The organism is Clostridium sp. NkU-1 (assembly GCA_001312405.1).
Window position 1 is genome coordinate 1 of sequence record BBDR01000009.1, and the last position, 57,435, is coordinate 57,435.

Annotated in this window: 64 protein-coding genes, 10 pseudogenes and 1 riboswitch; of the genes and pseudogenes, 64 read left to right on the top strand and 10 right to left on the bottom strand. The window is 41.9% G+C overall.

Annotated features, from left to right (window positions below):
* The 14 genes and pseudogenes from JCM10519_RS30125 to JCM10519_RS14275 all read left to right on the top strand — a co-directional run.
* A pseudogene (locus tag JCM10519_RS30125) lies at positions 1-555 on the top strand (hypothetical protein); the annotation flags it as partial.
* A gap of 132 nt (positions 556-687) precedes the next feature.
* Entirely contained in the window at positions 688-2,304 is a 1,617-nt protein-coding gene (locus tag JCM10519_RS14220; protein WP_054739958.1) for a hypothetical protein, read from the top strand.
* 308 nt (positions 2,305-2,612) lie between these two features.
* A complete protein-coding gene (locus JCM10519_RS14225; RefSeq protein WP_347844258.1) occupies positions 2,613-3,404 on the top strand; it encodes a response regulator in 792 nt (263 codons plus the stop codon).
* Complete coding sequence (locus JCM10519_RS14230; RefSeq protein WP_054739962.1) at positions 3,401-3,670, top strand: HD domain-containing phosphohydrolase; 270 nt, start codon at positions 3,401-3,403, stop codon at positions 3,668-3,670. The genes JCM10519_RS14225 and JCM10519_RS14230 overlap by 4 nt, the downstream gene beginning before the upstream one ends.
* Positions 3,671-3,730: 60 nt before the next feature.
* Positions 3,731-4,117, top strand: a complete 387-nt coding sequence (locus tag JCM10519_RS14235; protein ID WP_347844259.1) for a hypothetical protein — start codon at positions 3,731-3,733, stop codon at positions 4,115-4,117.
* Entirely contained in the window at positions 4,080-5,042 is a 963-nt protein-coding gene (locus JCM10519_RS14240; protein ID WP_054739968.1) for an ATP-binding protein, read from the top strand. The genes JCM10519_RS14235 and JCM10519_RS14240 overlap by 38 nt, the downstream gene beginning before the upstream one ends.
* A 52-nt stretch (positions 5,043-5,094) precedes the next feature.
* Entirely contained in the window at positions 5,095-5,619 is a 525-nt protein-coding gene (locus JCM10519_RS14245; RefSeq protein ID WP_054739970.1) for a response regulator, read from the top strand.
* On the top strand, positions 5,568-6,308 hold the full coding sequence (locus JCM10519_RS14250) for an Hpt domain-containing protein (RefSeq protein ID WP_054739972.1): 741 nt from the start codon (positions 5,568-5,570) through the stop codon (positions 6,306-6,308). Before JCM10519_RS14245 ends, JCM10519_RS14250 begins: the two co-directional genes overlap by 52 nt.
* A 124-nt stretch (positions 6,309-6,432) precedes the next feature.
* On the top strand, positions 6,433-7,356 hold the full coding sequence (locus tag JCM10519_RS14255) for a chemotaxis protein CheB (RefSeq protein WP_347844260.1): 924 nt from the start codon (positions 6,433-6,435) through the stop codon (positions 7,354-7,356).
* A gap of 22 nt (positions 7,357-7,378) precedes the next feature.
* Positions 7,379-7,477, top strand: a complete 99-nt coding sequence (locus JCM10519_RS30130; RefSeq protein ID WP_347844261.1) for a hypothetical protein — start codon at positions 7,379-7,381, stop codon at positions 7,475-7,477.
* A gap of 46 nt (positions 7,478-7,523) precedes the next feature.
* Positions 7,524-7,913, top strand: a complete 390-nt coding sequence (locus JCM10519_RS14260; protein ID WP_054739974.1) for a hypothetical protein — start codon at positions 7,524-7,526, stop codon at positions 7,911-7,913.
* Between the two features lie 16 nt (positions 7,914-7,929).
* A complete protein-coding gene (locus JCM10519_RS14265) occupies positions 7,930-8,340 on the top strand; it encodes a hypothetical protein (protein WP_054739975.1) in 411 nt (136 codons plus the stop codon).
* Positions 8,333-8,734 (top strand): diguanylate cyclase, encoded by a 402-nt coding sequence (locus JCM10519_RS14270; RefSeq protein WP_054739977.1) that lies wholly within the window; start codon positions 8,333-8,335, stop codon positions 8,732-8,734. The genes JCM10519_RS14265 and JCM10519_RS14270 overlap by 8 nt, the downstream gene beginning before the upstream one ends.
* A 52-nt stretch (positions 8,735-8,786) precedes the next feature.
* Positions 8,787-9,551, top strand: coding sequence for a UTRA domain-containing protein (locus JCM10519_RS14275; RefSeq protein ID WP_054739979.1), 765 nt, complete (start codon positions 8,787-8,789; stop codon positions 9,549-9,551).
* A gap of 582 nt (positions 9,552-10,133) precedes the next feature.
* On the opposite strand, the gene JCM10519_RS14285 is transcribed toward JCM10519_RS14275, so the two are convergent.
* Positions 10,134-10,742 (bottom strand): LysR family transcriptional regulator, encoded by a 609-nt coding sequence (locus JCM10519_RS14285; protein WP_054739984.1) that lies wholly within the window; start codon positions 10,740-10,742, stop codon positions 10,134-10,136.
* A gap of 249 nt (positions 10,743-10,991) precedes the next feature.
* Between JCM10519_RS14285 and JCM10519_RS14290 the strand changes: the two genes are divergently transcribed.
* The 35 genes and pseudogenes from JCM10519_RS14290 to JCM10519_RS14425 all read left to right on the top strand — a co-directional run bounded on the left by JCM10519_RS14290 (position 10,992) and on the right by JCM10519_RS14425 (position 37,512).
* A complete protein-coding gene (locus JCM10519_RS14290; protein WP_347844262.1) occupies positions 10,992-11,543 on the top strand; it encodes a YeeE/YedE thiosulfate transporter family protein in 552 nt (183 codons plus the stop codon).
* Positions 11,521-11,679 (top strand): hypothetical protein, encoded by a 159-nt coding sequence (locus tag JCM10519_RS30135; protein ID WP_347844263.1) that lies wholly within the window; start codon positions 11,521-11,523, stop codon positions 11,677-11,679. Before JCM10519_RS14290 ends, JCM10519_RS30135 begins: the two co-directional genes overlap by 23 nt.
* Positions 11,680-11,705: 26 nt before the next feature.
* Positions 11,706-11,933 carry a sulfurtransferase TusA family protein gene (locus JCM10519_RS14295; RefSeq protein ID WP_054740180.1) on the top strand — a complete coding sequence of 76 codons (228 nt, stop codon included), beginning with the start codon at positions 11,706-11,708 and terminating at the stop codon, positions 11,931-11,933.
* Positions 11,934-12,011: 78 nt separating this feature from the next.
* On the top strand, positions 12,012-12,512 hold the full coding sequence (locus tag JCM10519_RS14300) for a YeeE/YedE thiosulfate transporter family protein (protein ID WP_347844264.1): 501 nt from the start codon (positions 12,012-12,014) through the stop codon (positions 12,510-12,512).
* A 122-nt stretch (positions 12,513-12,634) separates the two neighbouring features.
* Positions 12,635-12,784, top strand: coding sequence for an FAD-binding protein (locus JCM10519_RS30140; protein WP_347844265.1), 150 nt, complete (start codon positions 12,635-12,637; stop codon positions 12,782-12,784).
* 133 nt (positions 12,785-12,917) lie between these two features.
* The gene (locus tag JCM10519_RS14305) at positions 12,918-13,856 is read left to right on the top strand and encodes an FAD-dependent oxidoreductase (RefSeq protein ID WP_347844266.1); all 939 of its coding nucleotides are present in this window, start codon (positions 12,918-12,920) and stop codon (positions 13,854-13,856) included.
* Between the two features lie 240 nt (positions 13,857-14,096).
* On the top strand, positions 14,097-14,264 hold the full coding sequence (locus JCM10519_RS30145) for a hypothetical protein (protein ID WP_347844267.1): 168 nt from the start codon (positions 14,097-14,099) through the stop codon (positions 14,262-14,264).
* A 7-nt stretch (positions 14,265-14,271) separates the two neighbouring features.
* Positions 14,272-15,267: a PatB family C-S lyase gene (locus JCM10519_RS14310; protein WP_054739988.1), complete on the top strand. Its 996-nt coding sequence runs from the start codon at positions 14,272-14,274 to the stop codon at positions 15,265-15,267.
* 76 nt (positions 15,268-15,343) lie between these two features.
* Positions 15,344-16,627: pseudogene (locus tag JCM10519_RS14315) on the top strand (APC family permease); the annotation flags it as partial.
* A gap of 109 nt (positions 16,628-16,736) precedes the next feature.
* Positions 16,737-17,429 (top strand): GntR family transcriptional regulator, encoded by a 693-nt coding sequence (locus JCM10519_RS14320; RefSeq protein ID WP_347844268.1) that lies wholly within the window; start codon positions 16,737-16,739, stop codon positions 17,427-17,429.
* Positions 17,430-17,432: 3 nt separating this feature from the next.
* Positions 17,433-18,041 (top strand): MFS transporter, encoded by a 609-nt coding sequence (locus tag JCM10519_RS14325; protein WP_054739995.1) that lies wholly within the window; start codon positions 17,433-17,435, stop codon positions 18,039-18,041.
* 56 nt (positions 18,042-18,097) lie between these two features.
* Entirely contained in the window at positions 18,098-18,667 is a 570-nt protein-coding gene (locus JCM10519_RS14330; RefSeq protein WP_347844269.1) for a hypothetical protein, read from the top strand.
* Positions 18,668-18,756: 89 nt separating this feature from the next.
* Positions 18,757-19,005: a hypothetical protein gene (locus tag JCM10519_RS14335; RefSeq protein ID WP_347844270.1), complete on the top strand. Its 249-nt coding sequence runs from the start codon at positions 18,757-18,759 to the stop codon at positions 19,003-19,005.
* 45 nt (positions 19,006-19,050) lie between these two features.
* Positions 19,051-19,449: a DUF2089 family protein gene (locus tag JCM10519_RS14340; protein ID WP_054740002.1), complete on the top strand. Its 399-nt coding sequence runs from the start codon at positions 19,051-19,053 to the stop codon at positions 19,447-19,449.
* A gap of 12 nt (positions 19,450-19,461) precedes the next feature.
* Positions 19,462-19,905, top strand: a complete 444-nt coding sequence (locus tag JCM10519_RS14345; RefSeq protein ID WP_054740003.1) for a hypothetical protein — start codon at positions 19,462-19,464, stop codon at positions 19,903-19,905.
* 13 nt (positions 19,906-19,918) lie between these two features.
* Positions 19,919-20,209 (top strand): hypothetical protein, encoded by a 291-nt coding sequence (locus JCM10519_RS14350; protein ID WP_054740005.1) that lies wholly within the window; start codon positions 19,919-19,921, stop codon positions 20,207-20,209.
* A 21-nt stretch (positions 20,210-20,230) separates the two neighbouring features.
* A complete protein-coding gene (locus JCM10519_RS14355) occupies positions 20,231-20,572 on the top strand; it encodes a phage holin family protein (protein WP_054740007.1) in 342 nt (113 codons plus the stop codon).
* Between the two features lie 282 nt (positions 20,573-20,854).
* A riboswitch (glycine riboswitch) is annotated at positions 20,855-20,937 on the top strand.
* A gap of 164 nt (positions 20,938-21,101) precedes the next feature.
* The gene (locus tag JCM10519_RS30150) at positions 21,102-21,455 is read left to right on the top strand and encodes a hypothetical protein (RefSeq protein ID WP_347844271.1); all 354 of its coding nucleotides are present in this window, start codon (positions 21,102-21,104) and stop codon (positions 21,453-21,455) included.
* The gene (gcvT, locus tag JCM10519_RS14360; RefSeq protein WP_347844272.1) at positions 21,400-22,185 is read left to right on the top strand and encodes a glycine cleavage system aminomethyltransferase GcvT; all 786 of its coding nucleotides are present in this window, start codon (positions 21,400-21,402) and stop codon (positions 22,183-22,185) included. Before JCM10519_RS30150 ends, gcvT begins: the two co-directional genes overlap by 56 nt.
* 78 nt (positions 22,186-22,263) lie before the next feature.
* A pseudogene (gene gcvH, locus JCM10519_RS14365) lies at positions 22,264-22,618 on the top strand (glycine cleavage system protein GcvH); the annotation flags it as partial.
* Positions 22,619-22,662: 44 nt separating this feature from the next.
* Entirely contained in the window at positions 22,663-22,854 is a 192-nt protein-coding gene (locus tag JCM10519_RS30155; RefSeq protein ID WP_347844273.1) for a hypothetical protein, read from the top strand.
* Positions 22,796-23,563, top strand: a pseudogene (locus JCM10519_RS30160) (aminotransferase class V-fold PLP-dependent enzyme); the annotation flags it as partial. The gene JCM10519_RS30155 and the pseudogene JCM10519_RS30160, both read left to right, overlap by 59 nt.
* A gap of 103 nt (positions 23,564-23,666) precedes the next feature.
* Positions 23,667-23,984, top strand: coding sequence for a hypothetical protein (locus tag JCM10519_RS30165; RefSeq protein ID WP_347844274.1), 318 nt, complete (start codon positions 23,667-23,669; stop codon positions 23,982-23,984).
* Positions 23,985-23,988: 4 nt separating this feature from the next.
* Positions 23,989-25,451: pseudogene (gcvPB, locus tag JCM10519_RS14375) on the top strand (aminomethyl-transferring glycine dehydrogenase subunit GcvPB).
* The gene (locus JCM10519_RS30170) at positions 25,435-25,692 is read left to right on the top strand and encodes a hypothetical protein (RefSeq protein WP_347844275.1); all 258 of its coding nucleotides are present in this window, start codon (positions 25,435-25,437) and stop codon (positions 25,690-25,692) included. The pseudogene gcvPB and the gene JCM10519_RS30170 overlap by 17 nt, the downstream one beginning before the upstream one ends.
* Before the next feature lie 120 nt (positions 25,693-25,812).
* Positions 25,813-26,433, top strand: coding sequence for a lipoate protein ligase C-terminal domain-containing protein (locus JCM10519_RS30175; RefSeq protein ID WP_347844276.1), 621 nt, complete (start codon positions 25,813-25,815; stop codon positions 26,431-26,433).
* A gap of 98 nt (positions 26,434-26,531) precedes the next feature.
* A complete protein-coding gene (gene lpdA / locus JCM10519_RS14385; RefSeq protein ID WP_347844277.1) occupies positions 26,532-27,863 on the top strand; it encodes a dihydrolipoyl dehydrogenase in 1,332 nt (443 codons plus the stop codon).
* 777 nt (positions 27,864-28,640) lie between these two features.
* Positions 28,641-29,998: pseudogene (locus tag JCM10519_RS14390) on the top strand (8-oxoguanine deaminase).
* Between the two features lie 1,438 nt (positions 29,999-31,436).
* Positions 31,437-32,597 (top strand): tyrosine-protein phosphatase, encoded by a 1,161-nt coding sequence (locus JCM10519_RS14395; RefSeq protein ID WP_054740009.1) that lies wholly within the window; start codon positions 31,437-31,439, stop codon positions 32,595-32,597.
* A gap of 105 nt (positions 32,598-32,702) precedes the next feature.
* Positions 32,703-33,236: a nitroreductase family protein gene (locus JCM10519_RS14400; protein WP_054740011.1), complete on the top strand. Its 534-nt coding sequence runs from the start codon at positions 32,703-32,705 to the stop codon at positions 33,234-33,236.
* Positions 33,237-33,805: 569 nt separating this feature from the next.
* Positions 33,806-34,105 carry a sodium ion-translocating decarboxylase subunit beta gene (locus JCM10519_RS30180; protein ID WP_347844278.1) on the top strand — a complete coding sequence of 100 codons (300 nt, stop codon included), beginning with the start codon at positions 33,806-33,808 and terminating at the stop codon, positions 34,103-34,105.
* Positions 34,105-34,806 (top strand): sodium ion-translocating decarboxylase subunit beta, encoded by a 702-nt coding sequence (locus JCM10519_RS30185; protein ID WP_347844345.1) that lies wholly within the window; start codon positions 34,105-34,107, stop codon positions 34,804-34,806. Before JCM10519_RS30180 ends, JCM10519_RS30185 begins: the two co-directional genes overlap by 1 nt.
* 552 nt (positions 34,807-35,358) lie before the next feature.
* The gene (locus tag JCM10519_RS14415) at positions 35,359-36,429 is read left to right on the top strand and encodes an ATP-binding protein (RefSeq protein ID WP_347844279.1); all 1,071 of its coding nucleotides are present in this window, start codon (positions 35,359-35,361) and stop codon (positions 36,427-36,429) included.
* Between the two features lie 60 nt (positions 36,430-36,489).
* Positions 36,490-37,202, top strand: a pseudogene (locus JCM10519_RS14420) (response regulator transcription factor).
* Positions 37,203-37,296: 94 nt separating this feature from the next.
* Entirely contained in the window at positions 37,297-37,512 is a 216-nt protein-coding gene (locus tag JCM10519_RS14425; RefSeq protein ID WP_054740019.1) for a hypothetical protein, read from the top strand.
* Between the two features lie 133 nt (positions 37,513-37,645).
* Here the strand turns inward: JCM10519_RS14425 and JCM10519_RS14430 are convergent.
* Positions 37,646-39,017, bottom strand: a pseudogene (locus JCM10519_RS14430) (APC family permease).
* Between the two features lie 405 nt (positions 39,018-39,422).
* On the opposite strand from JCM10519_RS14430, the gene JCM10519_RS14435 reads away from it, so the two are divergent.
* From JCM10519_RS14435 to JCM10519_RS14455, 7 genes are all read left to right on the top strand, one after another.
* Positions 39,423-40,343, top strand: coding sequence for a helix-turn-helix domain-containing protein (locus JCM10519_RS14435; protein ID WP_054740021.1), 921 nt, complete (start codon positions 39,423-39,425; stop codon positions 40,341-40,343).
* A 347-nt stretch (positions 40,344-40,690) separates the two neighbouring features.
* Positions 40,691-41,701 (top strand): extracellular solute-binding protein, encoded by a 1,011-nt coding sequence (locus tag JCM10519_RS14440; protein WP_347844280.1) that lies wholly within the window; start codon positions 40,691-40,693, stop codon positions 41,699-41,701.
* On the top strand, positions 41,698-42,105 hold the full coding sequence (locus tag JCM10519_RS30190; protein ID WP_347844281.1) for a hypothetical protein: 408 nt from the start codon (positions 41,698-41,700) through the stop codon (positions 42,103-42,105). Before JCM10519_RS14440 ends, JCM10519_RS30190 begins: the two co-directional genes overlap by 4 nt.
* 75 nt (positions 42,106-42,180) lie before the next feature.
* Positions 42,181-43,020: a sugar ABC transporter permease gene (locus JCM10519_RS14445; protein WP_347844282.1), complete on the top strand. Its 840-nt coding sequence runs from the start codon at positions 42,181-42,183 to the stop codon at positions 43,018-43,020.
* Between the two features lie 48 nt (positions 43,021-43,068).
* Entirely contained in the window at positions 43,069-43,371 is a 303-nt protein-coding gene (locus tag JCM10519_RS30195; RefSeq protein ID WP_347844283.1) for a hypothetical protein, read from the top strand.
* Between the two features lie 218 nt (positions 43,372-43,589).
* On the top strand, positions 43,590-43,901 hold the full coding sequence (locus JCM10519_RS30200) for an ABC transporter permease subunit (protein ID WP_347844346.1): 312 nt from the start codon (positions 43,590-43,592) through the stop codon (positions 43,899-43,901).
* Between the two features lie 102 nt (positions 43,902-44,003).
* Positions 44,004-45,803 (top strand): sugar-binding domain-containing protein, encoded by a 1,800-nt coding sequence (locus tag JCM10519_RS14455; RefSeq protein WP_054740023.1) that lies wholly within the window; start codon positions 44,004-44,006, stop codon positions 45,801-45,803.
* Between the two features lie 118 nt (positions 45,804-45,921).
* Here the strand turns inward: JCM10519_RS14455 and JCM10519_RS14460 are convergent, their stop codons facing one another.
* The 4 genes and pseudogenes from JCM10519_RS14460 to JCM10519_RS14480 form a co-directional block, all read right to left on the bottom strand.
* Positions 45,922-46,110, bottom strand: a complete 189-nt coding sequence (locus JCM10519_RS14460) for a hypothetical protein (RefSeq protein WP_054740025.1) — start codon at positions 46,108-46,110, stop codon at positions 45,922-45,924.
* Between the two features lie 67 nt (positions 46,111-46,177).
* Positions 46,178-46,367 (bottom strand): annotated as a pseudogene (locus JCM10519_RS14465) (alpha/beta-type small acid-soluble spore protein).
* A 99-nt stretch (positions 46,368-46,466) separates the two neighbouring features.
* Entirely contained in the window at positions 46,467-46,838 is a 372-nt protein-coding gene (locus tag JCM10519_RS14470) for a hypothetical protein (protein WP_054740026.1), read from the bottom strand.
* Positions 46,839-47,149: 311 nt separating this feature from the next.
* Complete coding sequence (locus tag JCM10519_RS14480; RefSeq protein ID WP_054740030.1) at positions 47,150-47,494, bottom strand: LysR family transcriptional regulator; 345 nt, start codon at positions 47,492-47,494, stop codon at positions 47,150-47,152.
* A gap of 406 nt (positions 47,495-47,900) precedes the next feature.
* Between JCM10519_RS14480 and JCM10519_RS14485 the strand changes: the two genes are divergently transcribed.
* From JCM10519_RS14485 to JCM10519_RS14495, 3 genes and pseudogenes are all read left to right on the top strand, one after another.
* The gene (locus tag JCM10519_RS14485; RefSeq protein WP_347844284.1) at positions 47,901-48,305 is read left to right on the top strand and encodes a 4Fe-4S binding protein; all 405 of its coding nucleotides are present in this window, start codon (positions 47,901-47,903) and stop codon (positions 48,303-48,305) included.
* A 58-nt stretch (positions 48,306-48,363) separates the two neighbouring features.
* A pseudogene (xdh, locus tag JCM10519_RS14490) lies at positions 48,364-51,004 on the top strand (selenium-dependent xanthine dehydrogenase).
* Positions 51,005-51,166: 162 nt separating this feature from the next.
* Positions 51,167-51,643, top strand: coding sequence for a GNAT family N-acetyltransferase (locus tag JCM10519_RS14495; protein ID WP_347844285.1), 477 nt, complete (start codon positions 51,167-51,169; stop codon positions 51,641-51,643).
* An 85-nt stretch (positions 51,644-51,728) separates the two neighbouring features.
* Here the strand turns inward: JCM10519_RS14495 and JCM10519_RS14500 are convergent, their stop codons facing one another.
* Positions 51,729-51,986: a zinc ribbon domain-containing protein gene (locus tag JCM10519_RS14500; RefSeq protein WP_054740182.1), complete on the bottom strand. Its 258-nt coding sequence runs from the start codon at positions 51,984-51,986 to the stop codon at positions 51,729-51,731.
* A 196-nt stretch (positions 51,987-52,182) separates the two neighbouring features.
* Between JCM10519_RS14500 and JCM10519_RS30205 the strand changes: the two genes are divergently transcribed.
* Positions 52,183-52,326, top strand: coding sequence for a hypothetical protein (locus tag JCM10519_RS30205; RefSeq protein ID WP_347844286.1), 144 nt, complete (start codon positions 52,183-52,185; stop codon positions 52,324-52,326).
* A 151-nt stretch (positions 52,327-52,477) separates the two neighbouring features.
* Here the strand turns inward: JCM10519_RS30205 and JCM10519_RS30210 are convergent, their stop codons facing one another.
* Genes JCM10519_RS30210 through JCM10519_RS30220 form a run of 3 tightly spaced genes read right to left on the bottom strand, consistent with a single transcriptional unit; the run spans position 52,478 to position 53,946 of the window.
* On the bottom strand, positions 52,478-52,918 hold the full coding sequence (locus tag JCM10519_RS30210; protein ID WP_347844287.1) for a S8 family serine peptidase: 441 nt from the start codon (positions 52,916-52,918) through the stop codon (positions 52,478-52,480).
* Positions 52,899-53,525: a hypothetical protein gene (locus JCM10519_RS30215; protein ID WP_347844288.1), complete on the bottom strand. Its 627-nt coding sequence runs from the start codon at positions 53,523-53,525 to the stop codon at positions 52,899-52,901. Before JCM10519_RS30215 ends, JCM10519_RS30210 begins: the two co-directional genes overlap by 20 nt.
* The gene (locus JCM10519_RS30220) at positions 53,515-53,946 is read right to left on the bottom strand and encodes a S8 family serine peptidase (RefSeq protein ID WP_347844289.1); all 432 of its coding nucleotides are present in this window, start codon (positions 53,944-53,946) and stop codon (positions 53,515-53,517) included. The genes JCM10519_RS30215 and JCM10519_RS30220 overlap by 11 nt, the downstream gene beginning before the upstream one ends.
* A 582-nt stretch (positions 53,947-54,528) precedes the next feature.
* Between JCM10519_RS30220 and JCM10519_RS14510 the strand changes: the two genes are divergently transcribed.
* From JCM10519_RS14510 to JCM10519_RS30225, 4 genes are all read left to right on the top strand, one after another.
* Entirely contained in the window at positions 54,529-54,861 is a 333-nt protein-coding gene (locus JCM10519_RS14510) for a rubredoxin-like domain-containing protein (protein ID WP_054740035.1), read from the top strand.
* A gap of 532 nt (positions 54,862-55,393) precedes the next feature.
* Positions 55,394-55,855 carry a hypothetical protein gene (locus JCM10519_RS14515; protein ID WP_054740037.1) on the top strand — a complete coding sequence of 154 codons (462 nt, stop codon included), beginning with the start codon at positions 55,394-55,396 and terminating at the stop codon, positions 55,853-55,855.
* A 697-nt stretch (positions 55,856-56,552) separates the two neighbouring features.
* On the top strand, positions 56,553-56,876 hold the full coding sequence (locus JCM10519_RS14520) for a hypothetical protein (RefSeq protein ID WP_347844290.1): 324 nt from the start codon (positions 56,553-56,555) through the stop codon (positions 56,874-56,876).
* 142 nt (positions 56,877-57,018) lie between these two features.
* Positions 57,019-57,156, top strand: a complete 138-nt coding sequence (locus JCM10519_RS30225; protein WP_347844291.1) for a hypothetical protein — start codon at positions 57,019-57,021, stop codon at positions 57,154-57,156.
* The last annotated feature ends 279 nt before the right edge of the window (positions 57,157-57,435 follow it).

The window sequence follows — 57,435 nt, forward strand, 5'->3', positions numbered from 1 at the left end:
GCGGATGCTGACTCCGATGCAGATTCAGACGCAGATGCCGACTCAGATGCGGATGCTGATTCAGATGCGGATGCCGACTCAGACGCTGATGCGGATGCTGATGCCGACGCTGATGCGGATTCAGATGCAGACGCGGACGCCGACGCCGACGCTGATGCGGATTCCGACGCAGATGCGGATTCCGATTCAAGCACAGATTCTAATTCTGGCTCTGGCAGAGGATCCGGTGGAAGTTCCAGTTCGGGCTTTGGCAGTGGTGATTCAGGATCAGGTCCAGGCATCGTTTTAGGTGGCGGTACGGTTGAAATTCTGGATGAGAGTGTTCCTCTGGCATCTGCCGAAGAGGTGGGGGCTTCATTAGAAGCCGGTTCAGGAGTTGATACGATTGAGATAACAGATGAACGTGTGCCACTGGGGGCTCTTCCTAAAACAGGGGATGAGACAGTAAAAGGAGTTCGATCTATGCTTCCTAAAGCATTAATAGGATTTGGAGCCATACTTTTAAGTGCTGGTATTCTTTGGTTTAAAAAAAAGAAGATAAAGCAGAATAATTGAAAAGCATGATAATGTTTTGATAATGCAAGGTGTAAAGGAAGGCAGGACTGGTGAGGGATAAACTCACCAGTCCTTACTGGGTTAGTTAGTTGGCTTTTCAAATTTAAAATGGCTTTGAAAGGAGATATGCTGATGAATGAAAAAAATAATACTTACGACTTAACAGAAATTATGGGTAAAATGACAGCTTTTAAAGAAAAGTTATCAAAAACAGATGTCAGTGTTCAAAATGGTAAAGTAAAATGCTTTATTTCAGTTGGTCAAAAGAATAAGAGAGCTGTTGTTCTAAGAGGGATTGGAAATGATAAGAACACTGCTTTTAAAATGGCTCAGGATAAGACATTGAAATATATTAAGGAGAAAAATATCAATCCCCCATGGCTGAAAGCAGATTTCGTTACTATGGAAAAGAAGCTTGCACGATCAGAATTTCTGCAGCTCGCTTCTGTCATTAAAATATACTATTTTCAATACGGAATAGCTTTTGATGTTTTTTATAATCATTCCTTTTTGCAGCAGGAAGTAAATGGGGCATGTCTGATAAAATACATGGAGGGCGAAGAAACCAATCCTGACCCTGATGAAACCATTGCCGAGCTTGCAGGCATTTCCATTGATTTAGAGCAGAAAAAAACCAGGGTGGAACTAAACTGGAAAAATATTAATTCCCATTTAAAATACATAAGGGGACAAGCATGTACTTTAAGTGATGACGATGTAAAAGATATCATCATTTTTCAAACAAAGAGCTGCTTTTTTGAAGAAAATGATTTTTATGAATTAGAAGACGCAGAGCTGTGCTGCTCAAGGAGAAAAATAGATGTAAATTCCCCTGAATTGGTTCGTAATCTTCTGGTAAACAGCTCCAGATATCTGGCATCTACCGTATTGGATAACGGAAGATTCATTTATGGATATTTCAGTTGTTATAACAAGGAAATTGCTTCTTACAATTCTGTGCGTCATGCATTAGGAGTTTATGCCCTGTCTGAAACCTATCTTGTTACAAAAGATCAGACGCTTATAGAACCTATTCGAAAATCTTTGGCATATCTGGTTGAAGCCTATATTTATACCATCAAGGGTTACTCGTTTGTTGTGGATTATGAAAGCAATCATGAGATTAAGCTGGGAGGACTTGGAGTTGCTGTTTTGGCAATTGTCAAATATCTTGAAATATTTGATGAAAAAGAAATTTATCTTCCTTTATTGAAACAGATTGGAAAAGGCATACGGTATATGCAGGATGAAATAACAGGCCGGTTTACCCATGTGCTGCATTTTCCTGATCTGGAAGTGGTAGAACGGTTCCGGATTGTTTATTATTCTGGAGAAGCTGCTTTTGCCCTGATGCGTATTTATTCTGTAGATAAAAATGATCTTTGGCTGGAAACCGTGCAAAAGGCATTTGATTACTTTATTGAAAATGATTACTGGAAGAACAGTGACCATTGGCTTGCTTATTGTACAAATGAACTGACTGCAGTAATACCGGAAGACCGGTATTTTGAGTTCGGACTAAAGAACACGTTTTATAATCTTAATTATATTATGAAAAGGATCACAACATGGGCAACTTTTCTTGAAATGCTGATGGCAGCTAAAACCATGATTAGCCATATAGAAAAGCAGGGGAGAGAATATCTCCTTGATGGCTACGATATAGAAAAATTTGAATCAGCATTACAAATAAGGGCGGAACGTCAGCTTAATGGTATCTTTTTTTCCGGAGCTTGCCATGTATTTTAAATCGCCGGAAACGATTTTGTGGGGTGTTTTTATAAGGCACCATACATTCAGAGTTAGAAATGATGACGTAGCACATCATTTATCCGGATATTGCCACTATCTGACTGAGGTACTTCTGTCAGACGGCCCGGTCGATTCGGAACAATAAAAAGCTGCAGCAATTACTCCTCCAACTGCAATATTATTCTGGATACTCTGTTTTAAAGAGAAATATACCCCAAAGAAAGGTATGATTGTTAGTCTGTTTTATACTAAGATAAAGAGGAAAATAATGGAAGCATTCAAAATCGTTGGAGGAAGTTATGGATTTGAATGAAAAAGATATTGTATTTGTAGTTGATGATGATCCGATCAGTTTAAAGCTGACAAGGGATGCGCTGATATCTAAGATGGATGTGGTGACGATTCCAAGGGCAGAGGAGTTGTTCCGGATCATTGAACGGATAGTTCCTGATCTGATTCTTCTTGATGTACTGCTGAAAGATAAAAGCGGTTATGAAGTTCTCCGGCAATTAAAAGAAAATGATAAGATACATAATATACCGATTATTTTTCTAACGTCAAAAACGGCTGAGTCAGAGGAACTGGAAGGTCTTGCTTTGGGAGCCGTGGATTACATGTTTAAGCCTTTTTCGCCTCAATTGCTCCAGGCAAGGGTCTCTCTTCATATTAAAATGGCAAAGCAGCAGAAAGAACTGAAAATTTACACTTCCGGTCTTTTCGAACTTGTAGATAAAAGGACCAGCTCTCTTAACAGGCTGCAGGGGGCCATGATGAAAGTTTTAAGCGATATTATTGAAGCCCGGGATGATACAACAGGAAGCCATGTTGTGAGAACAGAAAAATTATTGCAGCTTATTATTGAAGAAATGCAGCAGCAGGGCATTTACGAAGAGATTGTAGGAGGTTGGGACATTAATTTGTTTTTAACCTCCTCTCGTTTGCACGATATTGGAAAAATAAAAATTCCGGACAGGATTTTACTGAAGCCAGGCCGCCTGACAGAAGAGGAATTTAAAATTATGAAGCAGCATGTGCAGCTAGGAGAAAAAAAATCATTGATGGGATTCAAAAGGATTGCGGTGAAGAATTATTATTGACATATGCAAAAAGTATCATAGGTTCTCATCATGAGAAATGGGATGGTTCCGGGTATCCGCTGGGGCTTTCCGGAAACAGTATTCCGCTGGAAGGCAGGCTGATGGCGATTGCTGATGTATATGATGCCCTGGTATCCAAACGTCCTTATAAAGAGGCTTTTTCACATGAAAAAGCAATGGATATTATTATGAAGTCAAAGGGGAATCATTTTGACCCAATACTCTCTGATGTATTTTATTGTGTGGCAAACCGTATAAGAGGTTAAATGATTTCCGCTGCACTTCCGGTGAAGAGGAATGGAAAGATTGGACAGGGAGGATTATCCATGGAAGATGAAAAGCGATATGAATACATCCATGCAGTCATGAATGAAGCGCCTTTTGCATTCAGTATTTTTGATGAGAATTTTCGTTTTCTGGAATGTAACCGGGAGAAACTGTTTCTCCACGGAGTGGCAGACAGTAAAGAATGTTTGAGACGGTTTTGGGAGTTTGTACCGGAATTTCAACCGGATGGTTTGTTAAGCAGGGACAAATGGCGGGCGATGATGATGAAGGCCTTGGATATTGGAAAGGTAAGTTTTGAATGGGAATATGTGAATGGTAACAGAACGGTTCCTGTAAAAATCAAACTTGTGAAGATTTCTGCCGACAGCAGTACTTTTCTTGTGAAGTATGAAAGGAATCTTCTGGGAGAAAAAAAAGTATATTAATGATTTGCTTGCGGTGCAAAAGGATCTGGAAGAGGCTTACAGCAACTCAGTAGAAAGCGAAAATGCAAAAAGCAGATTCTTTGCTATGATGAGCCATGAATTAAGGTCCCCCCTCCAGGTGATTATCGGAGCAGCAGAGCTTATGTTTCAAAAAGGAATCCCGGAAGCTGCAAAGGGATACTTGACCCTGGTTCAACAGTCAGGATATCATTTGCTTGGAATCATAAATGAAATTCTGGAATTCTCCAGTATTCAATCAGGAAAAATAGAGGTGGATTGTGACAGCTATACCATGTCATCTTTGATTTCTGAAATTAAGGATATGATAACAGTCCTGCTGATGGGGAGTCCGGTGACATTTTCGGTTCGGGCAGACAACAGGATTCCGGAAAAGCTGAAAGGTGATAAGCGCCACATCAAACAGGTTCTTATCAATATCCTGAATAATGCGGTAAAGTATACAACGGAGGGTTATATTGAACTGAGTATCAGCTTCAGGAAGCTGGACGATGACCAGGTCCGGTTGTCATTTTCCGTCAAAGACACAGGGGTGGGAATCCGTCAGGAGGATATGGAGAAGTTATTTCAGGAATTTGGCCGCCTGAATGAAAACAAACAGACCGAAGGGAATGGGCTTGGCTTGTTTGTGGCTCGTGAAATCAGTCAGGCTCTTGGTGGGGATATCAGCGTGAGCAGCGAGTATGGAGCCGGCTCTGAGTTCGTTTTCGAACTGGTCCAATCTGTTGAAGATGAGCAGAAGCTGGCATGGGTAGAACATGGGGAAAGAAACCAGGTTTTGATTTTTGAAGAAAAACCAGATCAGGTTTTTTTCTCTTTTATATGCACTGAACTGCCTGGGTCTGCAGACATTTTCCGCAAAGAGCAGGGAAGAATTTCAGAAGGAAATTTCCAGGGGTGCCTATGATTATGGATTTGCCTCTGCTGCTGTGGTTCTTGAATGTGAGGAAGCCGGTATCTTGTCTGCCTGTGAGACCAGGCTTGTGTGTATCATGGATTTTGATGACAGGAGGGAATACCGTTTTTCTGAGCACAGAATCAGGCAGATATGGCGTCCTTTGTATTGTTTGAATGTTGCGGATATTATAAACAGATCATGGGAAGAGGTTCCGAAGTGTTCATTGAAAACGGCTGGCAATTCATCTTATGTCTCATGTAAAAGGGTTTTGATCGTAGATGATATGCCAGTCAACCTTCGGATAACCGGAGAGTTGGTCCGCACCATAGGAATAGGAGCGGATACATGTATGAGCGGATTTGAAGCAATTTCACTGATGAAAGAAAATCATTATGATATTGTATTTTTAGACTATATGATGCCTGGCATGGATGGGATTGCTACGGCACGTGCCATACGTGCCATGAGAAATGAAGATCCTTTTTACGGCAGGCTGCCAATTATAGCCTTGACTGCCAATAGTTTTGAAGGCAGATGGATTATCTTGAAAAGAATGGAATCGATGATTTTCTTACCAAGCCTGTGAGTGTGAGCGATTTAAAAAAGATACTGGGTAAATGGTTTCCGAAGTTTGATGCTGCTTATGAGGTGACAGGAACAAAAGCGGGAACCATGGAGAAATTATTGGAAATACCAGGTGTATCTGCACTTGATGGATTGCGTAATGTGGGAGGTTCTATGGAAGCTTATCTTGACATTCTGTCAGATTTTTGCAGGATGGCGGGAGAATACAGTTCTAAAATCAGACAGAGCTTGTCTGGTGACAGGAGACAGGAGTTTGTAGTATGCGTTCATGCCTTAAAAGGGGCTGCCCGGGGAATTGGGGCGCTTCAGTTTTCCAAGTATGCGGAAGCGCTTGAAGAGCAGATATGTACAGGGAAGCTGGAGAAGTGGCAGGAGGATACGGAATGGCTGCTGGCAAAGTTTAAGAAATTGACTCTTGATATTAAAGAAGCTTTGAAGCTTTGGGAGGAAGAGAAATGTGATGAAGATAATATTTCCATACTTCATCTGGATCTTTTAAAGAAAGCATTGGAAGAAATGGATATCCATACAATAAACAGTCTGATAGTAGGATATAAGGACTTAACACCAAGATCGGCTGCCAGAAGGATTTTTGGTGAGATTGAACCTTTTATTTTATTATTTGATTATGAAGGAGCGGGAAAAAAGATAGATCAGATCATGAAAGAGAAAGTTAATATATGTCAGTAACTAAAATTGCTTTATTATACCATAAAATGAGGTATTATTTACAAGTTACTGATATGTTATAATAATAATTAATTTCGTATTTTTATCGTGACACAATTATAATTCTAAAGAAGGCTGGTATATCATGCAGGAGCGTAAAATTAAAGTATTAGTTATTGATGACAGCGTTTTATATCGTAAGATTATAAGCAAAGGGATTATTCAGGACCCAATGATTGAAGTTGCAGCAGTGGCTGAAGATTCGGTTTCTGCTCTCAGGGCCGTTTTGGAAAATCCCCCGGATGTGATTACCTGTGATGTAGAGATGCCTGGAATGAGCGGGATTGATTTTGTCAGGCGGATGTTATCTGGTTGCTTTATTCCCATTATTATGGTAAGTTCAGTCAGTAATACAGTATTTGAAGCAATGGAGGCAGGCGCTGTCGATTTTGTAGTGAAACCGGATATTAGTTTTTCAGGGGGTAGAACTGCTTTTATACAGAATTTGATAAAGAAAATAAGAATTGCTTCTACAATAAGGAAGAAAAATCCGGTTCAGAATACAGCCGGATCTTCATTTACCCAAACCATTTCCAGCAGCGATGGTGTGATTGCGATTGGTGCTTCTACCGGAGGTATGGAAGCAATCCGGAGTATTCTAAATCATATTGCGCCCCCATTTTCTTCGGATACCCTGCCAGGAATACTGATCGCACAGCATATTCCCCCGTTTTTTTCAAAAATGTTTGCAGACCGTCTTTCGTCAGTCACCTTTCTTCATGTGAAAGAAGCCGAAACCGGCGATGCAGTGGTGCCTAATCAGGTGTTGATTTGCCCTGGAGGGCATAACATGAGGCTCGTTAAAAATGGAGAGGCAATACAGGTAGAGTGCTTTTCTGCTGAGGTTGCAGATGATTCCTGTCCGTCTGTAGATATATTGTTCCATTCAGTGGCAGAAGTGAGCGGACAGCAGGCCATTGGGATCCTTTTGAGCGGAATGGGGTTTGATGGGGCCCAGGGACTTTTGGCTATAAGAAAAAAATGGCGGACGGACGATTGGTCAGAATAAAGAATCTTCCGTTGTTTATGGAATGGCTAAAGTGGCTTTTGAAATTGGAGCAGTGGAACAGTTGGCGGATCTGGATGATATTCCTGAAATATTAGCGAAATTGCTGACTGGAACAGAATAGCACAGGATCAGGTTCTGAAATTAAATGGATATAAAGAGGGAATTTTATGAGTTCAGAAGTGAAACTGCTGTATGATTATTTGTTGGATATGATTTATGATCTGGAACATGCGGAACTGAATACAGAGGATCTTCCGGAAGATTTTAGAATGCTTGGAAAGCAACTGGTTTTATTCGGGAAGTCTGTGGAAGAAGTTATAAAATTAATGGAATTTGTCACAGAGTTTTATAAAAATGTGGATCTTCCTTCAACGGAGAATGAACTAAATGTTTGTATGGAAAAACTAGATCTCATTTTAAAGGATATGCTTCCATCCAGAATTCACATGGATTATTTTTCCGATGTTTTTTCTGCTATGATGAAGCAGCTGGCACTTAAACATCTGGAAAAGATAAAGAAAATCGAAAACAGCTGTAAAAAAATCCCTTGCATTTGAGAAAGGCAACAGTCTTTTGTTTAAAGCGATTGTTGATCAGATATCCCAATGGGTAGTTGTAATGGATGGATCCAATTTTGAATGGTTATACGTCAGCAGCGAAGTGGATCAGGTTCTGAGCGATTTAGGGTCTGAACGGCAGCTGCGCCATTGGATGGGCAGCCAGATTTATATGAATCAGAATAATAATCAGTCTCTTCCTGTGGAACTGGAATTGAAAAGCGACCATGTTGGAAGCCAGTATTTCGATGTAAATATTTATTCCATGAATTGGTTCATGCATAAGATATTTGTATTTGCTTTTTCTGACGTGACTGCTGAAAGAAAACAAATACACAGGCTTCAGGGTATGACCAGATTTGATAGCATGACGATGGTTTATAATCGCGGTTATGGTATGGATGTGTTCAAAAAAATGGATGACTGAAGAAGAACGTTTTATATTGTGCTTTATTGATTTAGATAATCTAAAATATGTAAATGACACATTTGGACATACGGAAGGTGATAATTATATTCTTTATGTTGTAGAACTTTTACATGAGTTTTCTGCAGGGGCAGTCGTTTGCCGGCTGGGCGGCGATGAGTTTATGCTTCTTGAAAAGAATATGAATGAGCAAAATGCAGAAGAGAGATGTGAAATGCTTCGTACAACATTAAAAAGTTATTATCAAAATAAAACTCCTTATGATTGTTGTATCAGCTATGGCATTGTTGAGATTCCTGCCGGATCTTCCACAAGTGCAGCTGAATGGCTGAATATGGCTGATGAAAAAATGTATAAGTACAAACGTTCCCACAAAGCTGAGCGGAGAATTTAAAGGAGTGGGTAAGGTCTTTAAGAGGGAAAATTAAATTTTAGGAGAAACTTTTATGCTGGATCAGAATGCATTGGTTCCACTTTACGAACAACTGAAAGATGCAATCAAAGACGATATCAAGGCTAAGATATATTGCCCGGGTGAACGTATTCCCAGTGAGGCGGCGCTTGAGGAAAAGTACCGGGTTAGCCGTATCACTGTCAGAAGAGCAGTAAAAGAGCTGTGTGAAGAGGAAATTCTTGTTCGTAAACAGGGAAAAGGAACGTTTGTATTGAATATGGGATTAAAGAACCGGTCAGACCGTCTGTGCGGCTTCCATGATTCCATAGAAAGACAGGGAAGAAAGGCCAGCACAAAAATCCTGGAAAAATCAATCATCCATGTAAATGCTTCTTATGCAGAGGATCTTAAGATCGGGACCGATGACGATGTGGTATATCTTAAGCGCATTATGTATGCAGATGATATTCCTATGATGGTGAATATGTGCTACCTTCCGTTAAAGCGTTTCCCTGGGATCGTTGATCGAATGACAGGGGATTTTTCTGTGTTCCGGATCATGGAGAATGGTTATTGCGTCAATTTGAAGGGGTATCATAAAGTATTAAAGGTACGAAGAGCCACAAAGGAATTTTCCAGGTACTTACAGTGCCATACAGGGGAACCATTGTTTGATCTTTTTAAGCTCACGTATAATACAGAAGAAGTTCCCCAGCATATTGCAATCAGTGTAATAAAGAGCCATAATACATCGTATGCATTATCCAGTGACGAGGATGACCGGATGACCCATGTGGGCATAAGCTGGAAGATATAAAATGAAACGGAACCCCATGTTTTTTCAAAATAAAGCACAGCAGCCTGTGAAGACATAGGAATGTGCCTAAGGAGTATTTATGGTTAAAATCGATTGTCTGGGCGATATGTGCCCTGTGCCTGTTATGAGATTAAAAACTGTCATTGATTCCATAAAAACGGTGAGGAATGTATGTTGGTTACGGATCACAGCTGTACAATTTCAAATATTGAAGCTTTTTGTAAGGCAAATAATTTAAGTTATGCTACGGAAGAAGTCATTAACGGTGTTTGGGAAGTTACTGTTTCTGCTAACAAATAGTCTCTTTTAGTATTGCTTCAATATACTTAATGAGTTTTGACGATTCATGATTGAGAGGAACACTGGCAGCATTTTTTTATGGAATAATATTCATTATCAAATTCCAGGCATGGACATTCAATGATGCGGAGTTGTTTATTGTAGAGTTCCTTCTTAATTGCCATATAAGGAAGAAAAGCAAGCCCGAAGCCATTAATAGCAGATAATTTAATGGATTCCGTAGATTCAAGAGTATAAGGAATATGAAGCTGACTGATGAGGATTCCGTTTTTGCCCAGCATTTTATCCAGTACCTGTCTTGTTTTTTTGGGCTTTTACCAGCATCAGCAGAGGATAATGATAAAGATCCTGGCAGTCTAACTGGGAAGGAACCTTCATTTTTTCTCCGGCAACCAGAAAAACACGGTCGGAAAATACTTTTTTAGCCCTTAAATTTTTATCATTGGGTCTGCCTATGATAATTCCCATATCAGCAAAGCCTTTTGAAACTTTTTCTTCTATGATTTTGCTGGACATCATCTCCATATTAAGTGTAAATTCCGGGTACTTGTTTTTTACATGGTAAAAGGTGCATGGCAGGGCATAAGAATACACACAGGGAGAAGCAAGGATATGTATGGTTTTATTTTGGTTCTGTGCATTGGATATATCAACCAGCATTCTGTCATAGGACGATAATATTTCAAGAGCACGGTTATAAACAAGCATACCAATGTTAGTCGGAATCACGCCCTGATAGCTCCGTTCGAAAAGCCGTGCACTGAATTCCTGCTCCATGACCCGCAGCTGCTGGCTTAGTGCGGACTGGCTGATATTCATCAGTTCCGCAGTTTTTGAGATGCTGCCGGATTCCACTATCTTTATAAACATTTTCAGGTTATGAATGTTCATATTACCCCGCCTTTCTGAAATTTAATTCTAAATCAGTTGATAGAACTGTTAAAAACTTAACAGTTCTTTTTGTTCTTTTATTATAGCAAATATAATTCGGTGTGGCTAGTGTGATAAAATAATGGGTTATAAGTAAATCTTATGACATATCAGATTCTTGATTAACTGAATTTTCATAAGTGTGGTATAATCTGAATTGTGATTTTGTTATAATATTAACAAATACTATTTTAAGAAAGGGGGATTTACGTGTCAGAGGTAAACACAAGCATAAGTGGGGGAAGAGTGCGTAAACCAAGAAAACCCAAAAAGAGCCAGATTCCATATGCAATTTTGCTTACAATCCTGATTATTGCTTTTGGATTTTATTTGGCAGGAGGGAACAGTAAGCTGCCCGTTTATTGGGGATTCGGAATTGCATTCGGGTATATCCTGCAGCGCTCTCGTTTCTGCTTTACGGCAGCATTCCGTGACCCATGTATCACCGGAAGCACATCCGTAACAAGAGCTGTACTGGTGGCAGTTGCAGTTGGAAGCGTTGGTTTCTGGGCAATCAAGTATGCCAGCGTAATGGCTAGTGCAGAATCCAATTTCAGTATGACCGGCGTAGCGCCCATTGGATTGCCCTTGATGGTCGGCGCGGTTCTGTTTGGTATCGGAATGGTCATTGCCGGTGGCTGCGCATCCGGAACCTTGATGCGCGTTGGAGAGGGCTTTACCATGCAAATGCTGTCTTTGGTATTTTTTTATAGCAGGTTCTTTCTGGGGTGCACACGATATGAACTTCTGGAGCAGATTTAATGAAAATGCTCCGAAAATCTTTCTGCCGAATGTGTTTGGCTGGTTTGGTGCAATCGTTGTACAGGGATTGATCATTGTCCTTTTATACATAGCAGCCGTCAAATGGCAGGAAAAGAAAATGGGAAGTGCGGAATAAAATTTAAAATTAAAGGAGATATAAAAATGGCTGAATTTACATTAGATTGTCTGGGAGAGGCTTGTCCGGTCCCGCTTATGAAAACTGAGAAGAAAATGAATGAGTTATCCGTAGGAGACGTTTTAGCCGTATCCATCGATCATAGCTGTGCAATGAAGAATATTCCTGAGTGGGCAAGAAAACAGGGACATAACGTAGAAATTGAAGAAGTGGATGATGGTGAGTGGGAAATTGTCATTGAAAAGACGAAGTAGATAACTTCTGTGAAAGCAGGTGAATAAATTTGAAGCAATTTTTTTATTAAGCTTGGCGATCATCCGATTTACAAAAAAATGTTAAAAGAACCTTTAACATACGTGGCTGGTGCAGTTTTGCTTGCAGTTTTTCAAATTGCCCATTTTGCAGCCCTGGGCAGCGGCTGGGGAGTAACAAGTGCATTTGCCAACTGGGGCACCTGGATCTACAAAGCACTTGGCGGTGACGCAAGCGGCTGGGTATATTATGCTTCTGAAAAAATGCAGAAGGAGCTGAATACTAGCTTTCTGGCAGACGGCGCGTCCATCAGGAATTTAGGCATTGTATTAGGAGCCTTTGCGGCAACGCTATTTGCATCACAGTTTAAGATCAAGAAAATCAAGTCATTACGGCAGGTAGTGGCGGCAATTCTCGGCGGTTTGTTAATGGGCTATGGAGCAAGGCTTGCAAATGGCTGTAATATAGGAGCGTTATTTACAGCAATTTCAGCTTTTTCCTTATCCGGCTGGGTATTCGGTGCATTTTTGCTTGTAGGAGCTTTTCTGGGAAGCAAATTATTGGCCAAATATTTTATGTGATTTGTAATCATGGGGCGATCATATTTGATTGCCCCTAAAAAAAATATCAATATCCAATCATGGGAAAAGAAAAAAACGGCTGTGAAGGCTGAATAAGAGTATTCAGAAAGGAACAGGTTGTAATGACTAAAAAGACAGAATCATATGACGTTGTAATTATAGGAGGCGGAGCAGCCGGCTTAACTGCAGGAATATATTGCGGCAGAGCCAAGCTTAAAACGTTGATTATAGAAAAAAACTCTGGTAGGCGGGCTTGCAACATATACCAATGAAATAGAAAACTATCCCGGTTTTCCAGATGGAGCAACAGGGCTTGGACTGATGGAATTATTCCATAAACAGGCTAAAAAAATTCGGTGTGGAATTTAAATTAACTGATGTGAAATCCGTATCCCTGGAAGGGATATGAAGCAGGTAGAGACCTTCCGTACCATTTACCAGGCAAAGGTTGTGATAATCGGAAGCGGCGGCAAGCCTCGTTTGACCGGAGCAAAAAACGAGGACTTATATCTTTATGACAAAGGAATTTCTTTCTGTGCCACCTGTGATGCAGCGGCAAATACCGGGAAGACCGTTATGGTAATCGGAAGCGGAGATGCAGCCATTGAAGAGGGGATATTTTTAACCAAATTTGCAGACAAGGTTATGGTATCTGTTATGCATGAGAACGGTAAAATGGACTGCAACGAGATTGCAAAAGCACAGGCTCTTGCTAATCCCAAAATGGAATTTATCTGGAATACGGTTGTGGACAGCTTTGAAGGAGAGGAAAGGCTGCACACAGTTGTATTGAAAAATGTGAAAACAGAAGAAAAGATCCCTGTTCCTGTAGACAGCTGTTTCCTGTTTATCGGTTACCTGCCAAATACAGAATTATTCCGTGATATTCTGGATATGAACCGGGGAGGTTATCTGATAACAAATGAACGCATGGAAACAAATATACCCGGTGTATTTGCAGTAGGAGATGTACGGGACAAATACTTAAAGCAGGTTGCGACAGCAGTAGGAGATGGGGCTGTTGCCGGATATGGCGCAGAAAAGTATGTGTCGGAAAGCGAAATATTTGAAAAGCAGATCATGAATGAAGGAAAGCCTTCCCTGGTGTATATCTATAATGCAATCGATCCCCATGCAAGGGAACTTCTGCCGGTTTTCAAAGAGTTTGAACAGGATCATTGCGACATCCGGGTATCCTGTATCGATATTTATAAGTCAGATGGAATTGCAAAACGGCTTCATGTTGAGAAAGCACCCTGTATGGTCTGGATCAAGGAATGCCAGATCATAGAAAAATATTATGATGAAATAACTCCGGAGCGCATAAACAGCATTTGCAAATAGGAAAAGTACAATTGATCCAATTATTGTTTCAACGTCCTGCGGCCAGGCCTGGCCCAGGGCGTATTTTTTTTGTTTTGTAATAATATACAAAAATTAAACTTTTTTTTGTTAAAAAAAGTTGAAATTCATAAAAATCATTTTTTAATTGTTGAAAATTGTCGCAAGTCAGCTTATTATATAATATAACAAGTTGACTTGCGTAATATATACTATTTTATAACATGATAAAAGGAGAAGACTATGAGAAATTCATTTGATGAAGGAGTAGATCGTCATGGAACGGCCTGCATTAAATGGGACTTTCAGGAAACTGATTATGGCATGAGCGGTTTGCTGCCGTTTTCCATTGCCGATGGGGATTATCCAACCTACACACCGATACTTCATGCATTAAAAAAAGCGCATTGACAATGGTGTGATTGGCTATACGGATTTGAATGAAGAATATTATACTGCAGTTTCAGGGTGGTGCCAGCGTCGTCATGACTGGAAGATAAAACACAGTTGGATCGTACCCACTGGCGGAATTGTTCCGGCAATCTGTAATGCATTAGAAGCTCTGACGGAAAAAGATGCGAAAGTCATAATACAGCCACCGATTTACGATCCGTTTTATTCCATCATTCAGGCATCCGGAAGGCAGCTGATAAAGAATGATTTAATTCTGGATGAGAATGGTTATCATATGGATTATGATGGCTTGGAAGCTGCCTGTAAGGCTGGCGGTAAGGTCATAATCTTATGCAGTCCTCATAATCCGGTTTGCAGGGTCTGGAAGAAAGAAGAGCTTAAGCGCCTTGTGGACATCAGCAAAAAGTATGGGGTTATTATCATTAGCGACGAAATTCACTGGGACCTGACTTTAGGTGATAATGTACATACGACCATGGGGAAATTTGAAGAAATCCAAGACAGGCTTATTGTATGTACCAGCTGCAGTAAAACCTTCAACATAGCAGGACTTGAGACTTCAAACCTCATCATTCCCGGTAAGGAATTAAGGGAAAAATATCAGCAATGGTTATATGCGAGATATCTTTTCTGCCCTAATACCTTAGGTCTTGAAGCAACCAGAGCAGCTTATGAAGACGGGGATGAGTGGGTAGATGAAGAACGGGAATACCTGACTCAAAATGCAGAGGCTGTCTGTAAATTCATGAAGGAATATCTTCCAGAGGTAAGGGTTGCAAAACCGGAAGGGACCTATTTGCTGTGGTTTGATATGCGGGCATACCATCTTACCAGTGAGGAGCTGGTAAAACGGATCGCAAAAGCCGGAGCCGGGCTGAACAACGGCCATCATTATGGGGAAAAATACGATGGATTTGTCCGCATGAACATTGCTTGTCCAAGAAAACAGTTAATGGCGGGACTTGAGTGTATGAAACAGGCACTGAATGATATTGGGTGATTTTACAATGAGGAGGTAGCGTTATGTCAGAAGAAAATAAACAGGATGGCTTAAAAAAAAGGTTCTTGGATTCAGTGATTTATTGGGAATTGGGGTCGGACAGATTATTGGATCAGGTATTATGGCATTGACAGGAATTTGCATTGCACTGACGGGAGCAGGTACGCCGCTGGCATTTTTAGTGGCCGCAGTTCTGGTTATATGCCCCAATTTGGTACTCGCTGTATTGGGGAGTGCGGTGCCGGCAACTGGTGGTATGTATACATATGTCAGAGACTACATTGGTAAAAAAACAAGTTTCTTTTATCTTTCATTATTGGTTGCAGGACAGCTGGTACTTTCTATGTTTGCGATTACCTTTGCAACTTATGCCTGCAGCCTGATACCCGGCATGAATCAGACCTTTGTTGCATTCGGGATCCTGACCTTATGCTATGTTATGAATCTGGTGGGAGTTGATATGGCCACAAAGCTGCAGAACATCCTTGTAGCCGTACTGATTGCAGCTTTGGCAATGTTTATCATATTAGGTCTTCCAAAGGTAGATTGGTCTGTATTTCGGGCTGAGAAGGCTTTATGCCAAATGGATTTATTAATTTTTTTAACCGCATCAAGTCTCCTGACCTTTGCGACCGGCGGAGCTGAATTTTTAAGCGAATTAGGCGGAGAAATGAAAAATCCGGGGCGTGATTTACCGCGGGCTATGATCGGAAGCACCATATTTGTGGCTGTTATTTATGCGCTGATCGGAATTGTAGCTGTTGGTGTTTTACCGGTTGATCAGGTGGCAGGCCAAAGCCTGGTGCTTGTAGCAAGTGCAGTTTTGCCAAAGCCATTGTATGTGTTCTTTATCGTCGGCGGAGGTATGTTTGCAGTTGCTTCCACATTAAATGCAACCTTTACCTGGTGTACAAAAGGGTTATTGATTGCGGCAGAAGAAGGCTGGCTTCCAAAGCAGGCAGCATCTCTCACAAAAAGAGGAACACCATGGGTATTGCTTACGGTATTCTATATTGTCGGTGTCGTACCGGTATTAACCGGAATTGATATTGCAACAATCGCAATGCTGGGCAATGGAGTATCCCTTATTTATGTCATGTTCCCGATTTTTACCGGATATCTGATTTATAAGAAAAATCCGGATGCAATGAAAAAAACAACATTTAGAATCAGCAGACCCATCCTTGCCATACTGACAACCGTTGCATTGGCTGGATATGCATTAGCAGCGGTATTAAATTTCAGCGATATTGAAAGTGCATGGAAGATAATGGCAGTATACAGCATAATTGTCATCATCTATGCATTTATAAGGGAAAAGAAAGTTATTCATTATTCTTCCGCCAAGTCAGGAGAATAAAAGTTACTTTTTACATGTCATGTGATATAATAAGATAAACCAATATTGCATGACAGGAGAAATATTATGCTGAAAAAAAGTACAAAGCACAACCACGTTATATGAGCAGGTGGTAGAACAGATAAAAATTATGATAGCTCAGGGTGTATATCAAAAAGGGGATATGCTTCCAAGTGAAAAAGATCTGATACAGATGACTGGAGTCAGCAGGATTACCGTCCGTGAAGCTTTGAAATCTCTGGCAGAGGTTGGAATTATTGAAACAAAAAAAGGAAAAGGCAGCTTTGTCCTAGTGGATGCAAAAACTCTGACTCCTGATGAGACTGCGGTAGAGCAGCAGGCAGATTATCAGAAAAACTTCTTAAATTCCAGCAGGGCAAGGCTGATATTAGAGCCAGAGCTTGCCCGTGTTGCTGCTGTAAGGGCAACGGAAGCAGATATTCAGGAAATCGGGAATACACTTTTTGTAAAACAGTCTGTACCGGCGGCTGAGAACCAGTTTGACAATTTTCATTATGCGATTGCAAAAACTGCCGGCAATGCAGTACTGATAGATTTTATGAAAGAGCTTTTAGAACTTGAAAGTCAGAATGAAAGCCGCAATCGGGCTGTCCTGAGTCTGGTTACCCCTGAGCATCAAAAAAGGATTTCCGCTGAACTGAATAGTCAGCATAAAAAAATATTTAAGGCAATAGAGAACCATGATTCGGAATTTGCTTATTTTTATATGAAGGAGCATATGATGTACCTTTTAAATTCTTATGAGGAATATTTTGAACGGTTCTTCTCAAAACAGGAGTAAAATGTGAAAATTACAAACTATAAAAGTTACCCGTGGCTGCTGGTAGTATGCTATTCATTACTGGGAATATTTTTTCCGGCAGCAGTCACTCAGTTCAGTATGGTGGTCAACAGCCTGTCGGAAGCGCTTGCTGTTGACCGCCAGGTGATTTTGCTGGCTGATACTACCCGGGCCGTGTGCCTTGTCACGGCCATGTTTTTATCCAGTTATGTCTACAAACGTTTTGGACTGAAAAAAACAATGGCTTTGGGACTGATGTTTCAAATACTGCCCCAGTTTCTCATACCTATGGCTGTAAATGGAAAATACATACTATTATTATTTCTTTTTAAAGGAATGCAGGGTTTTAATGCAATGGCTTTTCCGCTTTATATTTCAACCATAACTTTATGGATGGACAAACGCTATACCGCATTGGCAACAGCCTTATTTAACGGCAGCTTTGTAGCCGGAAGCGGAGTTGGGGCATGGATTTCCGGAAGGATCGTACCGGTACTGGGCTGGCAGGCTTCCTTCTATGCTGTCGGCGGAATCTGCCTGTTTTTTGCAATTCCGGCGTGGCTGCTGACAAAAGAAAAAAATTATAGAAGTTCCCCAGAAAAGCCGGCTTAACGTCCCTTCAAAAAAACGTATACGGAAACGTCATCAGGCAGCCTGTTACCTGGCTTTTGATATTGGCCCTAATCGCCAATACATGGGTCTGCCAATCTGTTACCGTAGATATGTCTGTCTATGCAAATATAATCGGATACAGCTATGGTCAAACCGGTAATCTGATGCTGGCAATCAGCTTTGTGACTGTAATTTCATCAATTATGGCCGGCGGGGTTTCTGACTGGTTTGCCATGAGAGCAAAGAACAAAGTAAAAAGCAGAAGCATGATCATGGCGACTGGCTATGGATTAAGTACTATGGCGGCTGTTTTGCTTCCAAATGCATCTGCCATAGGGTTCCTGCCATTGGCACTGGTCTCCTGCGCAATGATGTTTGGAGTATCCTGGGCTGCCGGAGTTTTCTGGGCGCTTCCCATTGAAGTGTATACTGAAGACGATAATATCCCGGGAACAGCATTCTGTTCCGGTGCGGCCAATATTCCGAATCCAATCGCGCCTATGGTCGTGGGCGTATTACTTGGTAGCAATGGACATTGGACTGCCGGTTGGCTGACCTGTGCTTTGGTTTCTGTACTTAGCTTATTATCCAGTCTGGTTCTGGCAAGACATAAAAACAAACAATAAAAAGGAAATAAAGATGCTCCACATGGGCAGTGCATTTTTTGGCATATAAAAAACAAGAATATTAAAGCAAAGAGGTCTGTAAATTGTCTGTGGCAGTTTACGGCCTTTTTGTTTATCAGAGAAACACGACGCAGGCTGTCGTTCCCTTTGCTTATTCTTCATTTTCCGATTGCAAAAATCATGAAATGGAGGACAAGCCCTATGGCGGCGCTGGAGCAAAACAGATAAACGCAAGATTAATATTATTAAAAGGTTATTTTTATATATTTAAATTAAGTATTAATAATTTTAATGTTATAGTTAACATTATTGATTTTAATATTGACATATTTAATTGATGGTCATATACTATAATCAAATAATACATTAGGAAGGTGAAATCAATGAAATACAAAGCCCCGGGTAAATGCCCCGTATGTGGTGAAAAACTTTCCATAACCAAGCTAGGCTGTCCCAAGTGCTCAACAGTTATTGAAGGAGATTTCCAGCCTTGTGAATTCTGCCGTCTTCCAGCAGAAGATCTTGAGTTTGTCAAGGTATTCATAAGATGCCGCGGTAATATCAAGGATGTTGAGAAAGAACTGGGGATTTCTTATCCCACGGTCCGCGGTAAACTGGATTCAGTCATAAGAAGTCTTGGATATGAAGTGTCATCAAAAGAATTGATTAAGGAAAATGAAGACAAAGCAACCGCCAGGAATGAAATTCTTGACCAATTGTCAAAAGGTGAAATCTCATCGAAAGAAGCAACAGAACGGATAAAAAAAATCTATAATAAATAGGAGGGTCAGTCTGTGAGTGAACAACAAAAAATATTAGAAATGATAGAAAAAGGTCAGATTACCGCTGCCGAGGGCATGGAGCTTTTGGAAGCTCTGAATATGACGAAGGAAGCAGAGACAAAGCAGATGGTGGAAACCGTAACTACTGCAAGACGAACTTATAAATTCCTTAAAGTTAAGGTTACGTCGGATAACAATTCTGTTAATGTTAACGTAAATATACCCATACGTCTGCTGACCACGATCAGTGAAATTGCTGATAAGATGACTACTATGGTTCCTGCGGATGCCAGAAGGGAGATGGAAGCGAAAGGTATTGATATTTCCAGCATTGATTTTGCAAAAATAATTGAGGAGATCATAAACGGTACCTTGGATGAACCGAATATCGTAGATGTGGAAGCATGGGATGAAAGCCATAATGCGATGGTGAAGGTGAGAGTATATGTTGATTAGGAGCTGTCGTTTTTTGTGGATCAGGCTCTGGATTGATAACAGAAGGTTCATGAATATTCCCTTTCCAATTCCTTTGTATATTTTTCGGGAATTATTGGACTGTTTTCAGGACTTACTGGCTGCTGCATGTTTTTTTGTACCGAAAGTGCCTGATCCGGGTTTATCCTCCCAAATCACCATCGATTCCGTGAAAGATCTCGTTATCATGGCCATGAAACTTCTGGATTCTTTAGCCGTGGATGCACCCTATGATCTTGTTGATGTTACAACTGACAAAGTCAAAGTAATAATTAAAATCAGGTAACACATGTCTTTTGGAGGTAAAATGTCGAAACTGTTCATAAAATATATATCTATCATATTGACCATATATCTGCTGTCATTTGTATCACACACGGTTTATATTGGCAGTATCCAGGCACTTCTTATCATGGGATTGGTGCTGCTTTTGGTAAACTTTATATTAAAGCCGATTCTGCTGTTGATTACATTACCAGTCAGTCTGCTGACCTTAGGATTATTCAGCTTTATTGTGAATGCCTGGACGATCATGATTGCAGATCATTTTGTAACAGATATAAGCATGGGCGGCTTTCTTAATTCGCTGCTTGCCGCTTTCATCATGGTTATCTTTAATCATCTGTTCCGCGATACCAGTAGGGGGTAAAATTATTAGGTTGTAAATATCAGATGTATTTAACAATATCATAATATCAGATAATTTGGTGAAAAATTAGAAAAGTCCAGAGGCAATCATCATTAATTTGGCAGGAAGCAGGAGAATGTCCGGCAGATGCCGGATCGTGCCGTCTCCCTTATCCAGTGATTATTAAGACTGCGGTCAGAAGCCTATTGACAGATAAAAGACTCTCTGTAAAAAGTTAAGGAAAAAAATGATTGACAGTGCCTAAGTAGTCTGATAATATCAATTATAAATAATAAGTGACGGATGATGGATCGGAGAGAGAGCACATATCTGTGCCGCCGAAGGGGAAGGCAGAAACTCTCAGGCAAAAGGATCGGATTCGGACGTAACTCTGGAGAACATTTATGTACCGACGAAGTCAATCTTTCAGGTAAAAGGACAGAGGCAGACAGGAATATTTGATACGGATATTTCTTTCTGCCTTTTTTTGTGCATATAAACCGATGATGTTCCTATATTATCATATAAATTATCTAAGGAGGATTAAGACATGGAACTAAAAACACCGCTTTATGAGATGCATTTAAAGCATCACGGCAAAATGGTCCCTTTTGCCGGGTATCTGCTTCCCATCCAATATGAAGAGGGGATCATAAAGGAGCATATGGCAGTAAGAACAAGGGCAGGGCTTTTTGATGTTTCCCATATGGGGGAAATAAGCTGCAGGGGAAAAGACGCACTTAAAAATCTGCAGCGGCTGCTGACCAATGATTTTACCGATATGGCAGTCGGACAGGCAAGATACAGCCCCATGTGCAATGAACACGGGGGAACGGTGGATGATCTGATTGTTTATAAAAAAAGAAGAAGAGGAGTACTTTATCGTTGTAAATGCTTCCAATAAAGAAAAGGATTACAGGTGGATGCTGGAACATAAATTAGGAGAAGTGGTGTTTGAAGATATTTCTGATAAAATCACACAAATCGCCCTGCAGGGTCCCAGATCACAGGAAATACTTATGAAACTGACAACAGATATTCCTGAAAAATACTATCATGCAATTTTTGATGGAAAAGTGGCAGGAATCACATGCATGGTATCCAGGACTGGTTATACAGGGGAAGATGGTTTTGAGCTTTATTTAGACAATGCATATGCTGAGACAATGTGGGAGACCCTCATGGAGGCAGGCAGGGAATACGGACTGATCCCATGCGGACTGGGAGCCAGAGACACTTTGAGGCTGGAGGCCGGCATGCCGCTGTACGGACATGAAATGAACGATGAAATCAATCCTGTAGAAACCGGTCTTGGGTTTGCTGTCAAAATGCAGAAGGAGGATTTTATCGGTAAAAGCCATTTGCCGGATAAGGATTCCCTCATAAGAAAACGTGTGGGCTTAAGAGTCACAGGGCGGGGAATCATAAGGGAACAGGAGGATGTACTTGTAAACGGGAAGAAAGCCGGTTTTACAACATCAGGAACCCATTGCCCCTATCTGGGGTACCCGGCAGCCATGGCTATTTTGGATAAGGAATATGGGAAAACAGGGACAAAAGTGACGGTAATCGTACGGGGAAGAGAAGTGGAAGCAGAAGTGGCAGCCCTGCCATTTTATAAAAAATCAAAATAATCCATCAAGGATACACCCTGTGGGTGTACTTACATGCCCGGAAAACGCGGGCAATAACAAGGAAAAGGAGAAGGAAACATGAAGGTATTAGAAAATCTGGTTTACACAAAAACACATGAATGGGTGAGATTTGAAGATGAAACAACAGCTGTGGTCGGACTTACGGATCACGCCCAGCAGTCATTGGGGGAGCTTGTTTTCGTCAATCTTCCGGAAGAAGGTGACGAAACTACAGCCGGTGAACCATTTGCCGATGTGGAATCTGTAAAAGCCGTTTCGGATGTGTATTGCCCGGTGACCGGAGTCGTATCAGAAGTCAATGAAGAACTTCTGGATGCACCGGAAAAAAATCAATGAGGCTCCTTATGATGCCTGGTTTGTAAAGATAACTGATATTACGGATAAAGAAGAATTCTTAAGTCCTGAGGAATACGGAGAGTTTGTAAAAAAAAGAAATGGAATAAAGGAGATCTGCATATGGGTTCATTTGTACCGGCAACCGATCATGACAGAAAAGAAATGCTGTCAGCGATCGGAATTGAGAGCATAGAAGACCTTTTCGGGCAGCTCCCCCAGGAAGTTCTGTTAAAGGATGGATTGAATCTTCCCAGTGGAATGTCTGAAATGGAAGTGTATAAGAGGATGGAAGGCATTGCCGGAAAAAAATAAGGTATTTCCGGTCATATTCAGAGGGGCAGGCGCTTACAGCCACTACATTCCGTCCATTGTGAAAAGCGTATTATCAAAAGAAACCCTGTACACTGCGTATACCCCGTATCAGGCGGAAATCAGCCAGGGAATCTTACAATCCATATATGAATACCAGACGATGATCTGCGAGCTTACAGGAATGGATGCAGCCAATGCTTCCGTGTATGACGGCGCGGCCGCGGCAGCAGAAGCAGTAGCGATGTGCAGGGACAGAAAGAAAAACAGGGCCTTTGTATCCGCAGCAGTTCATCCTCAGGTAATGGAGACCATAAAGACTTATTGTTTTGGAAACGGGATAGAACTGACTGTTATTCCTGAGAAAGACGGTGTAACGGATCTGGATTTTCTGAAAAAGAATCTGGATAGTCAGGCTGCATGTGTCTATATACAGAATCCCAATTATTACGGCAGCCTGGAACCGTCGGCCGAAATTGGAAGTATGGCAAAGGAAGCCGGCGCGCGGTATATCATGGGCGTAAATCCTATTTCCTTAGGGATCATAAAGACGCCGGCAGAATACGGTGCTGATATTGCAGTGGGAGAGGGGCAGCCCCTTGGACTGCCTCTGGCATTTGGCGGACCATATATCGGCTTCATGGCATGTACGAAAGAACTGACCAGAAAGCTGCCGGGAAGGATCGTGGGAGAAACTGTTGATTCCAACGGAAAAACAGGATACGTCCTGACCCTTCAGGCAAGGGAGCAGCATATCCGGAGAGAAAAAAGCGTTAAGCAACATCTGCTCAAACCAGGCCCTTTGTGCATTGGCAGTGTCAGTCTATTTAGCGGCAATGGGAGCAGAAGGACTGAAGCAGGCAGCCATACAATGCATGTCAAAGGCTCATTATATGGCAGACCAGTTGGAAGCAATCGGATATCCGGTTGTAAACCGCGGGGAATTCTTCCACGAATTTGTGACCATTTCAAAGCTTCCGGCAGAAGAGGTGATGAGTGTACTGGAAGAACATGGAATTCTTGGCGGCTATCCTTTAAACGGTGAAAGAGCGGGACAGATTTTATGGTGCTGTACGGAAATGAATGCAAAGGATGACATTGACCGTGTCATTGGCATTCTGAAGGAGGTGTAAGGTTATGCTGATATTTGAAAAGGGACAGGAAGGAAGAAAGATGAGCATCCTGGCGGAATGTGATGTGCCGGTGAGCCTGCCGGAAGAAGGCAGCTTAAGAAAAAAAGAGCCTGCACCTTCCACACGTGTCTGAAAATGATATAAGCAGGCATTATACAGAAGCAGCGAAAAAGGCATATGGTGTCAATGATGGTTTTTATCCTCTGGGTTCCTGTACCATGAAATATAATCCCAAGATCAATGAAGACGTGGCATCCCTTCCCGGATTTAAGCAGATCCATCCGCTGCAGCCGGAGCATACGGTGCAGGGCTGCATGGAGGTACTTAAAACAGCAGAGCAATACTTATGTGAGATTACCGGAATGGACCGCATGACCTTTCAGCCGGCAGCAGGGGCCCACGGTGAATTTACCGGGCTTTTGCTGATAAAGGCATATCATGAAAGCCGCGGTGACAAAAAAAGAACTAAGATCATTGTACCGGATTCCGCCCATGGAACCAATCCTGCAAGTGCGGCAATGGTAGGCTTTTCCGTAATCAGTATCCCGTCTGCTGACGACGGCGGAGTAGATTTGGAGGAATTAAAAAAAAGCTGTCGGGGAAGATACGGCCGGACTGATGCTGACCAATCCCAATACATTAGGTCTTTTTGATAAAAACATACTGGAAATCACAAAAATCGTTCATGATGCCGGTGGCCTGAATTACTATGACGGAGCAAATTTAAACGCCGTCATGGGTATGATAAGACCTGGTGATATGGGGTTTGATGTGGTTCATCTAAATCTCCATAAAACCTTTTCTACTCCCCACGGAGGCGGAGGCCCGGGCAGCGGACCGGTAGGCTGCAAGAATCTCCTGGCTGAATTTTTACCGGGTAACATGGTGGAAGAAGATAAGGGATATCTGTTTCAGCGTCCGGCTCACACCATTGGACAGGTGAAAAGCTTTAATGGTAACTTTTTGATCGTGGTCAGGGCCATGACGTATTTATTTATGCTTGGAAAGGAAGGAATTCCGGAGGCCTCAAAGCATGCCGTTTTAAATGCCAATTACATGATGGCCCAATTAAAGGATGTATATGATATGGCATACCAGGGACCCTGCATGCACGAATTTGTCATGAGCCTGGCAAGGCTTAAAAAAGAAACCGGTGTATCAGCCATGGACATAGCAAAGGGCCTTTTGGACCATGGAATCCATCCGCCGACCATGTATTTCCCATTGATCGTACCGGAAGCTTTAATGGCAGAACCTACGGAAACGGAGTCAAAGGAAACCTTGGATGAAGTGATTTCTGTATTGCGCAGCCTCCATGAAACAGCAATGTCTCATCCGGAAGCTCTGCATCAGGCCCCCATCCATACGCCGGTCACCAGACTTGATGAAGTAAGGGCAGCCAGAAATCCAATGTTAAAGTATGACTTCTTAGATAAGGAAACAGATAAAGATGATACAGGAAATTAAATATATAAATGGAAGCAGCTATGACCCCTATCTGAATCTTGCCATTGAGGAGTATTTATTAGAAACCGCAGGGCGGGATACCTGTATCCTATACCTTTGGCAGAATGAAAATACCGTTGTAATCGGTAAGAACCAGAATCCATGGAAGGAATGCAGGATCCGGGAGTTGGAACAGGATGGGGGTCACCTGGTAAGACGCTTTCAGGTGGAGGCGCCGTATTCCATGACCTGGGCAATTTAAATTTTACGTTCCTTGTAAATAAGAAACATTATGATCTGGATAAACAGCTTGAGGTCATTTTAAGCGGGGTCAAAAAAACTGGGAATCCATGCAGAGAAATCCGGACGGAACGATATTACCGTGTCAGACAGGAAGTTTTCCGGCAATGCCTTTTATACCAGAGGGGAGAAATGCTATCATCATGGAACCCTGCTGGTTGGTGCAGATATGGAGAAGCTTTCCAAATATCTCCAGGTCTCAAAGGATAAGCTGGCCTTAAAAGGAGTGGACTCTGTTAAATCCAGGGTGACTAATCTTTCTGAATATCGGGCTGACTTAACTATCGATATGCTAAAAGAAAAGCTTCTGGAGGCATTTGAGGAAACTTATGGACGTAAGGCGGTTTTCTGCAGGCAGGAGGACTTAGACCGGGAAGCATTGGCGGAGGGAAGAAAGAAATTTTCTTCCTGGGATTGGCTGTACGGGCGAAACATGGATTTCCAGTACGAACTTTCAAAACGGTTTGTATGGGGAAATGTAATCTGGCAGTTTCAGGTGAACAGCGGGATCATAAAGGATATCCAATTATTTTCCGACTCCATGGAACCGGATCTTATGGACCGGATCCCCGGATATATAAAGGGAAGCAAATATGAAAATGAGGATATTTATAATAAGCTGGATCAGGTGCCTGCAGAAACCCAGGCTCAGTCGGCCATGATAAAAGACTTAAAAGAGTTTTTTGCTGCTGCAGAATTATAAAGACCAGGGAGGGATAGGATGGAGGAACGATATGATCTGATTGTTATTGGTGCAGGACCGGAGGGTATGTAGCAGCGATCAAGGCTGCAAAGCTGGGAATGAAGACAGCGGTGGTAGAAAACCGGGAAGTCGGCGGCACCTGCTTGAACCGGGGCTGTGTTCCGGCAAAGGCCATGCTTCATGCAGCCAAATTATATCAGGAGGTTCTCTCCGGAGAACGATTTGGAATCATCTCAAAAGAGGTGAGCTATGATTACGGAAAAGTGTTGTCCTATAAAAATGAAACTTCCGAAAGCCTCAGACTTGGTGTGGAACAGCTCCTTAAGGGAAATAAAGTGGAACGGATCAGCGGGACAGGGTCGCTGACAAAGGAAGGAAGGGTCAGGATCAAGACAAAGGAAGGAGAAGAAATCCTTCAGGCAAAACATATCCTGCTGGCAACGGGATCCAAACCGGCTCTTTTGCCTATTGAAGGAATCCGCCTTCCCGGAATCATGACCAGCGATGAGATGTTTCAGCTTGATCATGTCCCGGAAAGCCTGCTTATTATAGGCGGCGGGGTCATAGGGGTGGAGTTTGCCACCGTATTTTCTTCCTTTGGTTCCAAGGTCACATTGCTGGAGGCGGAAGAAAGACTTTTGCCCGGCCTGGATAAAGAGATTTCCCAAAATGTAAGGCTGCTTTTGAAAAAGAGAGGCGTTGACATTCATACCAAAGCATTTGTCCGGAAGATAGAAAAGGAGGGTCTGGATTTTATCTGTACCTATGAAGAGAAGGTAAAAGACAAAGAAAAGCTTGAAGTCTTAAAGACGCCGTACCTGCTTTCAGCCACCGGGCGCATCCCTAATACGGATGGACTGCTGGAAGAAAAGGCATTACTTAAAATGGACCGGGGCAGGATTGTGGTGAAGGAAAACTTTGAGACAAGTATGCCTGGCGTGTTTGCGATCGGAGATGTTATCGGAGGTATTCAGCTTGCCCATGCCGCAAGCTCCCAGGGCATCTGCGCGGTGGAAGGAATGAATGGGAAAGAACCGTCCATTGACCTGTCGGTGGTTCCATCATGTGTTTATACGGATCCTGAAATTGCATGTGTCGGAATAACGGAAGCGGAAGCAAAAGAAAAAGGAATCGAGACAGTTACCGGGAAATTCTTAACCCATGGCAACAGTAAATCATTTATTACTAAGGAAGAAAGAGGCTTCGTTAAAGTTGTAACAGATAAGGAAACAGGCGTACTGCTGGGAGCGCAGATGATGTGCGCCAGAGCTACGGACATGATCGGTGAGATGGGAACTGCCATTTCCAATAAACTTACTGCAGAGCAGCTTTTAAAAGCTATGCGGGCTCATCCTACCTATAATGAATCGGTTGCGGAAGCGCTTGAGGACTGTATTGGCGGGGCCATTCATGTACTGCCACGCAGGTAATTGATTATAAAAATTCAGATATGAAAAACATGATATATCGGTTCTTATTGCTGAAGAAACCGATATTACAAAGAGTTTTGTGAGGCGCACACCTGATCTGTCGGGTGTGCTTGCCTATATTATAATCTAAGAAAATAAGATGAAAAGGGTAGTCCGGAAATGATTTTGGAGTATCCTGTTATTTATTCTGCCCATACAGATTCCGCTCGCTATGGAAAAAGTATTCTTTACAATCCTCCATCAAGAGCACTTTCAAGGATCAGCTGAATCTCTTGCATGGTTGACAGAGAAGATTCAGGGCCTTGGAATTGTCTGGTAAATAGATTCGATTATCAGAAGTTTAGAGTTAAAATGATTCACATAGAGCCAAAGACCCAAATTTCCGATTATGCTCATTGAGATAAGATTGTGGATTTGAAGATTTCTACCGGGACTTCTTGCAAAGGCATGGAAAATACAAATAAAGCCGGAAGTAACGGAAAGCAAAAACTAAAAAAATTGTGATTTTTACACAAAATAATTCTGATAATTGTTATATAATTATCATTGAATAATTAAAAGAAAATAAATATAATATTAGGGTATCTATTGTTCTTTGAAAAAATCATATCTATATAGCTGTTTAAAACGTAGCTGGGAACACGCGGCATACTGCTGGTATCATATATACCTATTAGCATATGAGGGTGTTTCGTGGCCACCCAAACCGCCGGCAGTACACCAGTCATATAGTCTATGAAACAAAGCTTGTTATGTATTTAATACTAGGAGGTAATGATGAAAGGAACCCTGCTTGTAAAGAATGTAAAACATCTTGTGACATGTGACGCTGATGACAGACTGTTGGAGGGAGTGAATGTGCTGATCAAGAACGGTGTAATAGCCGAAGTCTGCAGCAATGCACAAACAGCTGATGATGTGATTGACGCATCTGATATGGTGATGTATCCGGGACTTATTAATACTCACCATCATTTATATCAAACCTTCAGCCGTAATTTGCCTCAAGTTCAGAGGATGGAATTATTCCCATGGTTAAAAACTTTATATGAAATCTGGAAGCACGTAGACGAAAACGTGGTTTATTATAGTTCCCTTACCGGACTTGGGGAGCTGTTAAAAACAGGGTGTACCACCTGTTTAGACCATCATTACGTGTTCCCAAGGCATGCCGGGACAGGGCTTTTGGATGCCCAGTTTTCCGCAGCAGAAGCGCTTGGCATCCGTTTTCACGCCACAAGAGGCAGCATGGATTTGAGTGTGAAGGATGGCGGTTTGCCGCCTGATTCCGTTGTCCAGACAGTGGATGAGATTTTAAAAGATTCCGAAGCTGCTGTCAAAAAGTTCCATGACGGCAGCCCATATTCCATGCGCCAGGTGGCATTGGCTCCATGTTCTCCCTTCAGTGTGACCGGGGAACTTTTGAAGGAATCTGCAAAGCTGGCCAGAAAGCTGGGGGTAAGACTTCATACTCATCTGGCAGAGACAAAGGATGAGGAGCAATTTACCCTTTCTCACTTTGGTATGCGGCCTTTAGCATATATGGAAAGCCTGGGCTGGGTAGGCCCGGATGTATGGTATGCCCACGGGATTCATTTTAACGAGGATGAACTGAAACTTTTGGCCAGGACTCAGACAGGTGTAGCTCATTGTCCCATCTCCAACATGAAGCTGTCTTCAGGCATCGCTTCCATCCCGGAAATGCTTAATCTGAATGTTCCTGTAGGTTTGGCTGTGGACGGATCAGCCAGCAACGACGGCTCCAATCTTCTGGAAGAAATGAGAGTGGGTTATCTTCTCCACAGGTTAAATGACAGCCGGAAGGCGCCTGCCGGATATGACATGCTGAAAATCGCAACCAAGGGCAGTGCGAAGGTGCTGGGCCGGGAAGACTTAGGAGAAATTTCTGCAGGTATGGCAGCGGATTTCTTTCTTGTTAATTTAAACCGTATTGATATGATAGGTGCTCAGTTTGACCCAATGTCGGTTTTGTGTACGGTGGGACTGAAGGGCAGCGTGACTATACGGTTGTAAACGGTAATATTGTTGTAAAAGAAGGACGGCTGGTGAGAATGGACGAAGAGAATTTGGTTCGGAAAGCGAATGAGACCGTGGCTGACTATTTAAATAATTAAAACATTTCCTGCATTACTGAACAGAATGGCGGGAAATGCTGCCCCTCTGTCAGACCGGAAAGATAGAGGGGTAAAAAAATGAATAATTAAAAAAAGTAACTAAAAAAATATGTGGAAGTTACAAGTTTAAATGAGATTCCCCGTTTTTTGAAGCTTTGCCGCTGGCGATTCAGCATGTGGTGGCAACGGTTTTCGGAGCGCAGCTGATAGGCGTGGTTCGGATATCTCCAGATATGGTATGTAGTATAGCTTTTCATTGTTCGTACTAAATCAGGTAATGCGATATTTACAAATAAATATGAGATGATATTGTAATAAATATTTATACCCGGTAAAGCCGGGCAAGGTTTGTCTATTATGGGAATACCATTTGCTTATTGTTATTATTCTCTACATATTTATAATGCTTATAAATTCAGCTTTCTTTCTGGAAGTATGTGGTAAACAATGGGATATAATAGAACCATTGCTATTAAAAGAAAGAAATAATTATATTGAGAGTATAACAATTTCTACTAAAAAAAACATCCAAATCCGTTGTATAACTTTGCTGATAGATTTTATAAAATACCATCCTATCTTCGACGTGCTTATATTGAAAAGAAGTTAGGGGCATCTTTTAAAATTAAATTAATATTACTATTACTGCCAGTAACATTTTCTTGAAGATATGACTGAAAGAGTTTATTGTCTATACAGAGTTTTTACCATTAAGCAGGCAACTTAAACTGGAAAATCAATGTAGTTTGAAAGCTCAGATAGTAAATACTATTCCCAAATATATGATGTATAAAATTTAAAACGGATATTGATAGAAGCGATATTGTTGAAATGTGGAGTATCTTCAATGAGTTGGTGTCCAGGCTGTGCTGTGATGTATGTACATGCAAACGATATAGTATATATGAATCAACAGAGTCATGTTCCGTAGATGAATTTAATGCAGACAGTGAAGCAACTGTCTTTATAGGCATTGAAGTACACCAAAATAATGATATACCGGAGGAAATGCTAATAAAAAGGTTAGTCTCTAATAAATATGCAAAATTTACTCATACTGGAACCGCTGGATCTACACTTAAAACATACCAGTATATATGGGGGGGGATGGTTTCCGAATAGCCGATATGAAATCGCCGTCCATGATGATTTTGAATGTTATACAGAAAAAAATTTTAGGGCCTGATAATCCTGATTCTGAAATTGATATTTATTTTCCTATAAAGTAAGTTAATAAAATTGTTTAATCAGCCTTATAAAAGGCTTTAGCAGAAAGGGAAAAAAAGAAATAAAGCTCATTTGATGTGAGAAATAAAAGATTTAAGAAAATGCCTGCAAAAATGGGAAAACTGATGCGTAATTAATCTTAACATCCTGCTTATTTTGTGGTATTCTTGATATGTGAGGTTTACAAAATATTATATTTGGAGGCGTTTTAATGAAAAGGAGAAAATGTATTTCGATTGGCTTATTTATTGCTGTGTTCTTAAGTGGTGCTAAGCCTGTTTACACCATGGCTTATGAAAATGCCAGTGTAATTCAAGAGTCGCAGAACGAGTTATCCGTTAATGTTTCAAAAGTGCATGAAAAATATGGCAATGTATATATTAATATTAAAAACCCTGATTTCCTAAAGTTATTCCAATATGGCGACATCGTGAATGTGGCAATTGGCGGGCAGTTATTAGAGGTTCCGGTATGTTCTTCATATAGTGATGTGGACAGTAAGAAGGTCGTTATCGTTGCATCGTCAGCTGCGGAAAAATCCAATGAGGACATCATATTGGCAATAAATCTCGGAAGCTTTGCCGATACATACGGGACGGCTGTTAATGATCAGGTAACCATTGCCCTTTCAAAAAAGGGAGGATACCTGGATGAATACGAAGTACGCCAACTGAAACGTACTAACAACAGAGATGATTATAGCAGTGATGAGGTGTTTGCCAATTTCCGTGAAGCAGCCTTTGGCAGCATCGCTCCGGGCAGGCTGTACAGGTCTTCCAACCCCATAAATCCGGAAATCGGAAGAAACCAATACGCTATGCGGCTTACAAAGGATGCGGGAGTGAATGTTATATTTAATCTTTCCGAAACAGCCGAGGAGGTTGGGGCTCACTTGAGAGCCGATGCCAACGGCGAGCTTGCGTATTATAAGGGACTGAATGATATCGGTAATGTGTACGCACTGGGTATGGGACTTGATTTACAATCGGAAGATTTCAAGCAGAAGCTTGCTGTTGTTTTACGGGAAATGGGCGAAAAGAAAGGTCCGTACCTCATCCATTGCGTAGAGGGAAAAGACAGGACCGGTTTTGTTGTTGCATTGCTTGAGTCCCTGATGGGTGCGAAATATTGGGAGATTAAGACTGACTATATGGACAGCTTTGTTAATTTCTACCATGTGCCTGTGGCACCCGGTCAATATGACCGGATTGGGAACAACAACATCCTGGAGAGTATGAGACAGATGGCTGGTATTTCCAAAGGAAGCAGTCTTAAAGGGGTAGATTTGTCCAAAGCAGCAGAGAGTTATATCAAGTCAATCGGTTTAACTGATGATGAAATAGAAAAACTTAGAGTCAATCTTTCTAACTGAGGCAGTACACTTTTCACCGCTTGAGACTCTTTCCATTGGCAAGTTAGGGAAGATCAATTGGAACACGTTATATTTGCAAGTTTCATACATAAAGGAGCAATTAAAATGAATGATTTTATGGATTTATGCCTTCGCAGGCAAAGCTGCAGAAATTTTAAAGATCAATCGGTAGAACATGAAAAGCTGGTCAAATGTATTGAGGCGGCCCGCCTGGCACCTTCCGGCTGCAATGGCCAGCCCTGGAGTTTTGTGGTAGTCGAAAATTCAGAACTTGTAGAAAAGGTAGCGGAAGCTGCACAGCAGCTGGGATCAAATGGGTTTGCTTCTAAAGCGCAGGCATTTTTTGTTGTGGTTGAAGAACACGCAAATTTAATGCCCCATGTCAGGAGCCTTGTAGACAGTCAGTATTTCGCTCCCGGCGATATTGGAGCGGCAATTGCCTATCTTTGCCTGGAAGCTGAAACACAGGGAATCGGTACTTGCATTTTTGGAATGTATGATAGAGAGAAAATTGCTTCACTGCTGAACATTCCAAAGGAAAAGCATATATGCGGATTAATTGCAGCCGGATATCCGGCAGATCAGACGGTACGAAAGAAATCCCGCAAACCATTGGAGGAAATTGTCCGGTTCGTTTAAATTCCTTTTATGCTTCTAATACAAAGCTTACGATTCTGCCGTACATATCCTTTACACCAATACAACTTCATATTCAATGATCCTAAAAGTCAGTATTTTGCCTATGGCACTGTACTGACTTTTTTTGTAATTGTTTGTCAAAATTCACATAGGTGCTGTGGGAAACAGGGGAGATTTTTTAAAGTCTTCCGATTTTCTTAACAGCTTCTTTATGCGTATTTCTTTTATAATTAATACAAAAGAATAAACTATTAATAAAAAAAGGAGGAAAATAGGTTGGAAAAATACACCTTTACAGTCAATTCTCAAAGAAAAATGACCATTTCTTACATATCAAAACTATTGAATATAAAATATGTAAAGAAAACCCAATGCTAGATATAATTGTTAACCACAATAACGTAACTACACAAACAACTAGGAGATGATTGTGATTAATTATATAACAAATATAATAAGTAATTTAACACTGTCGGAAATAATAATGATAATTTTGGCACTTGCTCTTGCATATATGGCTATAGAAAAAAAGATATGAGCCCCTGCTTCTTCTTCCATTGGCATTTGGAATGATTATTGCCAATATATCAATTGCGGGTCTGTCCTCTTATGATGAAGGCGGATTGATTTATTATTTGTATAAGGGCATTGAGCTTGGAATTTATCCTCCCATGATTTTTATCTGTATTGGTGCAATGACAGATTTCAGTCCATTAATATCATCGCCTAAAACAGCGTTAATTGGTCTTGGAGGCCAGGTTGGTATATTTGCGGCGATGTTTGGAGCATTAGGCATAGGATCTGTAATTTCTCATTTTATCCCCGGCTTTGAAACTTTACCATACAGGAAGCGGCAGCTATCGGAATAATAGGAAGTTCAGACGGTCCGACTTCCATTTATATCACAAAGCAGCTGGCAAGCCATCTGCTTCCGACGATTACTATTGCAGCGTATTCCTATATGGCTTTGGTTCCTCTTATTCAGCCGCCTATCATGAGAGCACTTATCACCCGAGAAGAAAGAGTGATAATTATGCCTATGCCTAAAAAGGTGTCCAGGAGAAAGAAAATTCTTTTTCCTATTGTAACTACTTTGCTGGTTTTAATCTTCGTACCTTCTGCTGCAACGTTAATAGCAATGCTGATGCTTGGTAATCTTATCAGAGAGAGCGGCGTGGCAGAAAGGTTAGTCAAAATGCTGCAGGGGGATTTGCTGAATCTGCTTACCCTGTTAATTGGCTTATCCATTGGAGGTAGTGCAACGGCTGAGAGGGTATTAAATATTAAAACACTTTTTATTATTATCTTAGGCCTTTTTGCATTTATAATGGGAACAGCCGGAGGAGTACTGGTAGCAAAAGTTTTATGCAAATTAACAGGAGGAAAGGTAAATCCCCTCATTGGAAATGCAGGAGTATCTGCGATGCCAATGGCTGCCAGAATATCACAAAAGCTAGGTCATAAATACAATCCTTCAAACCATCTTTTAATGCATGCAATGGGACCGATTGTTGCAAGCACCATAGGTTCAGCAATAATAGCAGGTATTTTTATTTCCATGTTCGGATAATACAATATTTATAGCTGGCACAGTTAAACAATGATATAATGTATAATAATAAGTGTATGAAGATGAAAGATGATTCCGGGCATCTAGTCAATAATATATGAAAAGGTGTAGGGTGAGTTGATTTGAATAAGAAAAAGGCTAAAAATATTATTTTCTCTTTCTGTATTCTTTGCAGTACATTACTTATCTGCGAAGTTCTTTACCGTAATAATTTTGGATACCAGAATATAAACATTGTAATGGCTATGGCAATATTTATTATTACAGCTGTTACAGAAGAGTATATATATGGATTGTTATCAGCAGTTATAGGAGTATTTACTTATGATTTTTTTAATAACTTCACCAAGATTTGGTTTTAGTTTTACTGTGAATTTTCCATTAACTCTTATTATCCTTCTGCTTGTAGTTTTCACCAGCAGCATTATTACTACCAGCATTAAGGCACAGGCTGAACATGCCAGGCAGAAGTGCCAGCATGCTGAATTGCTATACAGTATTAACCGGAAGCTTCTTTCTACCAGGGATCTGCATACAATTGTAAGATATTCAATGGATTACTTAAAGGATGAACTTATTCATTCTGTAGCTTTTTTTGAAGATATCAAACCAGAGGGAAAGTTGAATCCTTATTTCACATATGTAAAAGATGATGTTGGTATTGAGTATTTTACGAAAGAGGAAATATTTCATTTAGTAAGGCTTGCTGCGGATAAGCAGGAAGCTTTGGATGATAAAGACTATGGCTACTTTTTGCCCATAATGACTCAGAGCATAACATATGGAGTATTTGCTTTTTCTTTTAATGAAAAGGATTTGGACAAAAAGCAAAAGATGTTTTTGGAATTAATAGCGGAGCAAACGGCTCAGGCACTTAGGATGTACCGTCTTATGGCGGAACAGCAGGAAACTAAGGTGATGATGGAAACGGAAAAAGTAAAGAACAGCTTTTTAAGAAGTATATCTCACGATTTGAGAACTCCGCTTACTGGTATTATAGGTGCAAGTTCTACTTTACTGGAAGAAGGGAATAAGATTCCTTATGAGGTACAGGCCAGACTGACAGAGGGGATACAAAATGATGCCCAATGGCTTTTGAATATGATTGAAAACATTTTGTCCATTACAAAGGTTCAGAACAATGGCATGGTGATTGATAAATCAGAAGAAATCGTTGAAGAGGTCATAGAAGAGGCTGTCTCAACTTTTCGCAAGCGCTTTCCTAATACCAAAATCACCATAAATCAGCCTGAATATGTGATTTTAATTCCCATAGATATTATGTTGATTTCTCAGGTCATTATTAATATTTTGGAAAATACTCAAAGACATGCCGGAGGCCAAAGGTCGGATGTGGTAATAGAAGTAAAAGAAGAGGATGATTTTGTAAGTTTTTTAATAACAGATACCGGTCCGGGAATAGATCCAAAGATTCTTCCCAAGCTATTTGATTTTACGGTTACGCAGGAAAACCCATATAAAGATTCGACAAGAAATCTGGGGATAGGGCTTTCCATTTGTAAAACCATAATCAGAGCTCATGGAGGAGAGATATATGCAGCTAATCGTCCAGAAGGCGGGGCACAATTCATGTTTACAATACCGCTTGGCAGTGAGAAATAATTTTTAAAGATTGTTTGCGCCTGCGGTCCAGGGGATACAGTTTACCAGAAAGGTTTTGCTATGGAAAATAAACACGTTATTATGATAGTAGAGGATGAGGACGCAATCATCGAATTCATTTCTGTAAAATTAGAATTGCAAGGCTATAGGATACTGAAAGCCGTCAATGGAAAAGAAGCCATTTCCTTTGCCTCTTCTCATTGCCCGGATTTAATTTTACTGGATTTAGGGCTGCCGGATATGGATGGCATGGAAGTACTGAAGTCTATTAGGAGCTGGAGCATGGTTCCTGTTATTATTATTTCGGCCAGGCATGAAGACAAGTTCATTGTAACGGCTCTTGACAGTGGTGCAGATGACTATATTACAAAACCTTTTAACAATGCAATTCTGGTAGCAAGAATCAGAACTGCCTTGCGGAGAGGACATATATCGAAAATAAAGAACAGCAAAGTGAATCATCCTTTTCGTTTTGGGGATTTATATATTGATTATGATAAGCGGATCGTAACGGTGGCCGGAGAAACCGTACATTTAACCCCTATTGAATACCGGATTATCGTCCTGCTCTCTATTAATGCAGGTACTGTATTGACCCATGAATTTTTATGCCGTGAACTTTGGGGGCCTTATGTAAACAAAAGCAAAGCCTTCGGGTTAATGTTGCAAACCTGCGGAGGAAAATAGAAAAAGATACGTCAAATCCTCAATACATTATAACAGAGATGGGAGTGGGATACAGGCTGTTAGAAGATATTGACAGGCTGCAATAATCATAATAAAAAAATATTTGCCGTCCATCTCCTGATTTTCTCTGTATAGTTTCTGTGGAAATACAAAAACTATTGACAGATAGGAGGTATCATTATGGCAAAAGCAGGTATGAGAAGACCGAGTCCTTATGATTCAAACAATCATGGAACGGAGAATCATGAGAAAATGCATCGTCCAAAGAATGAGCAGGCCAAGGTGCCGGAAATCCAGGGCGCTGCGAAAAATGGGCATGAGAAAGCTGGTACAGTCAATGCTCCAAACTGGGCTAGAGATGATTACAAAATGGGAAATAAACATGACGGTGTTTAATAAAGAGGTGCCGCTTCATAGCTAAGGCTTAGCTATGAAGCGGCACAATATTTTTATACTTTGTTCCATTCCTGTCCATGCCTGCCGTATAAAGATCCGGATCTGCAGGACTTTTAAATTTCACATTCATTCTTTATTTATGTGGTACCTTATTTAACGGCAGTTTTGCTTTCTGCAAAAGCACAGCGCCAAATGCATGATAGCAAAAAAATACAATCAGATAAGCAACCGCAGCAATTCCATGGGCAAACCAGGCGGCAGCAATCATAAATACACAGCCAGCAAGGGAAATGCAGGGCATAAGTATCCGGTTGAAAAAATTAAGCCCTTTCCCTTTTGCTATGAACATAATAAAAATAGGGATGTACAGGGCATAAATTGTGATAATGGGCAATTCCGAAGAATCAAAGCTGAAGAACCCGAACCAACTGGCGGTCAGGTTTGCCCCGTAAAAATAAAATAACCAGATACCGCAAAGAAACAAGCCCATAATTGCGGAATTAACAGGCATATTAGTTGCCGGGTCAACCTGGCTGAAAACCCGGGGCTTTGGGCCAAGGCCTCTTGCAGCAATGGAATAGATCCACGTGTGCAGCCAAGCATCAGCCCGTTTAAAGTTCCAAGGCATGAAATGATGACGAACACAAACAAAAGGGAACCGCCTGCAGAGGTGAAAACCGTCTGGAATGCCAGCTTGGCGCCGGTTTCGCCGCCAGCCATCATCACTTCATTTTTAATCGTTCCGGCCAAACCAATGTAATACAGGATATAAACGGACATGGTAATAAATGTACCTGCTATCAAAGCCAGGGGAAGATTTCTCTTTGCATTGTTTAATTCTGCGTTAATGCAGGTTGCAATGATCCAGCCTTCGTAGGCAAAACTGGCGGCCACAACAGCTGTAAACAAACCGTTGGAAGTGCTTTGGGACACGTAATGGGTGAAATTATACATGGTCATACCATTTCGAAGTCCTGTAAACGTTCCGACAACTGCCATTAAAAAAAAGTGGGATCAGTTTAATGACCGTGGTGCTCACCTGAAATTTCCCTGCCAGAACAGGAGACAAAGCATTCATTGTAAAGCTTGAAATAAGGTAAAGGCAGGCGATGGTCATACATTCTCCGCCTGTAATGGAAAAGCCAAAGATTACACAGGTGTACCGGGCGGAGACCCATGCAAGCACCGAGGTGATTGTGGGATAATAAATTGCAGCCATAAACCAGCCGACATAATAGGCATATTTTTTTCCCATTGTTGCTTCCGCGTAATCCACCACACCATTGATATATTGATATTTGGTAGCCATGACAGAAAAGGTGTAAGCACAGGAAATCATAATGATGCCGCCGATCACCCATGCCAGGATGCCGTCTTTTAAATTGCCCCCGGTTGCCGTAAGGATCTTTTCCGCCTTAAAAAAACACACCGCTTCCGATGACGATACCTACAACCATTGCAATGGCTGTAAAAAGACCATATTTCTTTTCTAATTTCGGTTCCATAATTTAACCAGTCCTATTCTTCCATAAGATTCCTTTTTTATTATTCTTTCATCACGAATGAAAATAAGTGCCATATAGCAGGATTTTATATTATTATGGCCATATTTATTAATGAAGAAACTTTTTTTCATTTTATCATAAGATTAGACATAATTCAGCAAGATTTTTTTGTTTTGGAAATAATCCTGGAAATTATAACAATTTCCTAACAGCAGCAATTCGGTGATCCATGGAATGTTTTAAGACGTAAAAGACCGGCGGCCGGGATTGACAGCATTACAGGAGATAATGTATGATAAGTATCAAACATGAGGGCCGGTAAGTCATGGATCCCAACCCCTCAAGGTTGAACCTGCAAAGCCTTTTCGCGCCGGGCGCTGAAAAGGATGAAAGGAGATAGGCGGCATGGCAAAAATAAAGGAGTATACTCTGGAAAATATCAAGGAAATCTGCGAATTCGGCAAGGCGATCTCTTCGCCTGTCCGGCTGGAGATCATAAAGCTGTTATACCAGGATAATTTTTCTATAAGCCAGATTGCGGAAGCTCTTGATCTTCCCCAGTCCAGCGCCGCTTTCCATTTAAAGCTGCTTGAGGCAGCGGATTTAATCCGCATGGAAGAACAGCCGGGAAGCCATGGAACCATGAAGGTCTGCAGCCGGAAACAGGATTATGCCAATCTCTGTTTTCTGCCGAGAAGCAGCCAGATTAATGAGGTATTAAGCGTTGAAATGCCTGTGGGAGCATTTGTGGACTGCAGCATTTTTCCTACCTGCGGCTTATATACGCCTTTTGGTGTGGTAGGAATGGAGGACAAGGTATACAGCTTTTATCTGCCGGAGCGGCTGGATGCCGGTCTCTTATGGACCTCAAAAGGGCACGTGGAATACCGTTTTCCCGATCAGCTTCCCTCAGGGAAACAGCCGGTGCGGGTATCCTTCTGTATGGAGATATGTTCGGAAGCGCCTGGGTACGCGGAGGACTGGAAGTCCGACATCACCATGTGGGTAAATGGCATAGAGTGCGCTACCTGGTGCAGTCCAGGGGATTTCGGGTCCAGAAGGGGGAGATTAACGCCTTCCCTATGGCCCAATGGATCTACCCAGTACGGCCTTTTGGTAAAATGGGAGATCAGGGAAGACGGAAGCTATATAAACGGGGAGCGGGCTTCCATGGTCACGGTCAATGATATCGGGCTATCGGAGAACTCCTTTATCAGCATGGCCATTGGGAATAAAAAGAATGCAAAATATGAGGGTGGCTTTAATCTTTTTGGAAAGACCTTTGGGGATTATGCCCAGGATATTATTATGGAAATCGAATATTGATGATATATGACGATAGGTAAAACAACTGTCTGGAGAATATGCATATTTTCCGGATGGTTGTTTTTCGTTGCCATGTGCAAGAAAGGGGGAGGGCTTGTATTATAACAGGAATTCTATTTTTTTGAATGTAAGAAACAAATAATAAAACAGTAATATTGTTGTAAATAGAAAAAAATATACAAATTATTATATCGTTTATGAGATAATATATTGACTTACACAACTGGAAGGTGTATTGTTGATGTATTGAAACAGTTTTACTGTTGCTAGATGAATTTTTATCAGGCGAAATGCGACAGGCTGTTTTATAGTTTGCACGGTAAATCAAACAAAACAAGGAGGTAATTATGAGAAAGGGCAAGAAATGGATGGCAGCATTAGGTGCAGCAGCACTGGTTATGGCAGCAATGTCAGGATGCGGAAGCAGCGCATCAACGCAGACAACTTCGGGTGCCCAGGCAACGAAAGGGGAACAGGAGAGCAAGGAGACTTCAGGAGGGGAAATATTGGCAGGTACGGCAGAAGAAACAAAAAATGTCAATGATGACGGAACGGTCAACAATCCGGAGCAGGTGGCGGTAGACGCCAACAAGCTGGTCATGTGGTCCCTGTTCAGCGGCGGCGACGGCGGTTTCATGAATAAGATGATTGAGGAGTATAACGGCACGAATCCGACTAAGCAGGTTCAGTCCATTATGCTGGTATGGGCGGATTATTATACAAAGCTTCAGACAGCGGTTGCTGCCGGAAAAGGGCCGGATATCGGTATTTCCCATGCGTCCTCTCTGCCGCAGCTGGTGGAAGACGGTGTGGTACAGCCCATCACTTCTTATCTTGACGAGCTGGGGATCGATTTAAGCCAGCATTATTCACAGGCCTCTGTTGATGCCGTGACTTTTGACGGAGAGATCTATGCAGTGCCTCTGGATACTCATGCGGAGATCATGTATTTCAACAAAGAGATTTTGGAAAAGGCCGGTGTGGCCTTAAATGCGTCGGGAGCCGTTGATATTAAGAGCGTGGATGATTTCTATGCAGTCTGCGATAAGATCAAGTCTGTGATCCCGGAAGACGGAACTACCATCTCCATTACCAATAATGGAGATGATCCATACCGTTTGTGGTGGGCAGCCTATTTCCAGATGGGAGGAACTCCTATTGTCAGCGATGACGGCAAAAAGGTCACTCTTGATAAGGAAAAGGCAGTAAAAGCAGCGGAGTTTGTAAAGGGACTGTATGATAAGGGATACGTTGCAGAAGGCATTGATGACCACCAGAAATTTTCCAGAGCGGAAAAGCAGGAATCTGCATCAGCGGAACCTGGGCAGTGGGCGCTTTCGAGCAGACGGATAACTTGAGCTTTGTACCCATGGCATTCCCTAAGCTTTTTGATACCGATAACTGCTGGGCTGATTCCCATACCTTCATTCTTCCTACAAAGAACTCCAGGAATGAGGCCGACAGCAAGGCAGCGGTGGAATTCATGGCAGGGGCTTCCATGAATGGCGGCGTGACCTGGGCCAGCTCCGGACAGATTCCGGCATGCAAGGAGGTTCTTGCAAGCGACGCCTATAAGGCCCTTCCATACAGAAGCAGCTACATGTCTGAGGTAGAAAAAGCAGTTCTTCCGGCAAAGGTATCTACCTTTAACGGAATGAAGAAAGGGATGATCGACAGCCTGGATACTATCTGGACTGGAAAGGGAGATGCTGCCTCCGGTATTGATGCCCTTTATGATGAGCTTGAGTCAAACCTTCCGTAACTTTTAATGAAACTGAGGGGGGAATATTTCTCCCCTCTTTATAAAAAGGATTGCATGGTCAGGGAGGACAGGAATTTGAGCAGAAGCAGAAAAAAAAGAGATATGGCTACGGGCCTGGGATTGTGCCTTCCCTTTTTGGTCTTATATACGGTTTTTACCATATGGCCGGTTATTCAGGGGCTGTATGTGAGTCTGCATAAGTGGTCCTTAATGGGTAAGGTAAAATTTGTAGGGCTGGATAATTATATTAAATTTTTATCGGATCAGAAGTTTGTTGACGCACTGAAACATACGATCATCTTTGTCATCCTTTCCGTACCTTTTCTGGTGATCATGGCTTTGATACTTGCGCTGTTTGCCAACCGGCCGGTGAAGATCAGACGGGGGTTAAGGATCGCATATTATCTTCCCAGCATCATATCCGTTTCTGTCGCGTCCTTTATTGCAAAATATATGTTTGCGCCCTATATGGGCTTTGTAAACGGAATTTTACATCTGACCGGGATTTTAAGACCCGGATCGGAAATCCAGTGGCTTATTGACACAAATCATGCATGGGCGGTAATTACCATGATGACCGTATGGTGGACCGTAGGATTTTCCATGCTTTTATATTTATCGGCTCTGCAGGACATTTCCCTGGAGATTTATGAGGCGGCAGAGATTGACGGAGCGGCGAAATGGCAGCAGCTGCTTTCCATTGTCCTGCCCCTGTTAAAGCCAGCCACCTACTTGATCGTCATGCTGCAGATCATCGCCAGCTTTAAAGTGTTCGGCCAGATTTACCTGATTACGGCGGGAGGGCCTGCAGGAAGCACAAAGCCTTTGATCCAGTATATTTACGAGACGGGATTTACGAAAAACAATATGGCTATGCCGCAGCCATGTCCTATGTGCTGTTTGCCATTCTGGTAGTATGTACATTCATCCAGAAGGCGGTTCAGAGGAAGGGGGAAAAGGAAGATGAAGCGTAAGAAAGTAAAGGCAGGGAGCGTCGCTTTGACTGTTTTTTCCGCATTGCTGGGTGTCCTTTTTCTGGCACCTGTGTTCTGGGCCTTTTTCGTATCCCTGCAGTATGAGGGGAAGCAGATCAAAAGCGTGGTCAGCTGGTTTTCGCCTCCCTACACCTTTCGGAATTATGTGGACTTAATCATTGGCTCCGATGTTGCCAGGTGGCTGCTGAATTCCGTGATCGTTGCGGTGCTCGTTACAGTTTTAACGATTCTTTTTTTCCGCCATGGCGGCCTATGCTCTGGCAAAAATTAAATTTACGGGAAGAAATAAGCTGTATATTTACTTTTTGCTGGGACTCATGGTACCAGGAGAAGCGACTATTGTGCCGCTGTTTATCACTGCCAACGGATTAAAGCTGATCGATACTTATGCAGGATTGCTTTTTCCGTCTGTGGCAGTGTCCATGAATCTGATCATCATGGTGACGTTTTTTTAAGGGGATTCCGGATTCCCTCATAGAAGCCGCCAGGATCGACGGAGCCGGAGAACTTACGATTTTCGCCCGGATCATCATGCCCTTATCAAAGGCAGTTGTTTCCACCATCAGTATTTTTGCATTTATCGGAAGCTGGAATAATTATCTGTGGCCTCTGCTCTGTGCCATGGACAGCAGTAAATTTACATTGCCTGTAGGCATTCCCATTTTTGCAGGAACCTATACCGTGGATTATGTGAAGCCGATGACGGCGAATATGATCGCTTCCATTCCTGCCATTATCATTTATCTTATATTTGAAAAGCAGATCGTCCAGGGAATCACAATGTCCGGCGTTAAGGGCTGACTTAAATAAAAACAAACACCTTACAGGTATACCTTAACACCCGGTAAAGCGGGGTGGGCTCTGCCAAAGAGCAGGCGGGTAAGAGGAAAGGAGAATTATCACATGCTATGCTATCAAAAGGACTATCCAAGACCCCAGTTTGTCCGCAGGGACTGGATCAATTTAAACGGTATCTGGGACTTTGATTTTGATGATGACAATAAAGGAGAGGTTCAGCGCTGGTATGAGGGCTTACAGACGGAAAAAGAGATTTGCGTACCCTTTACCTATGAAACAAAGAAAAGTAATATCCATGATGAAGGAGTACACAATTTTGTGTGGTATTGCCGCAGGTTCCAGGCGGAGAAGGAAAAATTATCGGATAGTAAGCTGTTTCTGCATTTTGAGGGAAGCGACTTTCTGACAAAGGTGTGGATCAACGGGCAATATGTTGGTATGCATGAAGGGGGATATTCCCGTTTTTCCTTTGATATCACGAACCTTGTAAAGGATGGGGAAAATCTTGTGGCCGTAAAGGCGGAGGACCATTTGGATCCTCAGCAGCCAAGGGGAAAACAGCGGTGGGTTTCTGAAAACTTTGGCTGCTGGTATGTGCAGACGACGGGGATCTGGAAGACCGTATGGATGGAGTATGTACCAGATGTCAGCTTAAAATCGGTGAAAATGACTCCCAATTTGCCAAAAGGCAGGCTTGAACTGGAATATACCGTGGATTGTCCTGACCCTCTTGATGGAAGAAGACTGGAGGTAGAGGCGGTTGTAAGCTTTGGAGGCAGGTTTGTGGCAAGGACTTTGACCGGCATAGGGAAAAATCCCACAAAGGCTTTCATTGATCTGGAGGGGGCAGAGGCAGATAATCCATGGGGGATATGCACATGGACCCCGGCGGATCCCCTGCTTTATGATATCAGCTTCCATACCCGGTACGATGGAGAAGTATGCGATGAGGTTGGATCTTACTTTGGAATGCGTGAGATCCGGATCGATGGTCCAAACATTCTTTTAAATGGGGCACCATTATATCAGAGGCTGATCCTTGACCAGGGGTATTGGGAAGAAAGTCATTTAACGCCGCCGGATGAGGAAGCGCTGATCGAAGATATTGATAAAATCCATGCTCTTGGGTATAACGGTTTGAGGAAGCATCAGAAGACAGAGGATGAAAGATTCCTTTACTGGTGTGACGTTAAGGGGATGCTGGTCTGGAGTGAGGCGCCAGCTGCTTATGTTTACTCCGACCGGGCAGTGGAGCTGTTTACAAGGGAATGGCTGGATATTGTAAAGCAGAATTATAATCATCCCTGCATTATTACATGGACGCCGGTAAATGAATCATGGGGAGTTCCTCAGGTTGAGACCGACAGGAGCCAGCAGCATTTTACGGAAGGGATTTATCATCTGACGAAAAGCATTGACAAGTACCGGCCGGTGATTGTCAATGATGGTTGGGAGCATACGGTTTCAGATATTATCACCCTCCACGATTACGAAGAGAAGGGGGAAGAGCTTAAGAAGCGTTATACAGAATACAGGGATGAGATAATGACGGCAGAGGTTTACCATTCCACCTATAAATCAGCCTTTGCCAATGGTTTTTCATACAAGGGCCAGCCGGTGATGATCAGCGAGTTCGGCGGCATTGCATTTGCTGGGGACGAAGAGGGCTGGGGATATGGTAACAAGGTCAATACAAAAGAGGAATTCTTAAAGAGGTTTGAGAGCATTACTACAGCCATTAAGGAGATTCCCTATATATGCGGCTATTGCTATACCCAGGTCACGGATGTGCAGCAGGAAATCAATGGATTAATGGATATCAGGAGAAATTTCAAGGTGGATCCGGAGAAGATAAAGGAGATTAATGAGAAGAGGGTGGCATTCTGGAGGGATGAACTCCGGTAGCGCACGGCTTATGACAGAACTGATTATTTTTATCATTGAGATTCATTAAAAACAGTCACACTTGTGAAAGGTATCTGCCTTTTTGCAAGTGTGGCTGTTTTTAATTGGAGATTGTTATTTATTTCGGCGCCACTAAAGACTGAACATAAGCAAGCATTTCTTCTCTCGACTGTATCGTAAGAGTATGATCGATCATTTGCTGTTGTGTTTGAGTGGGTAGGGAGAAAAAGTAATCCATTGCTTTATATTCTTCAAGTGCCAACCCAAAACCCACCGGTAATTCCGCACCGTTGTTATATTTTCCCATGGTTAGACCTCTCTGATCATATGATTTTTATATGGTAATGTTATTTGGCTGTTAACGCTTAAAATTGTCATAAAGATTGATCCATTATCTGTTTTTCCTGCTCTTCAATCATTTTTTTTAACCATATAACCATATTGATAAGATGTCATCTTACTATAATCATTGCTTTTTATAGGGAAGCCGGTCTCTTCTGCAATTTCATACTTAAACCGGTCAAGGGCCGCCTTTGCTTCCGGAATAATATTTCCTTTTGGCATATAGTATCACCTCAATTCGTTTTATAAGATATTATAAAGTTTTTAGGGAAAAATATTCAGAAGCATATAGGAATATATTCATGAGTTCTGGGTTCATGGCTATATAACAAACCACCAGATAAGGACTGCAAGCCCAGAGCCGGCAATGCAGCAGATCGCATCATTCATCGTATCCACAAGACCTGCAGGCTGAATTGCCTTTTCAGATACATGATTATTGGATGCATTGATTTTCTGCCACCGCTGTGCATTTCCATGAGTAATGCAATCGCTTAAATATTCAAGTACTTCCCAAATTACATGAAGAGTTATGGGAAAGGTAAAGCCCAATAACAGAATTACCAATTTCATAATGCCGGAGCTTGTGCCTGCAATTGCAATTCCAAAGCCCGCGAACCCGATGCCGGACAGGAAATGTATTGCCCGGTCCCACCATTTATATTTATCATAAAAAAAGAAAAGAGCTTCCAAGGTATAACGCCATAAATATGATGATAAAATACACAATGATGCTGAAAGCATCAATTCTTATTCGAAATAAGGCATTTAATAATTCCGGTAAGAATGACAATACAAATACTAAAATAACGGACTTCATTAACTTAAATTCCCGTTTAAAAACATGAAAAATTACTAACGCAAATAAAGCACACCGAAATATTATCTCGCAGAGACTCAAAAGCTTCATATCATCACCTCACCAGTTGAGTATGCGCAGTGGCTGGAAAAAAATATGCGTTCTTGAAAAATGATCTGTAAAATACGGGAAAATCGTTTCTTGCTCATTGGGATATTAAAAATGAAATTTTTCCTCGACAAGCTTTTTTTGCATATTCGTCCACGGATTTCTCAATTCTGCGATAGGTCTCAAGGACTTCTTTGCCTTTATCTGTTAAACGGGTTCCTCCCCGTTCATTTCCGCCCTTTTCAGAAATAACAACAGGAAAACCCAGTTCTTCTTCCAGGGTCCGGATCATCCGGATGGCCTTTGGATAGGAAATCCCCGTGTGTTCCGTTGCTTTTTTAATGGATTTATACATTTCAATGGCATCTAACATTTCTTTTACGCCTTTACCCATGAAAATTTTATCTTTTCCGATCCTTACTCTTGCAATTACGCGCATCATTCATCACCTCAAATTTACTATACAAAGTTTTTGGGTTTGTGGCAAGGGGAACATAAATAAAAAATCAAAATTTTTGTTAGCTTGATTTTTTTGAATCCGATATATTATTATGTTTATATCGAAAAAAAAGAGAAAAATCCTCCTGGTTTTTAGGCAATTTGAACAAGTTTTTCAAGGCTTGTTAAAGCTTTATCTAAAAAATTTTGTTAATTACAAAAAAATAAGGATGAAAAAAGGATGGAAAAAGGATGGAAAGGATGAATTTCTTGTGAAACAGAAAAAGAAGAAAAAAGGTTGCTTTGGTCTATTGCAGCGGGGGCAGGCGGGCAGCGGAAATAACAGATAGAACCGCGATAGAAGGTAATTGTGTCAGTGTTATGGAGAATTATCCGGAGGGAATCCTTAAATGTTCCTCCGGCTGCCTTGGATTCGGCAGCTGTGTTTCTGCCTGCAGCTGAAGGCCATTCATATTAATTCCCATGGAACGGCTGAGGTTGATCCAAAAGCATGTGTGGGCTGCGGCCTATGTGTGAAGGCCTGCCCCAAAAATCTGATTCGCCTGATCCCGCCGGATTTAGCGATCATGCCCCGCTGTTCCAACCATGACAAGGGAGCAGATGCAAAAGGAGTATGTCAGGTGAGCTGTATTTCCTGCCGGATCTGTGAGAAAAACTGTCCGGTAGAGGCAATCCATGTGACGGATAATTGCGCAGTCATTGACGAAGATCTATGCATCAGCTGCGGAATGTGTGCGGTAAAATGTCCACGGGGCACCATTGTTGACAGGGATGGGATTTTTACGGTGCTGTAAACAGTCATGGACAGTGAGAAAAATAATAAAAATGCGGTAGAGAAGGATTTGTGAGGAAATGGAAGATAAAATATATAGTTTTACTGTAAATGGAAGAACGTGTGAAACATCACAGGATAAATCATTGCTCCGGTATCTGCGTGATGATCTCCGGCTTTTTTCAGTGAAAGATGGCTGCAGTGAGGGAGCCTGCGGGACTTGTACCATTATTGTAGACGGCAAGGCGGTAAAGGCCTGTGTTCTGACCACCAAAAGGGCGGTGGGACGCAATATTATAACAATAGAAGGGATGAGCAGTGAAGAAAAGGAGACATTTGTTTATGCATTTGGGTCCAAAGGTGCGGTTCAATGCGGATTTTGTATTCCCGGTATGGTCATGGCGGGAAAAGCCCTGATTGATAAAAATCCTGATCCGTCGGAAGAGGAGATCAAGGTGGCAATCAAGGGGAATATCTGCCGGTGTACAGGATACAAAAAAATCATTGAAGGCATCCAGCTTGCGGCTGCAATTTTCCGTGGGGAACAGACAATAGAAAAGGATTTGGAAACAGGTGACGATTTTGGTGTAGGAAAGCGGGCGTTTCGTATCGATGTCAGGGAAAAGGTCCTGGGATATGGCGAGTATCCGGATGATGTGGTCCTGGATGGAATGGTACATGCCTCGGCGGTCCGTTCCAAATATCCCAGGGCAAGGATACTTGATATTCATACGGAAAAGGCTCTGGCTCTGCCGGGAGTGCTGGCAGTTTTAACTGCTGAGGATGTTCCAAACAACAAGGTCGGACATATCCAGCACGATTGGGATGTAATGATCGCAAAAGGAGATATCACCCGCTGCGTCGGTGATGCAATCTGTCTGGTTGTTGCTGAAACAGAAGAAATACTGGAAAAAGCCAAAAAGCTGGTCCAGATTGATTATGAAGAACTGGAGCCGGTCAGAAACGTTCATGAAGCCAAGGCGGAAGGAGCCCCTGCCATTCATCCAAATGGAAATTTATGCCAGTCACGCCATGTGACCCGTGGGGATGCAAAAACGGCCCTGGAAAATTCTAAATACGTGGTAACAAGAAGCTATAAAACGCCTTTTACAGAGCATGCGTTTCTGGAACCGGAATGCGCCGTTGCATTTCCTTATAAAGACGGAGTAAAAGTGTATTCTACGGATCAAGGGGTGTATGATACCAGACATGAAATATCCATGATGTTAAACTGGGAAGACCAGCAGGACTGCATTGTAGTTGAAAATAAGCTGGTAGGCGGCGGATTCGGCGGAAAGGAAGATGTGTCGGTCCAGCATATTGCTGCATTGGCTGCCTTGAAGGTAAAGCGCCCGGTAAAAGTGAAATTTTCCCGCCAGGAATCGTTGAATTACCACCCAAAACGACACCCCATGGAGGGAACCTTTACACTTGGCTGTGATGAAAATGGTATTTTCACCGGATTGGACTGTGAGATTTACTTTGATACAGGCGCTTATGCGTCTTTGTGCGGGCCGGTATTAGAGCGTGCCTGCACCCATTCAGTGGGACCGTACTGCTATCAGAATACAGATATACGGGGCTTTGGATATTATACCAATAATCCGCCGGCAGGAGCATTCAGGGGGTTTGGTGTGTGTCAAAGTGAATTTGCCCTGGAATCCAATATTAATATACTGGCAGAGATGGTAGGGATATCCCCCTGGGAAATCCGTTACCGCAATGCCATTGAGCCGGGCAAAGTTTTGCCAAACGGTCAGATTGCGGACTGCTCAACGGCTTTGAAAGAGACCCTGGAGGCGGTACGGGAAGCCTATGAACAGAATTCGGGACGGGCGGGTATTGCCTGTGCTATGAAAAATGCAGGTGTAGGCGTTGGCCTGCCTGATAAAGGCCGGGCAAAGCTGGCGGTTCAAAACGGCATCGTGGAAATTTATGCGGCAGCTTCCGATATCGGCCAGGGATGCGCTACGGTATTTGTACAGATGGTTGCAGAGACAACCGGCCTGCCAAGAAAGCGAATTAAAAACATGGGCTCAAATTCGGAAGTGGCGCCTGATTCGGGAACAACATCAGGTTCCCGCCAAACCCTGGTTACAGGAGAAGCGGTCCGCATGGCTGCTTTAGACTTAAGTCAGGCATTGCAGGAGGCAGACGGAGATTTAGCTGCCCTTGAAGGAAAGGTGTTTTTTTGCAGAATATTTTGAACCTACAGATAAGCTGGGGGCAGACAAGCCTAATCCGAAAAGCCATGTTGCCTACGGGTTCGCGACCCATGTGGTCATTATAGATGATGAAGGATGTGTAAAGGAAGTTTACGCTGCACATGATTCCGGAAAGGTGGTCAATCCCATTGCAATACAGGGGCAGATCGAAGGGGGAGTTCTGATGGGCCTAGGCTATGCCCTGACAGAAGACTGGCCCTTAAAGGACTGTGTTCCCCAGGTAAAATACGGAACCCTTGGCTTAATGAGAGCTGACCAGATTCCCGATATTCATGCCATTTACGTGGAAAAGAAAGATTTGCTTGGAGTGGCATATGGTGCAAAGGGAATTGGAGAGATCACTACCATACCCACAGCACCTGCTGTCCAGGGAGCTTACTATGCCCGTGACCATGTATTAAGGCCAAAGCTTCCCATGGAAGATACCTATTATTCAAGACTCAGGAAAAAAATAATGACACAATTAAGCGGGGTGTTTTCCCTCTATTCATGCTGATGTTAAAAGCTTAATATTGACTGCCCAAAGCTTTTCTAGTATTATGGTACAAATAGCTGGAAAAAAGTGGAAGGAAGGGAAAAGCCATGAAACACTTGAACGGAATCTTTGGAAACTCAGCGGTTAGTATTAAGGCGGTTTACCTTAGGAGATGCGGAAGCGATGTATAAAAATTGGGCCTCTGATACCGAAGTTACAAAGTATCTGACATGGCCGGCCCACCAGGATGTTGCTGTTACCAGGATGGTACTGAAAAAATGGGTGGACGGCTACTCTGTGGCAGATAATTATGAGTGGGCAATTGCTTTAAGGGAATCCCCCTGTGAGCCGATCGGCTCCATAAGCGTGGTATACCGGGATGACAGCATTGCTGCAGCCCAGATAGGGTATTGCATCGGCCGTAAGTGGTGGCACAGGGGAATCACTTCTGAGGCGCTTAAGCGTGTTATGGACTATTTATTCGATGAGGTGGGAATGAACCGCATAGAAGCAAGGCATGATACCCAAAACCCCCATTCCGGAGCTGTTATGGAGAAATGCGGTATGAGATATGAGGGGACGATGCGGCAGGCAGGCCGTAATAATCAAGGGATCTCTGATTTGTGTTATTATGCTTTGTTGGCTTCCGACAGAAAGTAATCTGCCTCATGGATTCTGACAGGAAAATAGAGAAACTGCTGACTGTCAATGTCAGCAGTTTTATTAAAGTTTATGCCGCTTATAATTACTTCCAACGTTTAAGGGTTGGCAGCAAAGCTGTCATTTCTTTTCTTGCTTCTTCCTCGCCCATGGCCTTCCCTAAAATAGGTACAATCATCTCAGTCATATCTTCCATCGATAGCTCAGGAGCAATAAATTCTCCGTCTTTATAACAATTTGTGCAGGAAATGCATCTGCTTCCGTCAGGTTCTATTGCAATGAAATGAGAGTGTTCTTTGTTAAAAGGTAAACCACAGCTTTGACACATTGTCACTTCTGCCATATTTATCATTCCCTTCGTATAGTAACTCATCAACCGTTTGCTTATATTAAAAATACAAGCAAATTTCATTATAAAGGTGATCCGTGTGGATTGTCAACGGCAACGCTTTGTTAAGATGGTGTTAAGATTGTCTTTTCTCTATTCCTTTTTATGGTAATTTTTACTAAAATAAAGACATAAAAAGGAGGAGTGATATATGAATGCCATTATTATTTTATTGATTGTTGTCTATGCAATCATAGGTGGAGTGTCCACTCTGTATCTGTTTTTCAGTATGCCGGCAGTTATTATATGGAAGATTTACCGGAAGTTTAAATATCACATATCCTTAATGAATTAAACGACGTGAAAAACCAAATTTTAAAGGGTGTCCCCGAACTATGATATTCATAGAAAGGGACACCCTTATGCGTATCCGGCTGCCAGACCTTGTCTGCCCGCTCATTCTGAAACCCTGGAGCCAGGGACCTATGCCGGTCCCGGCAGACAGATTATACATTGGTAAGCCTTCGGAACAGATTATTTACATCCAGCTGGCCATATCCCCATATGTTGTTTGGAAAAACATTGGCACCTTCCCGCCTGGCGCCTCTTATAAGAAGGCGGTTCACATCGTATCCTGTCATGGATGTATAATTCCCTCTGGAAATTCCCCATTCTAAGATCATGGCAATGGCGCCGGCCGTATGAGCGGCGGCGGCTCCTGTTCCGGTAATTGTTCCGTACTGATTCCTCAGGACAGCACAGGGCAGCTGGTAGCCTGGAGCTGCAATATCTGGTTTGACCAGTCCGCTTCTTGTATAACCTCTGCTTGATTCTAGGAGTATGCTGTCATTAAACTGGTTATAGGCAGTAACTGTCAGCTGATGAAGGCCGTTGCCGGGAGAGGTTATGGTGGTATCCGGATCCGGGTTAAGAAAAAAAAGTCTCATTTGAAATAAGATTACCGGAAGGCAGCCAAGAGTGAAAGGAGATCGGCTCATTTTCAACACTTTGGACCCGGATGCTCCAGACTCCGGGCAGGGCGTCTCTAAAACGCAGCAATATGAGCTGGTCCCCGGTTTCCTCCTCAAAGATAAAGTTATTTACCCAAAGTACGCTTGGGGTAAAAATGAAGTTGAACATTCTGCAGGAGCCAATGGTGGGATAGATCAACTGGGTGGATTCCCTGTTTGGAGTTGAAATATCAACGGCGAACCGTCCAAGGGCGTAAGGCCATATTTCCATGGAAAATAATTTATCCTGTTCCCCGACCCTTAATTCAAAGTCATTGTAAAATGGAGGCTCTGTGGTGTTGTTAAAGTAGTGCCTCCGGTTATTTCCTTCATTTCCGGCTGAAACGGAAAGGCCGATTCCGGGAAGTCTTCCCAGATAGTTTAAGTAATTACTGAGGGCGCCGCTGCCGTCATGCCCTTCCTGGCTGCTTCCCAATGCAATGCATATGACCACGGGGCGGCTGATGCTTTGCGCATAGGAATTTAAATAGCGTATTCCAAGGATAATATCAGATTCCTGAAAGCAAAGAGCATCATCCGGCACAAAAAAAGATTTCCTTGAGATTTTGCTTTGCCTCCTTCAGCTTTACAACCACCAGTTCGGATTCCGGAACAACGCCGGAAAAGGTGCCATCCGCATTTGGCTTGCCGGCGATTACACTTGCGATCGATGTGCCATGGCCGTTGGTGTCAACGGAAGGCACAATGGATAATGGGTTATCTGATCTCAAGGCCAGATTGATAAGCTCTCTTCTATATTCGGTACCAAATGTGAATCCTTCGGGAATGGGACCGGACTGGATGGTTTGGTCCCAGATAGAGAGAATTCTGGTGGTGTTGTCATTATAAAGAAAGGCCTGGTGCTGGTAATCAATTCCGGTATCTATAACTCCAACGATGATTCCCCTCCCAAACAGGCCTAAAAAAAGGATTTCTCTGTACGGTGCCGATCCCTGATTTTTCAATGCTGACAGTAGAGGTTATCACATAGAGCGTCGGAAAGCTGTGATAAGGATACAGGCCCAGGTTGCAGGGATCCGAGTTTTCCTTAGGGACATGAAGCAGAGAGTGCCTGAAATTCAGCGTAGTAATGTTATCCTCGGAAGCATACATTGGGATTGAAACGTTATTAATAATAAGGTCATAGTAGTTATTGTCCAGAACTTTTTCCAAATTTCAGCCTCCAGGTCTGACTCAAAAGGAGCATTTGTTTTATATTATGCAGCAGGAGTGCTATTATGAGCAGCATAGAGGTTTGTTTTAATTTAGATCTGTAAAAGATTTTGACACTGCGGCTGTCTGATCCTGCTGATTGCTGATAGCAGGAATTTGCACGGCATTTCGCTGATAACAAAAACACCGGAATCCTTGTAGGCACAAGGGACGGAGCTGGAAGAGGAGCTTGTTTGCCCAAGCGCCTTAATTTGCTAAAACCTTAAGGGAATGGGTTAATATGTCTTTTATGGATTGACAAATACGGCATAGCAGGTAATATAATATTTATCAGGAAATAAAAAAATATTCTTTGATCAAGGAGGCGTATTGTTATGAAGCTGTTTCGATGTACAGTATGTGGCTATGTTTATGAAGGAGAGACCGCACCGGAAAAATGTCCAAAATGTAAAATGGGTGCAGAGAAATTTGAGGAGCTCAGTGACGAAGATGCAGAGAAAATCTATCGTTCTGACCGGACCAATGCCATTCATATGGAAATCATCACATTGGCAGAAAAGATCATTGCTTTAAGTAAGGAAGGAATTGAGGATAATTTAGATCCTAAATGTGTTTCCGCATTTACCCAGGCAAAGGATGAAGCATGGGTAATTAAACAAAGATCAAAAACAGAACTTGCAGGACATATGAAACTGGGAAAATACTAATTGCAGAAAAGAGTACCAGGGTAAGAAAAAGATCAATAACTTTCGAAAAACAGAAACATCGGAATCCTGGCGGAAGCAGGGATTTCCGGTGTTTTTGCTGTACATGGGTAAAAGAGCGCAACAGGTTGTTTGGCAAAAGCTGGTGGAGTATATACGGGAAGCTGAAAACGCGAGGTTAATGGAAGGATATTGGAAGTTTTTTGAGGTACTGTTCAGACAGGAGACAGATACTACGGAGAAAGCTGCCAACGATTAATATTTAGTTGACAGTTTTTTACTGAAATAAGTAAGGTAATCAAAGATTTGTGTGATAAAAAGGGAGGGAGCCGGCGAGATCGGGAGAGATCCTGCCGGCTGATATGAAAAAAAGGTACTACTTTTAAGGTTATTGGCCTCTTTACAGTCTTTAATATACAGGAAAATTGTGAAGAGTTTGTGAAAGTAAGAATAGTACATTGGAAGCTAAATATTGATTGCTGGTAGTTTTTGGGATAAAATAGTACCTAAATAGTAATTCAAGGGGGATATTGATATGGAAAGTATAGAAAACAAGCTGATGGTATTATCACAAATTGCGAAAGAATTAAATCAGAAAAATGTCACATGGGCCATTGGAGCCTCTTTGCTGCTGTACTTCAAAGGAATCACATCTGAATTTCATGATATAGATATTATTGCGGCTGAAGAAGATGCGGAAATAATTAAAGATGTTTTGTTATCCCTTGGAACCCTTCAGCAGCCGAATCCAAATCTTAAATACAAATCCAAAAGTTTTATGGAGTTCATTGTTGATGGCGTTGATATTGATGTAATGGCAGGTTTTACTATTGTTAATAATGATAAGGAATATTATTTTCCTTTGAAAAAGGGAGAAATCAATGATTATACAAAAGTAAATGGTATTGAAGTTCCTTTGCATTCCCTTGAAGAATGGCGTAATTATTATGAACTGATGGGGCGGGAGGAAAAAGTGAAAATGATCGATGCATATTAGCAGATATTTAATTCAATAAATGAGACAGCTTCTAACTATCAGCATAAAGCTGGTAACATGCCATCAGACTTGTCTCACCTTCCGATTGTGGATAATTAATGACAGTAAACCTATAATAATTTGAGACTTTGTGTCGAATATTCAGACATTAACAATCAATCCACAATTATTTCCACATTATTGTGGATAAGTGTCGCTTGAGTGTCAAAATCTGAAAAATAACCATGTTTCACGAAAAACAAAAACACCGGGATTCCTTATATTGCAAGGAAACCCGGTGTTTTGTTTTTCGTGGGATAATGGAAGTAATGGGGCTCGAACCCATAGAAAATCAAGCAGAATTACCGTAAAGGCCATCTTTGTTGAGCGGTCAATACAATATCTGTTGCCGCAGGTAGGGCAAAACTTGGAATGGCAGCGGAAAGGAACAAACTTAAGCTCACCACAAAGAGGGCATCCATACAAGGCACCGCCGAAAGAGGGATTCACATAAGATGCAATGATTAGATAAAATCAGGATTTTATAAGGATTTCCTATCCTTTTCTATGTAAATTTTGTTGTCCCAGTTAACTGTAAATGGGCGTGAACTGGAATCCACGTCACTTGATCTAATTGGATAAATATGGTATTATTTATGGGAGTTTAGGGGGTAAGTAAGGATATTAATTCTACTGTATGAAAGAGAGGAAAAAGTATATGAAAAGAGCAATATCAACATTATTAATAACGATTTCTATTTTAATGTTATTTTCAATGAATGTTTTTGCGGCAGATAATGCTTTGGAAACGAAACAGCAGAGGGCGCCGCTACAACCGGTCACAAGTGTGAGTATTATAGAAAAAGGAGTTTGGAATAGGAACTTTGGAAGTCCTGCTCTAGATTCTATGAATGGTCATGTATATTTTGTAGTAAGAACAATGGGGCATGGGGGCTCGGTTGCCACATACGATAATGTTAATACAAAGGAATTTTGGTACGATGTAATTAAAAAATTATGCTGGCACGCCGATTGGTTTTGAACGCTATTATGACTGTGGGCCTGTTACGTCGGGAAAACATACATTTAGAATTAAAGTTACTTCTTATGGTTCTCCATATAATACTATAGAGAAAACTGGTACAGTTACATACTAATCAATATATTGATATTGGAGGTTTTAAATGAGCTTAACTATTGGCAATAACTATGTAACAAAACCCCTAAGTTATCCAACTGCTAGAAATGTTGAAGATAATATTTTTCAATTGAATACTTCTTCGGAAATAAAAAAAGATAAGACCAGAGGAAAACGTGGATAATCTAAGACCTGATTATTTGTATAGCGTGGTTCATTGTCTAACAAATCAGCCTCTGCATATGAAGTATGATGATACTTCTACAAAAGAGAATCCTGTCATTTTGGCTATAGGAAGGGATAAGCAAGGGAATAATTTTACGAGTAAATTTATATAAATAATGTAAATCCAGAAAATGCCTCTCCGGTTGAAATGATAGCACTGAGTGTGCATTTAAGGGAACAAAATGCCCCAGGAAAGGAACCGTCTTACGTCCGGAGAATCGCTTCTCGGATACTCGAA

Excerpts from the sequence above, each read along its gene's own strand:
- JCM10519_RS14425 (WP_054740019.1), top strand. The coding sequence starts at position 37,297 with ATGGCAAAAGCAGGTATGAGAAGACCGAGTCCTTATGATTCAAACAAT.
- JCM10519_RS14235 (WP_347844259.1), top strand. The coding sequence starts at position 3,731 with ATGGAAGATGAAAAGCGATATGAATACATCCATGCAGTCATGAATGAA.
- JCM10519_RS30130 (WP_347844261.1), top strand. The coding sequence starts at position 7,379 with ATGGCTAAAGTGGCTTTTGAAATTGGAGCAGTGGAACAGTTGGCGGAT.
- JCM10519_RS14285 (WP_054739984.1), bottom strand. The coding sequence starts at position 10,742 with ATGAACATTCATAACCTGAAAATGTTTATAAAGATAGTGGAATCCGGC.
- JCM10519_RS14240 (WP_054739968.1), top strand. The coding sequence starts at position 4,080 with ATGAAAGGAATCTTCTGGGAGAAAAAAAAGTATATTAATGATTTGCTT.
- JCM10519_RS14455 (WP_054740023.1), top strand. The coding sequence starts at position 44,004 with ATGCTATGCTATCAAAAGGACTATCCAAGACCCCAGTTTGTCCGCAGG.
- JCM10519_RS14260 (WP_054739974.1), top strand. The coding sequence starts at position 7,524 with ATGAGTTCAGAAGTGAAACTGCTGTATGATTATTTGTTGGATATGATT.
- JCM10519_RS30170 (WP_347844275.1), top strand. The coding sequence starts at position 25,435 with ATGATACAGGAAATTAAATATATAAATGGAAGCAGCTATGACCCCTAT.
- JCM10519_RS14300 (WP_347844264.1), top strand. The coding sequence starts at position 12,012 with ATGTTAAAAGAACCTTTAACATACGTGGCTGGTGCAGTTTTGCTTGCA.
- JCM10519_RS14355 (WP_054740007.1), top strand. The coding sequence starts at position 20,231 with ATGTCGAAACTGTTCATAAAATATATATCTATCATATTGACCATATAT.
- JCM10519_RS14415 (WP_347844279.1), top strand. The coding sequence starts at position 35,359 with ATGGATTACTTAAAGGATGAACTTATTCATTCTGTAGCTTTTTTTGAA.
- JCM10519_RS14480 (WP_054740030.1), bottom strand. The coding sequence starts at position 47,494 with ATGATGCGCGTAATTGCAAGAGTAAGGATCGGAAAAGATAAAATTTTC.
- JCM10519_RS30150 (WP_347844271.1), top strand. The coding sequence starts at position 21,102 with ATGGAACTAAAAACACCGCTTTATGAGATGCATTTAAAGCATCACGGC.
- JCM10519_RS14305 (WP_347844266.1), top strand. The coding sequence starts at position 12,918 with ATGAAGCAGGTAGAGACCTTCCGTACCATTTACCAGGCAAAGGTTGTG.
- JCM10519_RS30180 (WP_347844278.1), top strand. The coding sequence starts at position 33,806 with ATGATTATTGCCAATATATCAATTGCGGGTCTGTCCTCTTATGATGAA.
- JCM10519_RS30140 (WP_347844265.1), top strand. The coding sequence starts at position 12,635 with ATGACTAAAAAGACAGAATCATATGACGTTGTAATTATAGGAGGCGGA.
- lpdA (WP_347844277.1), top strand. The coding sequence starts at position 26,532 with ATGAAGACAGCGGTGGTAGAAAACCGGGAAGTCGGCGGCACCTGCTTG.
- JCM10519_RS14520 (WP_347844290.1), top strand. The coding sequence starts at position 56,553 with ATGAAAAGAGCAATATCAACATTATTAATAACGATTTCTATTTTAATG.
- JCM10519_RS30225 (WP_347844291.1), top strand. The coding sequence starts at position 57,019 with ATGAGCTTAACTATTGGCAATAACTATGTAACAAAACCCCTAAGTTAT.
- JCM10519_RS30135 (WP_347844263.1), top strand. The coding sequence starts at position 11,521 with ATGAACTTCTGGAGCAGATTTAATGAAAATGCTCCGAAAATCTTTCTG.
- JCM10519_RS14485 (WP_347844284.1), top strand. The coding sequence starts at position 47,901 with ATGTTCCTCCGGCTGCCTTGGATTCGGCAGCTGTGTTTCTGCCTGCAG.
- JCM10519_RS14270 (WP_054739977.1), top strand. The coding sequence starts at position 8,333 with ATGACTGAAGAAGAACGTTTTATATTGTGCTTTATTGATTTAGATAAT.
- JCM10519_RS30210 (WP_347844287.1), bottom strand. The coding sequence starts at position 52,918 with ATGAGACTTTTTTTTCTTAACCCGGATCCGGATACCACCATAACCTCT.
- JCM10519_RS30205 (WP_347844286.1), top strand. The coding sequence starts at position 52,183 with ATGAATGCCATTATTATTTTATTGATTGTTGTCTATGCAATCATAGGT.
- JCM10519_RS14495 (WP_347844285.1), top strand. The coding sequence starts at position 51,167 with ATGTATAAAAATTGGGCCTCTGATACCGAAGTTACAAAGTATCTGACA.
- JCM10519_RS30155 (WP_347844273.1), top strand. The coding sequence starts at position 22,663 with ATGGGTTCATTTGTACCGGCAACCGATCATGACAGAAAAGAAATGCTG.
- JCM10519_RS14295 (WP_054740180.1), top strand. The coding sequence starts at position 11,706 with ATGGCTGAATTTACATTAGATTGTCTGGGAGAGGCTTGTCCGGTCCCG.
- JCM10519_RS14460 (WP_054740025.1), bottom strand. The coding sequence starts at position 46,110 with ATGGGAAAATATAACAACGGTGCGGAATTACCGGTGGGTTTTGGGTTG.
- JCM10519_RS14500 (WP_054740182.1), bottom strand. The coding sequence starts at position 51,986 with ATGGCAGAAGTGACAATGTGTCAAAGCTGTGGTTTACCTTTTAACAAA.
- JCM10519_RS30195 (WP_347844283.1), top strand. The coding sequence starts at position 43,069 with ATGAAGCGTAAGAAAGTAAAGGCAGGGAGCGTCGCTTTGACTGTTTTT.
- JCM10519_RS14250 (WP_054739972.1), top strand. The coding sequence starts at position 5,568 with ATGGATTATCTTGAAAAGAATGGAATCGATGATTTTCTTACCAAGCCT.
- JCM10519_RS14400 (WP_054740011.1), top strand. The coding sequence starts at position 32,703 with ATGAATGATTTTATGGATTTATGCCTTCGCAGGCAAAGCTGCAGAAAT.
- JCM10519_RS14220 (WP_054739958.1), top strand. The coding sequence starts at position 688 with ATGAATGAAAAAAATAATACTTACGACTTAACAGAAATTATGGGTAAA.
- JCM10519_RS14440 (WP_347844280.1), top strand. The coding sequence starts at position 40,691 with ATGAGAAAGGGCAAGAAATGGATGGCAGCATTAGGTGCAGCAGCACTG.
- JCM10519_RS14255 (WP_347844260.1), top strand. The coding sequence starts at position 6,433 with ATGCAGGAGCGTAAAATTAAAGTATTAGTTATTGATGACAGCGTTTTA.
- JCM10519_RS14435 (WP_054740021.1), top strand. The coding sequence starts at position 39,423 with ATGGCAAAAATAAAGGAGTATACTCTGGAAAATATCAAGGAAATCTGC.
- JCM10519_RS14340 (WP_054740002.1), top strand. The coding sequence starts at position 19,051 with ATGAAATACAAAGCCCCGGGTAAATGCCCCGTATGTGGTGAAAAACTT.
- JCM10519_RS14275 (WP_054739979.1), top strand. The coding sequence starts at position 8,787 with ATGCTGGATCAGAATGCATTGGTTCCACTTTACGAACAACTGAAAGAT.
- JCM10519_RS14510 (WP_054740035.1), top strand. The coding sequence starts at position 54,529 with ATGAAGCTGTTTCGATGTACAGTATGTGGCTATGTTTATGAAGGAGAG.
- JCM10519_RS30145 (WP_347844267.1), top strand. The coding sequence starts at position 14,097 with ATGAGAAATTCATTTGATGAAGGAGTAGATCGTCATGGAACGGCCTGC.
- JCM10519_RS14395 (WP_054740009.1), top strand. The coding sequence starts at position 31,437 with ATGAAAAGGAGAAAATGTATTTCGATTGGCTTATTTATTGCTGTGTTC.
- JCM10519_RS14515 (WP_054740037.1), top strand. The coding sequence starts at position 55,394 with ATGGAAAGTATAGAAAACAAGCTGATGGTATTATCACAAATTGCGAAA.